Below are 57,671 nucleotides of genomic sequence, written 5' to 3' on the forward strand. Positions count from 1 at the left end.
AACCGCTCGAAGTCGAGGGCGATGACGAACTGGCCCGCCTGCAGGGCGCCGTCAACAAGATGCAGCATCAGGTGTGCGAAGTCTTGCGCGAGATCTCGTCGATGGCACGGGATCTGAGTCAGGCGGCCGTGGGTATGGCCAGCGCCAGCGAGCAGGTTGCCAAAGGCTCCGCCGAGCAAAGTACGGCGTCGAGTCAGATCGCCTCTACGATCGAGGAGCTGACCGTAAGCGTCGATAGCCTGGCCAACCACTCCCAGGAAGCGAAAACGCTGTTCGACTCCTCCAGCGAAACCTCGGCCACAGGCGCAAACGTCATCAACAGAACCAGCGAGGAGATGCTCAATATAACCGACACCGTGCGTTCGGCATCCGATCGAATCGGTCAGTTGGGTGCTCTGTCGAACCAGATCTCCGGCATCCTCGAAGTGATCGAGGGTATCGCAGAACAAACCAACCTGCTGGCACTGAACGCGGCGATAGAGGCCGCCCGGGCCGGCGAACAGGGCCGTGGCTTTGCCGTGGTTGCGGACGAGGTGAGGACACTGGCCGGCCGCACCACCGAGTCTGCCCGCGAGATCACCGCCACGATCGAGAGTATGCAGAAATGTACTCAGGAGGTAGTCAGTGTGATGGCCGCCGGCGTCGAACAGGTCACTCAGGGTGCGGCTCTGTCTGCCGAAGCGGGCGAGTCGATCCGAGCGATCCAGCAGAGCGGTGAACGGGTCAACGAGGTGTTCATGGAGATATCGACCATGCTCAACGAACAGGCTCAGGCCAGCAACGAGGTCGCCCGCAACGTGGAGCGCATCGCCTCGATGACCGACATCAACAACGATTCGATCCGCCAGGTTGCGGGCTCAGCGAAGGAGCTGGAAAAGATGTCAGAATCGCTTACCGGCATCTTGGGACGCTTTAAGATCTGATTGCCGACAAACCGGTCCAGGAACCCCGCCTCGCGCGGGATTCCTACTTATCGCCATCGTTCAGGCCATGCAGCGTCTTGAGCTCCTGTGTCAGTCTCTGGACCAGAAGACGCTGCTCGAATAGCTCCTCATCACTGTGCTCGAGCCGCTGTTTTAGCCGCTCCAGCTGCGATTTCTGATCATCGAGCTCCTGTTGCTGCCGCTCTATAGTCTGTTGCAGTTCATTGACGAAGCTGTAGCGATCATCCGTCTGTGCCGGGCGCTGTTGCGGCTCCTCTATCGGGAGCGGTCCGCCCAGTTCCATCGCGATATGGCTGTAGATCGCTTGCAGATCGCGCTTTTCCCGCTCGCTGTAGCCAATACCGGTTTCGATGACCCGGTGGGCGCTGGCCGCCCCTATGGATCCGGAGAGCGTCATCTCCAACATGCGGTGAAACTCGACCAACTCGATGATGGTGATGCTGTCCTTGTCGCTCGTTCGCAGTAACTCCGCGATCTGTACAACCTCCCGAACCGCATGCTGTTCAGGCAGATAACGCGATAACAGACGAACCGCCTCCTTGTACTTGGGCTGGAAGGGAATGTACGCCTCAAGCCCGGTCGGGCGACCTTTGTGAACGTGGGAACCCGACGACAGCGTACGCAGAAACTCGACCAGATTGGTACGCTCCTCCTTACTCGGCGAATAGAGCCATGACCCGATTATCAGGCACACGATATTGAGAACCAGAGACCAGAACATGCTGTGACTTAGCGGGGACAGCGTGCTAACGCCGAACAGCGCTTCAGGGTGCAGCCAGGCGACCTGCCATGGCCCCGCGTCCAGCATCGTCGTTTCAATCCACCCCTGGCGGATGAATGCCGGTAACACCAGGGTGTACAACCATACCAACAGGCCGGCGCCAAGACCCGCGACCGCACCGATGCGGTTTGCTCCACGCCAAATCATGCCGCCGAACATTGCCGGCGCAAACTGCACCACCGCCACGAATGAGAAGGTTCCCATCGCCGCCAGCATGTAACTGCCACTGAAAGACCAGGCAAAGGCGTAGCTGAACAGAATGATCAACACGATCATCAACCAGCGCAGTTGCAGCAGGTGATGACGGAGAAAGTTGAGGGCCTCAATCGATTCGATCACCGGCAACAGCAGGTGGTTGGTGGCCATGGTCGACAGGGTCATGGTGCTGATGATGATCATGCCGGTCGCCGCCGAGAATCCACCGACAAAGACCAATAGGGTCAGCCAGTCCTCTCCGGCGTTATAGGGCAGTCTCAACACGAACTCATCCGCCTGTGCCAGCGGTAGCCCCTGGAGCAGGCCGGCTCCAGCAATGGGGATTACGAACAGATCGAACAGCACGTTGTAGGCAACGAATATCACGATTGCCTTGAGGATGTCCCGTTCATGTGAGTTTTCCACCACCAACAGGTGAAACTGTCGCGGCAAACACTGCACCGCCACCATGCCCAACACGATCAATGTCACCCACTCGGCCGCAACGGCCCCCTGCGAGGTGCTGGCACTCTTCAACCGCTCCAGGCCCGCCGCATCGATACGGTTAAAAATATCGCCGAAGCCTTCATACTGGCCGTAAGTAACGAAGATCCCGATCGCCAGAATGGCGACAATCTTGACCAGTCCCTGCAGCGCCAGCACCAACGTCACCCCCGGATGCCGCTCCGTCGGGTCCAGCCGGCGAGCGCCGAAAAGCACTGTGAATACCACCATCGCCAGCATCACCATCAGACCTGAGCCAGCCCAGTCCTCCTGGCTCACCGGCAGGATAATGCTGATGGTGCTGACGATCGATTTGAGTTGCAGTGCGATATAGGGCGGGATTCCGAGCAAAGCGATCAATGCGACCAGAGCGGCCACAGCCTGGGAGCGGTTGTAGCGTGCCGAGATGAAGTCGGCGATGTTGGTGATGTGGTATGTCTCCTTGATCCGCACCATGCGGCGAATGGTATACCACCAAAATAGAACCGCCGCGACGGAGCCGATCTCCGTGCCCAGATAGATCAAACCGGAAGAGGCGGCGAATCCAACATTGCCGTAGAAGCCCCAGGAGGTGAAGTAAACCGTCAGTGCCAACGCATAGATATAGGGAGTAAAAACGCTCCTGCCGCCCGGGCGTTTCTCCACTAGCTGCGCCACGGCAAACAGGAAGGCCATGTACAGCGAAATGGTAAGGATCACCAGGCTGGTGCTGAACATAGTATTGATCGCCTGCCTGCTTCGACGCCTTATGCGGCTTTTAGGTGTTATAGACAGGCATTCTTGTCTAGGTCAAACCGGCCTGGGATGTTGACCCCGTGTTGCATGCGCGCTCTTTGTCCAGCAGAGCGCGCTTTCGCTCAAGCCCCCAGCGATACCCGCCAAGACCACCATCGCCTTTCAACACCCGATGACAGGGGATCAACACGCCGATGCGGTTGCGGGCGCAGGCGGAGGCTACTGCCCTGACCGCCTTGGGTTGACCCATACGCTCAGCCAGCTCGCCGTAGCTGAGAATATCCCCTTGCGGTATCTGCAGCAGGAACTGCCAGACCTTCATCTGGAACGCGGTACCGCGCATATCCAGCGGCAGTTCCGGACACGGCGTACCCTCGCCGATATGGCGATTCAGCGCGTCGATCCAGGCATCCAACTCAGGTGTATGCTGCGCGTCGGACAGTATCAGCTGCGCATTGGGAAACTCACCCCTGAGTTTATCCAGCAGCACCGCCTCATCGTCGTCGAACTGCACGCAACAGACGCCCCTGTCCGTCGCCGCCATCAGCATCGGCCCCAATGCGGTCGTTCTGCAGGCATAGGCGATCGTCTCGCCCTCTCCTCCTGCACGGTAGGCTTTCGGTGTCATCCCCATGGTGCGCGCCGCTTCGCCATAGACTCGGCTGATCGAGCCGAATCCCGCCGCATAAATAGCATCGGTGACGCTGCCCTCCTCCTTCAACGAACGCTTCAGCTGTTGCAGACGTATTGCATCCTGATAGGCCTTGGGCGAAATACCGAAGGCGGCCTTGAACGCGCGCTGTAGCCTGGACTGAGACAGTCCGGCCAGTGCCGCCAGCCTAGCCAGGGTCAGACGCTCGTCGGAGTGGGACTCAATGTATCGGGCGACAGTTTCCAACTGGCCAAGACGCGTCACGTTTATTGTCGCCCTCTCTGCTGGCATCGACATTTCACAAGCTCACTACTATTACTGATACTCTCACTATGGACCCTCTGCCGCCCGCGTCTCCATCCGTTTCTTGCCATACCATCGACGGATGACTGTGTTGCAGCAGGCCGTTCAATTCGCCGCCGTAAACTTATACGGCGGTCGATCAGGGTACTGACAACCATCAGGGACGCTCTCCAGTCTCGTCAACGACAAAGGATAGGTTATGTCGTCAATACATAAGATTGCGCTGCTCATCGACTGCGACAACGTGAGCTACAAGTCTATCGAAGGCGTACTGCAGGAGCTGGCCAAATATGGCACGGTCAACGTGCGCCACGCCCATGGCGACTGGAATAACCCCTCGCTTGCCGGATGGATTGAAAAGCTGCACCCTCACGCCATCAGGCCCATGCAGCAGTTTGCCTACACCAAGGGCAAGAACGCCACGGACTCGGCGATGATTATCGACGCAATGGATCTGCTGTATAGCAAGAACGTGGACGCCTTCGCCCTGATGACCAGCGATAGCGACTTTACGCCTCTTGTCATGAGAATTCTGGAGAGCGGTTTGCCGGTATACGGTTTCGGCGAGAAGAAAACACCCCAGGCATTTGTCGATGCCTGCTCACCCTTTATCTATATCGAAAACCTGATCGAAGATGAAAGCGAAGAGGTAGATGCCCCCCAGGCATCACACAAGAAAAACAGGAAGGAGCTGCGCGGTGACAGCGGCTTGGTCAATCTGCTCAGGACCGCCGTCGAACAGACCTCGGATGACGATGGTTTCGCCCACCTGAGCATGGTGGCGAACTATATATCCAACAACAGCTCCTTCTCATCGGTGAACTACGGCTACAAAAAGCTTGGCGACCTGATTCGTGTCATCGATCTGTTCGAGATCGAGATGAGGCACACCGCCATGTACATCAAGGACAAGAGAAGCTAGGCGCTCGCCCGCTTCTCCTGCCCCTCCCCTCATAGCAGACGTTCTTCAGTTTCGGGATCGAACAACACCGCCTTCGACATATCGACCATGAACTCCATATCGGTGCCGACCGGGCGCTGTTCGCGCGGGTCGACACGGCAGTCCACCTCCTGACCGTTCAACTCCACCAGCACCAGGGTATCGGGGCCGGTGGGCTCGGCCACTTCAACACGAGCGGTGAAGTGCGCCACGCTGTCGGCTTCGCTCTTGTGTGGAATCACATGGGTAATCAGCTCCGGACGGATCCCCAGCACCACCTCTTTACCGACCCAGGGCTGCAGCCTTGCATCGGCATGTACCAGCGGCAACGCGTACTCCCGACCATCTTTGGTTATCGCGCGCACCGCATAACGGCCATCACCGCAGGTCAGCTCGCAGCGCAGGAAGTTCATCGCCGGCGAGCCCATGAAACCGGCCACAAACATGTTGGCCGGGTTATCGTAGATCTCCTGCGGAGTACCGAACTGCTGCACCATACCATCCTTCATCACGGCGATACGGTCGGCCAGGGTCATCGCTTCGATCTGGTCGTGGGTGACGTAGACGATGGTGGTTTTCAGCCGCTGATGCAGCTTCTTGATCTCGGTGCGCATCTCGACGCGCAGTTTGGCGTCCAGGTTGCTGAGCGGCTCATCAAACAGGTAGATCTTTGGCTGACGCGCCAGTGCCCGTCCCATCGCCACGCGCTGACGTTGACCGCCGGAGAGCTGTGAGGGTTTGCGATCCAGCAGGTGGCTGATCTGCAACAGATCGGCCACACGCTCCACCTCTTGTATCCGCTCCGCCTTGGGCACCTTGCGGATCTCCAGCGCAAAGGCGATGTTGTCGCGCACGCTCATGCTCGGGTACAGCGCATAGGACTGGAACACCATGGCGATATCGCGATCCTTTGGCGGCAGATGGGTTACTGCTCCACCGCCGATGCAGATATCACCGGAGGTCACCTCCTCTAGCCCAGCGATGGAGTTCATCAGCGTGGATTTACCGCAGCCGGAGGGACCGACCAGAATCAGAAACTCGCCATCCTTGATGCTCAGGTTGATCCCCTTGAGCACATCCACGTTACCGAAAGTCTTTTTAACGTTTTGAATATCCAGAGCTGCCATGATCTTTACCTTTAATTCTTATCATCAGCCTTTGACGGCACCTGCGGTGAGACCGCGCACGAAATACTTACCGGCCAGGACATAGACAATCAGGGTCGGAAGGGCCGCGATCATCGCTGCCGCCATATCCACGTTGTACTCCTTCACCCCGGTGGAGGTGTTGACCAGGTTGTTCAGTGCCACCGTGATCGGCTTGGTATCGCCGCCGGAGTACACCACGCCGAACAGGAAGTCGTTCCACACCTGGGTGAACTGCCAGATGATGCAGACCACGAAGATCGGTCCGGACAGTGGCAGGATGATGCGCCAGAAGATGGTGAAAAAGCCGGCGCCGTCGATGCGTGCGGCGTTGACCAGCTCGGTCGGCACTGCCACGTAGAAGTTGCGGAAAAACAGCGTAGTGAACGACATGCCATAGACGATATGCACGAACACCAGCCCAGTGGTGGTGTTGGCCAGCCCCAACCAGCCCAGGGTCTGCGCCATCGGCAGGATCACCACCTGAAACGGGATAAAGCAGCCGAACAACATCAGGCCGAAAAACAGGTCGCTGCCGCGGAACTTCCACTTGGTCAGCACATAACCGTTGAGCGCACCGAGGAAGGTGGAGATCAGCACCGCCGGGATGGTGATCTGGAACGAGTTCCAGAAGTAACCCTGTACGCCGTCGCAAGCGACGCCAGTGCAGGCGGAGCTCCAGGCCTTGATCCAGGCATCGAATAGGAACGCATCGGGCAGCGCCAGCAGGTTACCGGAACGGATATCGTCCATGCTCTTGAACGAGGTCAGCAGCATCACCAGCAGCGGCATCAGGTAGAACAATACGCCCAACAGCAAGGTGGCGTAGACAAACAGCCGCCCAATGGTGAAGCGCGGCTTATTCAGAGACAGCTCAGCCATTGTTCTTACCTCGCAGCTCAGAGTAGAGATAGGGGATCAGTATCGCCAGCACCACTCCCAGCATCAGCATCGCACTGGCGGAGCCCAGCGCCATCTGGCCGCGGCTGAACGCCGTGGTGTACATGAAGGTGGCCGGCAGGTCGGTGGAGTAGCCCGGACCTCCGCCGGTGAGTGCCATGACCAGGTCGAAACTCTTGATCGCGATGTGCGACAGGATGATGAAGGCACTGAAAAATACCGGGCGCAGATGCGGCAGGATGATGCGCCGATAGATAGTCGGCATGCTGGCGCCGTCGAGCTGCGCCGCCTTGACGATAGAGTTATCGACGCCGCGCAGGCCGGCCAGAAACAATGCCATGACAAAGCCGGACGATTGCCACACTGCGGCGATCACCAGGGTATAGATCGCCATGTCCGGATCCACCAGCCAATCGAAGGTAAACTGCTCAAATCCCCAGTCCTGCAGCAACTTCTCCAGCCCCAGCCCAGGGTTCAGAATCCATTTCCAGGCAGTACCGGTGACGATGAATGACAGCGCCATGGGATAGAGGAAAATGGTACGAATGGAGCCCTCGGCACGGATCTTCTGGTCCAGCAGTATCGCCATCAGCACGCCCAGCCCTAAACAGATCAGGATGAACAGTCCGCCAAAAATGACGATATTGAGCGAAGCCACGCCCCAGCGGTCATTGTCGAGCAGTTTTTCGTACTGCAGCAGACCGACGAAGTCGTATTGCGGCAGAAAACGGGACTTTGTCACCGACAGTACGCCGGTCCAGATCACATAGCCGTAGATGAACAGCAGTGTGGTCAGCATGGTGGGGCCCAACACCAACTTGGGCAGCAGACGCTGTACCCGTTCACCAAACCCCACGCCTCGACGTACAGGCTCGGTGCCGGCAGTAGCATCGTCCGATATGGACGCGGTAGCAGCGGATTGTGTCATTTCGTGAGCAGCCATGATCAACAACCTTCAGGCGAGTTTGGAGAGGGGTATCGTCGATGCGATACCCCGCTGCCTGTCAGATCAGATTAGAGTGATGCGGATTCAGATAGCCGCGCGAACAGCTTTGGCCAGTTTCTCGGCCGCTTGCTCAGGCGTCATATCGTCGCTGTTGAAGAAGTTGGTGACAGTGTCATAGATAGCACCCTGCACCGCCGACGGCACCGCCATACCGTGCGCCATACTCGGCACCAGCCCGCCCTGCTTCGAGGTACTGATGAAGTCGTTCATCGACATCTTCGCGCAGCTGTCGAACTTGTCCATCGGCAGATCGGTACGCACCGGAATGGAGCCCTTGTTCAGGTTGAAAGCCTCCTGAAAGGTGGGCTCCAGAATCAGCCGTGCCAGGTCAGCCTGAGCCTGCTTGTCCCCGGCATCGCTGACCTCGAACATGGCGAAGCTGTCCACGTTGAAGGTGAAGGTGTTCTGCGTGCCCGGCGCAGGTGCGCAGACGTAGTCCTTGCCCGGGATTTTGCCGGCAGCAGTGAACTCACCCTTGGCCCAGTCGCCCATCACCTGCATCGCAGCCTTGCCGTTGATAACCATTGCGGTGGCGATATTCCATTCGCGGCCGGCGGCATCATCATCGATCAGCGGACGCAGACGCTTGAAGGTATCCAGCACCTTGACCATGGTGTCACCGGACAGGGCATCGGCATCGGTCTCTACCATCGCCTTCTGGTAGAAGTCAGCACCGCCGACACCCAGCACTACGGCCTCAAACAGTGTCGCGTCCTGCCAGGCCTGGCCACCGTGGGCCAGCGGAATAAAACCTGCTGCCTTGATCTTCGGTGCAACTGCGATCAGCTCTTCCCAGCTGCTCGGCACCTCATCGACACCGGCTTGTTTCAGTACCTCGGGGTTGGCCCAGATCCAGTTCACGCGGTGAACATTCACCGGTACTGCAACGTAGTGACCGTCGTATTTCATGACATTGGCCACCACCTGCGGCAGCTGCTGATCCCAATTGTTGTTGCCGGCGACCTGATCAAGCTCGGTGAGAAAGCCGAGATCCGCCCACTCCTGGATATCGGGGCCTTTGATCTGGGCGGCGCTGGGAGGATTACCGGATACGGCACGGGACTTGAGCACGGTCATGGCGCTCTCGCCGCCACCACCGGCAACGGCAAAATCTTTCCATTCGTGCCCCTCTTTCTCCAGCAGATCTTTCAATACGGCGGCAGACTTGGCTTCACCGCCCGAGGTCCAGTAGTGGAGAACTTCGACACTGCCGGCGAGAGCTCCAGTGCTGAGCAGCCCGGAGATGGCGGTCGCGAGGATGGTACGCTTTGCGAAAGTGGTCAACATTGGCCTAACCCTTATATTTTTTATTCAGGCATTTGTTTGATCTCCCATGGGGAGCAGGTTGATTAAAACACGCGGCTTTACCACTTAGGGTTACTGGCGGAAAGGAAGTGTAACAAAGTGTTACAAAGCACCTGCATCCGCTTCTTGAACCGGTATTCGAAGCCTAAGAGAAGGTCTTAACCTGAGCTTATCTCAGCCAAAAAACAAATTTTAACATATTGATTTAAATCAAAAAAACCAAAAAACCTAAGTTTAACGCCAGGCTTGCCAAGTAATAACTTTGTTGGCAGACTCTGTTCTGTTGTTCGGTTCAGATCTCAAGGAAAGAGCGTATCGACCAGGATCAGGGAAATCGTCGAAGTCGAATATTCGTCAGCATCCAGTTACATATAGTCTTTGAACTGGTGTGAAGTATGTGCCGAAGACGAGCCAACCTGCCGTTGAGAACCTATCTTTTTTAACGGTCCAATCCGACTGCAACAGTTACCCTGATGACGGCTTGCCATATTCAGGAGTTTCGAATTTCGTGAAATTCAATAATTTGAAATGGATGCATAATGAAAAAAGCAGTTTCGATTTTAACAGCAGTGTTGGCCTTGGCAGTAATGTCCGGGTGTTCGATAAATCACCCTGTCGCAAAGGATTACCCCCAGTTCCTTGAAAAACATGCCAATAGCGTAGAGCTTCCGAAAACCAATATTCAGTCCGATTACTTTATTGATGGCGAAACTCAAAATAACCGATACGAGTTCCGCGCCGCTACCGTCGGTTATGCCCATCTGTGGATTGTGGAGTTTGGCACGATTCTCGACGAATCGCTGAATGCTCCCTACGTACAAAACGCTTTCGGCCGACTCACTAAAACGGACGAGGGCCACACCCAAGATGGCAACCTGATTGAGTTCAGTCTTGAAAACTACGAATTCAAGAATTATCACGCCTATGTATCGATGCGTATCAAACTTATGGACGGAAACAATGTTACGCTGGATAAGGTATATTCAGTAGAAGGCGCCTCGAAAGGGTCACAAATGTTTTGGGGCGGTCCTTTCGGAATGAAAAATGCCACCTTGGACTCTACCAAAACCGCCATCGATAAAATTCTGGCCGATTTCATAAACGATATTCCAAGCACCTGATAAAATTTCCAGTCGGCCGGTAAACGAAATCGATCAATAAACTCGTATTACCGGCCTACTATTCAACCTCCTCGCCAACCCTAGCTTGCTATTCAGGCATCTGTCGTAAGGCGCTGTAGAAGATCAGTTAACCGATTAATGGCGCGGTAGTGTTACGTCCACCTCCAGACCGCCGCCTTTGCGATTGGCAAGCCGCAACTCACCGCCATGGGCATGGATGATGTTGCGGGCAATACCCAACCCCAGCCCGGTGCCGCCGGTATTGCGGCTGCGCGACTGCTCGACGCGGAAATAGGGCTCGAACAGCTGCTCGATCATATCCTCGGGCACGCCGGGGCCGCGGTCGCAGATACGGATAATGAGCTGCTGATCGCTGTTTTCGACCCAGACCTCGGCACCGCCGCCGTAGAACAGGGCGTTGTCGATCAGGTTGCGCAGCGCCCGTTTCAGCGCCAGCGGCCGGGCCGATAGCGCCGGGCCCGCGTCGCCCTGCAGCGTCATGTCACGCCCCAGCTCCTGCGCATCCCCCTGCAGCGACTCCAGCAGTGCGAGGATATCCACCGGTTGCAGCGGCTCGTGGATATCGGTGCCACGTGAACACTCCAGCGCCCCCTTGACCATCTGCTCCAACTCCTCGAGATCGCGGCCGAAGGTGTCGCGATCCCGTGGATCATCCAGCATCTCGGCACGCAGTCTGAGCCGGGTAATCGGCGTTTTCAGATCGTGGGAGATGGCCGAAAACAGCCGCTCCCGGTCGTCGATAAAGCGCTGAATCCGCTCCTGCATCCGGTTGAACGCCTGGGCGGTGGCCTTGATCTCCAGCGGTCCTCGCTCCGGGATAGGTTCACGCTCCAGGCCCAACCCCAACTGTTCAGCAGCCCCGGAGAGCTGTGCCAGCGGCCGGGTCAACCAGCGCACGATGGCGCCGCCGAGCAGAAGCAGGATACCGAGCAGCAGCGCCAAAAACAGCAATCGGTCCATCGGCAGGTAGTCGCTCTTTACCAGCAGATCGGGTTTGGGCAGCAGCGCGGCCAGATAGAGCCATTCGCCGTCGCCCATACCGACCTGGGCCACCAGAATGGGCGGCGACTGGCTGTCGTAGATCAGGCTCTGTTGCGACCAGCGCGGCGGCAGATCGAGCAGCAGTGTACGGTTATTGAACACATGCAGGTTTTCCGGCAGCGAAAAGCTGACCAGGATCTCCGGGGCGCTGCCCAGCTTCTTGCGTAGTCCCTGAGTAAAACGCTCCAACACCAGCTGCTTGAGCGCCGAGTCCTCGATATCGGTAATCTCGATCACCTCGCGGTTGAGCGACACGAAAAAGCGAGTGCCCCCCATATCGCGCAGCTGAGACAGGACCAGGTGACGGTATTCGCTGGGCAGGGCGCGGAAAAAGGTCACCGTGGAGGAAACCCCCTCAGCCAGGTCTTCCGCCATGCGCGCCGCGACCTCACGCTTGTCGCGGCTGATCTGCTGCACCCAGATCAGGTTGCTAACCACCTGGGCCAGCAGCACGCCGAGCACCATTACCAGCAGCATGCGCTTGAGCAGCGAGCCGGGGATCAGTGTGCGGATCAGCTTCACGCCAGGCGCTCCACTTCGACCGCCAGCACGTAGCCGGCCCCACGCACGGTCTTGATAATATGCGGGTCCTTGCCATCGTCCCCCAATCGCTGGCGAAGCCGGCTGAGCTGCACATCGATACTGCGATCATAGGGGGAAGCTTCTCGACCGCGGGTCAGGTTCAGCAGGTCATCCCGGCTCAACACCTGGTTGGGATGTTCGAGAAACAGCTGCAGCAGATTGAAATCAGCACCGCTAAGCGGCTTGATCACACCTCCGGGATCGATCAGGTCGCGATTCACCCGGTCCAGGCGCCAACCGGCAAAGCAGAAGAAGCGCGGACTGTTGGCACTCTCCGGCACCGTCTGTACCCGCCTGAGCACTGCCTTGATCCGCGCCAGCAATTCGCGCGGGTTGAAGGGTTTGGCCACATAGTCGTCGGCCCCCATCTCCAACCCGACGATGCGGTCGGTCTCCTCCGCCGACGCGGTGAGCATAATGATCGGCAGTTCCGATTCGGCGCGGATACGGCGACAGAGCGAGAAGCCGTCCTCGCCCGGCATCATCAGATCGAGCACGACCAGGTCGATATCCTGTCGTGCATGCAGCAGCGCCATCAACTCGCTGCCGTCGGCAAGGGTCAGCACCGAATAGCCGTTGCGCTGCAGATAGGACTCCAGCAACTCGCGTATCTGCTGGTCGTCATCGACCACCAGAATCTGTTTGCTCTTTTCGCTAGGGGACATGCTCTCTCCGCGCCGCATCACAACTGATGGAAACGGCCGTACTGAGTTTTTATTATTCTGGCTCATCAGTGGATTTTATTCTTCTTCCAGCCAGTCCATGCAAAATGTAACAAAATAATGTAAGTTTACAACATTCAGTTTTCACCGAATCGCCCGGACTGGAGCCTATCAATGAATACCGCCGACCGCACCTCCCCAATCCCCACGGCCCTGATCGGATTTGGTTTTTCCGCCCGCGTCTTTCACCTGCCGTTTGTGCAGGCCCTGCCCGACTTCCGCCTGACGGCGGTGAGCACCAGTCGTGACGATAACCTGCACCTGATCGATGAGAGGGTCAGCCGGTACCGCGATGCGCAGACCCTGCTGGCGGAGGACGAGGCGCGTTTGGTGATCATCACCACACCGAATGACAGCCACTACACGCTGGCTCGCCAGGCGCTGGAGAGGGGCAAGGATGTGATAGTCGACAAGCCATTTGTCTGCAGCAGCAAAGAGGGACAGGCGTTGATCGACCTGGCCAAAGAGCGCAACCGGCTGCTCTCTGTGTACCAGAACCGGCGCTGGGACGGCGATTTTCTGACGCTGAAATCGCTGATCGCCTCCGGCCGACTGGGTCAGGTTCGCTTGTTGGAGTCGCGCTTCGACCGTTTCCGCCCAGAGCCCCGGGAGCGCTGGCGGGAACAGCCCGGACGTGGCAGCGGGATCTGGTTTGATCTCGGCCCACACCTGCTGGATCAGGCGCTGCAGCTGTTCGGCTCGCCACAGGCGATTACGGCACGGCTGGCCTGCCTGCGCGAACAGTGCGAGGTTACCGACTATTTCCACGTCCAGCTGCACTATCCGCAGCTCGAAGTGGTGCTCAACTCCAGTCCCTACTGTGCGTCGGCAAACCTGAGATTTCAGGTTGAGGGCAGCGGCGGCAGCTATCGCAAGCAGGGCCTGGATCCGCAGGAGGCTCGATTACTGGCCGGGGTTCGTCCCGACCGCGATGAGTGGGCAAAAGAAACACCGGAGCAGTGGGGCCAGTTCAGCGATGCGCAAGATTCCGAGGTCATGGAAACCCTGTGCGGCGGCTACCAGCACTACTACCAGGCGGTCGCCGATACACTGCTGCGTGGCGGGGACAACCCGGTGCCGGCCGAGCAGGCGCTGGAGGCGATCCGCCTGATAGAACTGGCACAACAGAGCAACGACGAAGGGCGCCGGATCAAGCTCTGACCAGCGCTCGCCGGGTCTAAAGCCCGACCTGTTTAAAGAGAGTGGCGATGCAGCGCCGCCGAAGCGCCGAGCAGCCCCGGCTGCGCGGCGATGACTACCTGAGTCGGAATCGCCGCCATATAGTCACGAAAGCGCCCCTTGGCTTCGAAGCGGGCTCTGAACTGGCTGGTCGCGAACAGGTCCAGCATGCGCGGGATGATGCCGCCGGTGATGAACACGCCGCCCTGCGCGCCCAGAGTCAAAGCCGTGTTACCTGCCACGCTGCCAAGCATGGCGCAGAAGATCTCCAACGTCTCCCGGCAGATTGCATCGCCCCTCTCCAGCGCACCTGCGCTGATCTGGGCCGGTGTCAGCGGTCCGCCCGTAGCGCCGCGAATATCGGTTAGGGCTTTATGCAGATTGGTCAGCCCCATGCCGGACAGCAGGCGCTCGGCCGAAACGTGCTCATGGTAGCGCAGCAGGTAACGCAGGATATCGATCTCCAACTCGGTGGTCGGTGCAAAATCCACATGACCACCCTCGGTCACCAGCGCCACCTGGCCCTGGTTGTCAAAAATCAACCCACCCACACCCAGCCCGGTTCCGGGTCCGACCAGGGCGATCGGATGCCCAGTCAGCGCTTCGCCGCCACCGACACGGAACAGTTCGTCCGCCTTCAGGTGAGGCGCGGCATAAGCCTGGGCGGCGTAGTCATTGATTACCTGCAGTTGCTCAAGCGCCAGACTCCGTTGCAGGGCTTCGCGGGAGAAGGACCAACCGTTATTGGTCATACTGATCCAATCGCGGCTGGTCGGGCAGGCGATGGCCAAACAGGCTTCGCGCGGCGTCTCATCATGGCCGATGCCGGCCTGTTCAAGATAGGCGCGAATGGCCGCGTCGATGGTATCGAAATCATCCACCGCCAGCGTGATCTGCTGTTCCGGCTGCAACTGCCCTGGTGCCACCAGCGCAAAACGTGCGTTGGTACCACCTATATCCGCTACTAACGTGTAGCGACCATTCTGCCCGGAACTCATCTAAACCTCCCCACCATAAGAGCGATCAGTGGACATCGCCACCCCCTGCTCCGCAATCGTCAGCAGAGCCTGACGAGTGATTATATGTAATAAAATTACGTAATGTCATGTAAAAAACTGTATCCGCACCAAGGATCTGCATCTATCAAGGTAGCTCCTCGCCACGTGCCGCAACATACAGTGAGTACCACTGCGCGCGTCCGAGCTCCACAGACGGCGCCACCGCACAGGCTCTGATTCGCTCTAAATCAGTAGTACCGATGATCGGCTGAATCTGCGCCGGATGGCGCATCAGCCAGGCCAGGACGACCGCCTCCTTCGATACCTGATACTGCAGTGCCAAGTCCATGACTAACGCCGCGGTGCGCCGTACCGAGAGCGGGTGCTCTGGCGTGACGGAGCCGCTATACAGGCCTCGACACAGGCTGCCCCACGCCTGGAGCTGAACCCCCTGCGTCCGGCAATAATCCAGGGTACCGGGAGAAAAACCGACCCGGCGCGCATCGGGATGCCCGGCGAATACCCCCTCTTCCAGCCACTGCCGATGATGGAGGCTGAGTTCAAGCTGGTTGGCCACCAGTGGCCGCCCGAGCGAGCCCACCAACAACTGCATCTGGTGGGCATGCATATTGGATACGCCGAAGTTGCGCACCTTGCCGCTCTCCAACAGCAGCTCGAACGCCTCGGCAATTGCCTCCGGCGCCATCAGCGGATCCGGCCGGTGCAGCATCAGCAGATCCAGGTATTCGGTCCCCAGTCGCTGCAAAATCCCATCGACCGACTGCAGTATCCAGCCCTTGGACAGGTCGTACCGTTTCGGGCCGGCATCGTCGGCGAAACGGATACCGCTTTTGGATTGCAGGTAGATGTTCTCCCTAAGACCAGGACACTGTTTCAGCACCTCGCCAAACACCTGCTCTGCCTTGCCCTGCGCGTAGATGTCGGCGTGGTCGAACAGGTTGATACCTGACTCGAGAGCGGCGTCAACACAGGCGCGGGCCTGATGCACATGCTCCGGTCCGATAGCATCCCTGTTCCAACCTCCGCCCAAACCCATGCAGCCATAAATCAGGCGGCTTGCGTTGGGCAGATAGCGCATCACAGGTAGTGCCTTCTCTCTCATCTCCCGGCGAGCCCCTTATCAATGATAAAAAAAGGGCCGCACTACTCGGCCCCAAACTCCGGGTGGGAACCCGGCTCTCTCCATTCAGAGTTTCAGCAGCACGAAGCCATTACCAGCGAGCTTAACCAGCCCAGACTCCCTATCGGCACCCTCACTGATCAGAATGCTCCCCTCAATGCACTCGATCTGCTGCGGTTCGGACGACAGGTTGAAGATACAGCGGATCTCGCCGCCGCGAACAAACGACAGTATCGGCTCCTCGGTATCCTGAAACACCGTCTCCCCTGCACGCAGGATCTCGTGCTCGCGACGCAGATGCAGCATCTGGCGATAGAACTCCAGCACCGAGCCCTGCACATCGAGCTGAGTATCCATGGCATGAGCTGCCTGCGTCGCCTTCACTGGCAGCCAGGGCGCGGCCTCGCTGAAACCGGCGAAAGGAGCATCGTGCTGCCATACCATCGGTGTACGGCAACCATCGCGCCCCTTGTCTTCCGGCCAGAAGGCGATGCCCTGAACATCGGTCAGTTCGTGGTACTCGAGCTCGGTATCGGTCTGGCCCAGCTCCTCGCCCTGGTAGATGCAGATCGAGCCCTGCATCGACAGCAGCAGTGCGCAGGCCTGTTTCGCCAGCGCCGCTTCACTGACACCGTGCTCGCGCCAACGACTGACATGGCGCACCACATCATGGTTGGAGAACGCCCAGCAGGGCCAGCCATCAGGCGCTTGGCTGAAGAAGGTTTCGATCTGGTCGCGGAAATGGCGTGCGCTGAATTTGGGGCCGAGCATCTCGAACGAGTACGCCATATGCAGGCGATTGCCCGAGGTGTACTGCCCCATCATCTCGACGGCGTGGTGGCTCTCGCCCACTTCACCGACCAGGGTGCGGGCATCGTATTGGTCCAGCAGTACCCGCATCTTCTGCAAAAAGGCCAGGTTCTCCGGCTGGTTCTTCGAAAACAGGTGGTACTGCATGTGGTAGGGGTGCCAGTCGCGCTTCTCCTTCTTGCGATAGTCCGGCGGATCGCTGCGCAGCAGCACATCGTGGAAATAGAAATTCACCGTGTCGAGACGGAAGCCGTCCACGCCGCGCTCAAGCCAGAAGCGCATGGTACCGAGCAGCCAATCCTGCACCGCCGGGTTGTGGAAGTTGAAGTCCGGCTGCTCCTTCAGGAAGTTATGCAGGTAGTACTGCTGCCGACGCGGCTCCCACTGCCAGGCAGCACCGCCGAACAGCGCCTGCCAGTTGTTCGGCGGTGTGCCGTCGAGGTTGGGATCGGCCCATACGTACCAATCCGCCTTCGGATTGTCGCGGCTCATCCGGCTCTCCTGGAAAAAAGGATGCCGGTCGCTGGAGTGCGACAGTACCTGGTCGATGATCACCTTGAGGCCCAACTCATGGGCGCGAGCGACCATGGCATCGAAATCATCCAACGTGCCGAACAAGGGGTCGATGTCGGTGTAATCGGATACGTCATAGCCCATATCAGCCATCGGCGAGGTAAAGATCGGCGATAGCCAGATCGCATCGACGCCGAGGTCGGCAATATAGGGGAGACGCGCGGTGATGCCCGGCAGATCGCCGATGCCGTCCTGATTGCTGTCCTGGTAGGAACGCGGGTAGATCTGGTAGGTGACCGAGCCTTTCCACCAATCATTGTTTACTGCTGTCATCTTAGAGCCTCAAACCAATATTCCGAGCAGAGACACGCAGGTCCCTGCCGCCTCCGCCAACAGGCGAAGACGGGAAGTTGTTGAATGTATAAGGGTGTTAACGGTGTGGTTCTATCTAATGCGGTACAGGGCGCCAACGGTTCTCCGCCTCGTCTGACGCCAGACAGGCTTCGATAAAGGCCAGATCGGCCACCGCGTCATCGACTCCCGGATAGTCGCCGCTGCCGCATTGCAGGGCAGCTCGAACTTCGCCGTAGATGTTGGCAAACGCCTCCAGGTACCCCTCCGGGTGCCCGGCCGGTACACGGCAGAGGTGCTGCAGGGAGACGGGATAGCCGGCACTGTTGCGGCTGAGCACCTGGGCCGGTTCACCGAAACGGGTGAACTGCAGCTGGTTCGGGTGTTCCTGCTCCCAGGCCAGGCTGGCGTCCTCGCCATACAGACGCAGGCGTAACGCGTTCTCGGCCCCGACCGCTACCTGCGAGGCCCAGAGCGCACCGCGCAGGCCGTCGCCGAAATCGAGCATCACCTGCACGTTGTCATCCACCTGCCGCCCGGCGACGAAGCGTTCCAGCTCGGCCAGCACCCGACCGGCACGCTGGCCGGTCACGAAACGCGCCAGGTTGTAAGCGTGTACACCGATGTCGCCGAGACACCCGGCACGTCCGGCCAGCTCCGGGTTGGTCCGCCAGGCCGCCTGCTTCTGTCCCTGCTGCTCGATATCACGCGCGAGCCAGTCCTGCGCATACTCGACCTGAACCAGGCGGAGCTTGCCGAGCGCCCCGGTGTCGACCAGTTGCCGTGCCCAGCGGATCATGGCATTGCCGGTGTAGTTGTAGGTCACCGCCAGCAACCGGCCGGACTCATGAGCGATATCGGCCAGGCATTTCGCTTGCGCCAGCGTGGTGGTCAGCGGTTTATCGCAGATCACATCGATACCGGCTTCAAGAAACGCCTTGGCGGCAGCGAAGTGCAGATGGTTCGGGGTCACGATCGACACCGCTTGGATGCCGTCGCTACGTTCCGCTTCCTGTGCCGCCATCGCCTCGAAGCTGTTGTAGATACGATCCTGTGCCACACCCAGCTCGATACCGGACAGGCGGTTACGCTCGGCATCGGAGGAGAAACAGCCAGCCTGGAGCACAAAGCCTCCGTCGAGCCGGGCTGCCATCCGGTGTATCTCTCCGATAAAGCCGCCGATGCCGCCGCCGACCATGCCCCAGCGAATTGTCTTTGCCATAGGGTCTCCCCCTCTCTCACTTACCCGGTTGAATAGCGGTTGTACAGGCTCAGCTGACCGTCACTTTGCCCTGACGCCGGACGGCATCCCCCCGTGCATCGAACAGGTGGCAGCGCTCTAGCGGCAGGTAGATCGAAAGAGCACTGCCGATCTCCGGCGACGTCTCACCCGACACGGCTACCACCAGCGGCTGCTCGCACAGGTCGGTAGTGAGGTAGAGCAGGGTTTCATTGCCCAAGTGCTCGACCACGCAGATCCGGGTCTCCACCGGAATAGCATCGGCCTGCGGCTGCAGCTCGATATGTTCGGGTCGGATGCCCAACGTCGCCTGTCCGCTGTAGTGGAACGGCATCGGGAAGCTGCGGCTGGCCTGCCCGTTGCGCAGACTCAGTTGATCATCCTTCGCCTCGACGTCGATGAAGTTCATGGTCGGTGATCCCATGAAGCCCGCCACGAAGGTATTGGCTGGCTCGTTGTAGATCTGCAGCGGACTCCCTACCTGCATGATCCGGCCCTGGTTCAGTACCACTATCTTGTCCGCCATCGTCATCGCCTCGACCTGGTCATGGGTGACGTAGATCGAGGTGGTCTTCAACCGCTGATGCAGCTTGGTGATCTCGATCCGCATCTGTACGCGCAGTGACGCATCCAGGTTGGAGAGCGGCTCGTCGAACAGGAACACGTTGGGCTGGCGCACGATGGCACGGCCGATGGCGACACGCTGACGCTGACCACCGGAAAGCGCCTTGGGCTTGCGATCGAGCAGATGGTCGATCTGCAGGATGCGGGCAACCTCCTCCACCTTCTCCTTGATCGTCTCGCGACTGCCTTTTTCCAAGGTCAGACCGAACGCCATGTTGTCGAACACGCTCATGTGCGGATACAGAGCATAGGACTGGAATACCATGCCGATGCCGCGCTCCTTCGGCGACAGGTCGTTGACGCAGCGGTCGCCGAAATAGAGCTCGCCGCCACTGATATCCTCAAGACCGGCGATCATCCTCAGCAGTGTCGACTTGCCGCAGCCGGAGGGGCCGACGAACACTACAAACTCCCCTTCGTTGATCTGCAGGTCCACGCCCTTGACGGCGCAGAAGTCGCTTAGGCCCTTGTAGACTTTTTCTAGTTTGACGAATTCGATACTGGACATAGTGATTACTCTCTTATTGTTGTCAGGCGATCAACCCTTAACCGCACCGGCGGTCAGGCCCTCGACGATCTTGCGCTGGAACACCAGCACCAACAGGATCAGCGGTACGGTGACGATCACCGAAGCGGCCATGATCGGCCCCCAGGGCATCTCGTACTGTGAGCCGCCGGAGATCATCGAGATCGCCACCGGCACCGTACGCTGCTCGTTGCTGAGGATGAAGGTGATCGCAAACATGAACTCGTTCCAGGCGCCGATAAACGCCAGCAGTCCGGTGGTCACCAGTGCCGGCCAAAGCACCGGCATGAAGATCCGGGTGATGATCTGCCAGGGCGTGGCGCCATCGACGATCGCGGCCTCCTCCAGATCCTTGGGAATACCACGCATGAAAGTGGTCAGGATCCAGACCGAGAACGGCAGCGAAAATACCGTGTAGGAGAGCACCAGGCTGCCCAGGTTGTTGTACAGCCCGAGCAGGCGCACCAGTTCGAACATACCGGACAGCACGGCGACCTGGGGAAACATCGATACGCCAAGCACGGTCAGCAGCAGCGTGGTGCGACCGCGAAAATGGACCCGGGCCAGAGCGTAGGAGGCGGTCACCGCGATCAGCAGCGAAATCGCCACCGTGCCGAAGGAGACCAGAGCCGAGTTCAGGATGTTGAGGAAGAACGGCTGCTCGCGGAACACCGAGACATAGTTGCCGAAATCGAAATCCTGGGGCAGGTAGAACGACCCCTCACCGCCCTGCAACGAGGTTACGATGGCGATATAGAACGGGAAGATCGTGTAGATCAGCAGCGCCAGCACCGCGAGGGCGAACAGCACCTGACCTGTACGTCGTTTGAGCGCTTTCATATCAGTGATCTCCTGAACCATCGAATTTCAGACGGGTGGCGAAGATGTAGCCCAGCGTCAGACCGAACACCAACAGGAACACCAGCGTGGAGGCAGCCGAGCCGTAACCGACCTGCTGGAAGTCGATCAACTGCTGGCGGGCGTAGATCGAGATCGACATGGTGTCCTCGCTGTTCGAGGTCAGGATGTAGATCAGGTCGAAAATACGCAGGGCATCAAGCATGCGGAACACAACCGCCACCACCAGCGCCGGCTTGATCAGCGGCAGAGTGACCTTGAAGAACACCTTGATCGGATGGATGCCATCGACACGGGCGGCTTCGTAGCAATCCTTCGGCAGCATCTGCAGTGCGGCCAGGGTCAACAGCGCCATGAAGGGGGTGGTTTTCCAGACATCGACCGCGACGATGGTGCCCAACACTGTGTCGGGGTTCACGGTCCAGGCCACAGGGCTGGAGATCAGGTGCAGCGACATCAGCAGGTCGTTGATGACACCGTACTGGTCGTGCAACATCCAGCCCCACATCTTGGCCGAGACCACGGTGGGTATCGCCCAGGGGATCAGGATGGCGGCGCGCACCAGGCCGCGACCGGGAAACTTGGCATGCAGGATCAGGGCGACCAGCACACCGAGCACCGTTTCCAGTGAAACGGACAGCAGCGTGATATAGACGGTATTGCCAACCGCCCTCCACCAAAGCGAATCGGCCAGTATGCCGTACCACTCTCCCTGGTCGTACACCAGGTAGTTCTCGAACCCGATGAAATTGGCACCATCGAGATTGGACAGTGAGGAGTCGGTAAACCCGAGGTAGAAGGTTCGCAGCAGCGGCCAGCCGGCCACACAAGCGAGCCCCAGAATCATCGGCAACAGGAACAGCCAGGCGGTACGGATGCGTTGCCGCGAGAAACCGCTGAGCCCGGTTGTCTTTTTGCCCTGCTGCGCGCCTCTCGGCGATCTGGACACCGGCAGGGTTCGCGCTTGAGGGCCACTAACGGTTGAGATATCCATGACACTCCCCTATCTCGTTATTTTTTGACTGGGAGGGCGGGCAGGCATAGCCTGCCCGCCAGGGTGAGAGGTTTACCAGCGACGTCCGCGAATACGTTTGAGCTTGTGCTCCAACTCGGCGACCGATTCGGCCCCGCTGGACTTGCCGGACAGGACCCGGTGAGCCGCGTTCCAGAACTCGTTGGAGACCTGGTTGTACTTCTCGCCGGTCACGGTAGAGGGGCGCGCAACACTCTCCTCAAGGGTTGCACGCATATAGGCAAAAAACGGATTGGCAGCGAGCACCTCTTCATCCTCATAGAGAGAGACGATGGTCGGCAGATAACCGTTGAGTAGGGCGTTCTGTTTCTGCGCCTTTGCACTCGTTACGTACATGACGTAGTCCGCTGCCGCTTCAACGTTTTCGGAGTATTTCGAGACAGCATACTGCCAGCCGCCCAGGGTGGCGCTGTGTTGTCCGTTCGGCCCCATCGGCAAGGGGACGATACCGACCTTGCTCTTGATGACACTCTCATCGCCATTGGCCAGCGCCCAGGCATAGGGCCAGTTGCGCATGAAGACGGCATTGCCGGACTGGAATACCCGTCGCGCACCCTCCTCGTCATAGTTCAGCACCCCCTGCGGGGTGATGCTGCCGACCCAACTTGCCGCCAGATCGAGCGCTGCAGCACTCTTGGGGTTGTTGACGCTGATCTCGCCATCGAACTCAACCAGAGTCCCGCCACCAAAGGAGTCGATCCATTCAAGCACGTTGCAGGTCAAACCTTCGTACGCTTTACCCTGGAACACGTAGCCCCACATCTTGTCGTTGCCGGCCGCACGCTCCTGCTCCTGGATACGTTTGGCCGAGTCGCTCATCCCCTGCCAGGTTGTCGGTACAGGCTCGCCATACTTTTCGAGCAGGTCCTTGCGATAGTAGAGCACCGGCGCGTCGGTATACGCCGGCATCGCCACCAGCTTGCCTTTGTAGCGGTTGTTGGCAATGATCGCCTGGAAATGTTCTTTTTCAACGCCCTGGGTGTAGGGGCTGAGGTCGGCGAAATGGGCACCAAGAATACCCGGCCAGACCACATCCACATCAAACACATCCAGGTCGGCGGATTTGCTGCTGAGGATCTGCTGGTACAGGGCCAGCTTGTCGGTCGACGAGAAAGGTACGGTGACGATATTGATGCTGTTACCGCTGGATTCGGCCCACGCCTGCGCCAACGCTTCACACTGTTTGAAGCCGGTTCCCGTGGTGCAGGGGACGTTCAGCGTGGCAGCCTGGCCGGCCATGGAGGTCAAACCCGCCCCGAGCAGGGAGGCGGTGAGAAAAGCTTGCAGAGTTTTAGTCATTTTTTCGTCTCTTATTGTTTTTAGAATCCTGACATCCACTGTCACGAATTAAGTCAGGCAAACGCTTTTGCCTGACCCTTTGAATCAGGCTAAAGCCGCCAGGGGCGCAGTTTTTTGCTCAACCGGCAGTGTGCGATCCTGCAGATCGGCGTCAAAACAGCGATCCAGAATCGACTGCAGGCGCGCGCCTCGCTCGAAGTCCGGCTGGTCATTGACGCCGGTTTCGATGCTCGTAATAAAGCGCTGGTAGATACTGGGTGTCGGCTCAACTTCGAGCCTTTCCCACTGCACCAGATCGACGTTATCACCGACACAGAGCGCTATTGTCTCCCAACCGCTTTCCATATCGATGTCAATTGTTAACGCCCCCTTGTCGCCGAAGATCCGCAGGCGCAAGGAGTTCTGGTGGCCGCTGGCCCAACGCGTGGTATGCACGGTGCCAAGCGCGCCATTGGCGAATTCGACACGGATCAGCGCGCTGTCGTTGACATCCAGCGGGTACTCGCCGATGCGGTTGCCCTCGGCCTTGTCGAAGCAGCGCAGCTTGCAGTTCACACTCTGAATATCGCCCACCGGAAAACTGGCGAAATCGAGGATGTGAATACCGACATCACCGAGCACACCCTTGCTGCCGTGCTCGCTGGAGAGACGCCACAGCCATTGAGGTTCAGTATGCCAGTCGCCCCATACCCTGCTGCTGAGCCAGCTCTGCAGATAGCTCGCCTCGACATGCATAACGCGACCTAGCCTGCCGTCGGCAATCAGCTCCCGCGCCCGCTGCAGGGCCGCGGAATCGCGATAGCTGAGGTTGATCATATTGATGACGCCCGCCCGCTGGGCAGCCTGGGCCATTTCGATAGCATCGGCCTCATTGGTGGCCAGCGGCTTCTCGCACAGGACGTGCTTGCCGGCGGCGATCACCTTCATCACGGCGTCTTTGTGAAACTTATCCGGTGTCACAACTGAAACGGCATCCAGATTCGCGCTGGCCAACATCTCATCAACGCCGGCATAGACCTGATCGACACCATGTTTGAGCGCAAATGCATGAGCACGCGAAAGATCGACATCACAGACCGCCACCAGCTCGCAGCCGGGGACGACCGCAAACTTGCCGGCCTGATGACCGCCCATGGCACCCGCGCCAACAATACCGAGCCTGACCATCACTTGAACCCCTCTTCGCCGGGCTTGTGCAGGCTTTCGCCCTTGATCTCGACCGGATTCGGCGCCTGATCGGCCGGTACATTCGGACAGCTGTCGACCCAGCGTGAACCCTCCGGCTGCGCCCACTTCACGGCGTTTTTCAGTACGCGACGTACTTTCTCATCATAGTAGATCGGGTAGGTTTCATGACCGGGACGGAAGTAGAAGATCTTGCCGTTGCCACGGCGGTAAACCAGCCCGGAGCGAAACACCTCGCCACCCTCGAACGCGCTGATAAAGATCACCTCGTCGGGGTTGGGCACTGCAAACGGCTCGCCATACATCTCGGTGTGCGGCAACTCGATATAATCGCCGACCCCCTGCACGATCGGATGACCGGGATTGACCACCCAGAGCCGCTCGCGCTCACCCGCTTCACGCCACTTCAGCGAGCAGGTGGTGCCGAGCAGGCGCTTGAAGATCTTGGCGTAGTGGCCGGAGTGCAACACCAGCAGCCCCATCCCCTCAAGCACACGCTTCTGCACCCGGTCGACAATCTCATCGGATACATCGCCATGAGCGGCATGCCCCCACCAAAGCAGAACATCGGTGTTCTCCAGCACCTCGTCGGTGAGGCCGTGCTCCGGGTCCTGCAGCGTAACGGAGATAGCTTCAATCCCCGCATCTTCATTTAACGCCTGGGCGATGCAGTTATGCATCCCGTCCGGATAGATCCGGGCAACGATTTCATTGGTCTGTTCGTGAACGTTCTCACCCCAGACCGTGGCTCGCACTGTCATGGCTCGCTCCTTATCAGTGATCTGTTTTTGTTGTTAGGCAACCACCTGCTGCCGCTCTTCCATTTAAAGTAAACGTTTACTCAAAAATAGTAAACGTTTACGTGATGAAAATAATGAAAGAAAAATACGTTTTTTTACAATTTTATTCTTTATGCCGGGTTGTGATTTGCAACCGTGAATAGCTGCAGATACGGCTCGGTCGGATCCCGGATCAGGACGAAGAGCTGCTCACTCCCACCTGATCGCCGCAGAAGGATTAGAACGCGTAGTTAAAACGCAGCCGCAATGCATTGGTGGTGTCATCTGTTACGCCATCGCCGTCTGCCTTAGAGGTAGAGCCTGCGAAGGTAACCGATGCATTTTCGATATCGAACAGCGGTAAGGTATAGGCCATATAGGCCGTCGTAACATCGGCATCGACGCCGTTGACGCTATCTTCGGAGTAGATCAGACCGGTACCAAAGTTACCGTAGATCATATTGGCGCCGTAACTTGTTGTCTTTTGGTCACTACCGGAGCTACTGTCATCCAGGCGCGCGACCGACAGGTTTACATCCGCTCCAGCCAGCTTGAAACTTGTTGTCAGACCATATCCTTGTTTATCTACGTCACCTCCGGCGGTCAGATCGTAACTCACGCGTTCATAGCCCGCGGTCACGCTGAAATCACCGCTGTACCAGGTGACAGCCGGACGTACGCCAGCAAAGGCTTTCGTATTATCCCCATCGACCTCAGGATCGCCAAAAACGGTTCCCAGTTCGAACCTGATGTTATCGCTGGCATTCAGGTGCAGTGCGAACTGCCCCCCTCCGTCGCCGACACGGCCACGCGCCAGATTGGCTTCATATACGTTGACGCCGCCGGCATGGACAACCAGAGTATCTTTGCCTTTCGGGAACAGGTTGACCGCCTCAAAACGCCCCGCCTGCAGATCCCACCGTGCGGAGCCGAATTGGATAAACGCATCGTCTACTGCAGTCTCGCCATCGGTTTTAAGCAGCACGGTACCCTTGCCCTGCACGAAGTAATCGCCCTTTTCACGGCGGGCGAAAGCATTCACTTCAACACGCCCATCCTGGTCATATGTCGTGCTACCGGTGGCAGTGTCGGTCATATCGGTATTCAACTCGATATTAGCGTCGAGACTTATTTCAGCCATCGCTTGTGCGGACAGAGCGGTCAGCAAAGCCAACCCAAGCGCATGTTTTACGTAGTAACTCTTATTTTTATTCATGATTATCCTGCTCCATTTACTACCTCTGGAAACGCGCGACAGGGCGGGCAACAGATCGCCCGAACAGCCCGGCTGCAAAGAGCAACCGATACGGCACCAGTGACTCGTCGTTTTTGCTATCCGGTAGTCACCCGCGACAGAGCGCAATTGAAACGTAAACGTTTACTACTAAAATGTAAACGTTTACGTTAGATGGAAAACAGGGATTACGAGCGTTTTTTATACTTTTTCGTTATTGAATCAGTGGCGGAGGTTATACCTCCCCGCCACAGTCGTTGCTGGTGCCGGAGGATAAAGGAGGGCAATGCGAGGAATCAGGCGCTCTCGCGCCGGATCAGAGTGACGGGAAGAATGACACGATGCGGCGCCGCACCGTTTATCGCTTCATTGAGCAATTTAACCGCTTCAGCTGCCAGCTGCGGGATATCCTGGCGCACCGTCGTCAAATCCTTGGCCAGCAGCGGCAAATCATCAAACCCTGTCACCGAGACCTGATCGGGCACTTTAATGCCCTCGTCTTCTAACGCGGTGATACAGCCGATCGCCTGCTCATCGGATTCGCAGGCGATCGCGTCGAAATCCAGTGGCTGGCTCTTCAGACTGGAGCGTAGATGGCGGTATGCGGTCAGAGTTGAGTTGTATGCAAAGGGGATATTGATGATCCGCGCAGGCTTCATACCTGCCTCATCCAGCGCCTTGTGATAGCCGAGAATACGATGTTCGGGCACGGGCAGCGGAAGTGTAGGGAAATCCAGCTTCCGCCCGATTTCCTCGCCTATGAAGGCGATGCGGGTACACCCTTTGTCGATCAGGTAACGCGTAGCCTGATAGAGACCATCCACACCATCGGTGGAGATGGAGAAGTTAGTGTCCCACTGGTCGATGCGAATATAGGGTATCCCCTGGCGTGCCAGCATTTCGGGACGATACTCATCTACCTCTTCACCAAGCAGGATCGCCGAGCCGGCCTGCCGATGTATCTTTTCGCTGTCGGAATAGCTGAAGAAAACCGGGGTCTTGCCCTGCTTGCCCAACTCCACAACCAGGCTCATATAGAGCAGGGTAAAATAGGGCCGCAGTTCGAAACCGTGTTCACGCATCGAGATGGCGACCACGGCATTTTTACCGCCGATCAGCTGTCGTGCCGCGGTGCTCGGCCGGTAATTGATCTCCTCACTGATCTTGAGGATGTGCTGGCGCAGCTTCTCACTGATACCCGGTTTACCGTTCAGCGCCCGGCTGACCGAGGCGATGGAGACACCGGCTGCCTCCGCAATCTCGTGGATAGTGGCGCTCTTGCCAAGGCCAGTTGTCGATTGCAACGAGGTGTGTTTCGCCCGTGGTTGATGGGAAGAAGCCATGTCACTCAATCCTTAACGCTTGAATCAGTCCTATACCGATCCGGTTATCATACCCGCTGACACACACGCGGGACAGGAGGCTTCCGACCGCATCCGGCCTCCCCCACATTACCACCGGCCAAACTCACCCACGTTTTCCGCCGTGATCAGCTCCGGCGGTATCAACCAGAGTTGTTGCTCCAGCGTTTCACCTCGGACCAGCCTCAAGCCCAGCTCAATCGCTTGTTTCGCTATCCGGCTGGGGAACTGCGCGGCGGTTGCCCGCAGCAAGGTGCCGGGCTGGGGGAGGCGCTGTAGCGCGCGAGGCGCGCCATCGACACTGGCGATGATGAAATCGTGTCGCTTTGCCTCGTTGGCCGCCTGTTCGGCCCCAAGTGCCGTGGGGTCATTAATGGTGAACACCGCGTCTATTTGGGGGAAGGCGGTCAATAGATGGGTCATCTTTTCGAATCCACCCTCGAAACTGCCACCACCGTTTTGATTCATCGACATCAGCTCGATCTCCGCCTCATCCGCCAGCCGATCACGGCACCCCTCGACTCGTTCAAGTACCGAAGAGACCGGGGGACCATTAATGATCACCACCCTGCCCCTGCCGTTCAGCTGCCGCACCAGATAGTCGCAGGCGAGGCGCCCGGCAGCCTCGTTATCGGTAGTAACCGTGGCATCGGCACCGGCGGCCTGCACATCGACAGCGATAACATAGATGCCCGCCTCATGCGCCTTAGCAATGGCGTCGTTCAAGCCATCGTAGCTAGCTGCCGAGAGCAGGATCAGATCCACACCGGCGGCGATAAAACGGTCGATCTGCGCAGCCTGGCGCTCCAGGTCATAGGCACTCGACATTACTTGCACCCGGACCTCATCTCCGGCTTGCAACCGTGCCTGCTGCTCAGCGGCACGGGCGATACGCTGGAAATAGGGGTTACCCAGATCCGATACACTGACGCCGATCGACAACGGCCCAGCCATGACCGGTAGAGCCAATACCAGCAGTGAGCAGAGCGAGAGCAGGGCTACACGCGCATTCATTAAGATTCCTTGTTTTCAGTGTTATCCAACGCATCGGAAACCGCTCTGGCCAAGGCCTCACGATGGTAGGGCTTGGCCAGCACATACTGCCCGACCGGTAGTCCGTAACGGCTGCTGAGCTGATCGGCCGGCAGGCCCGAGGTCAGCAAAACCGGCAGCCCCGGCAGCATCTCGGCCACATCTCGAGCCAGATGCAGGCCATTCTCTGCCGTGCCCAGATTGATATCGGTAAACACCAGGGCGAAGTCGGCACGTTCAGACAAGGCGGTATAAGCAGCCTCGATACTCGCCACCGACTCGACCCGATAGCCCAACGAATCCAGCATATCCTCCGCCATTTCACGCACCGGTTGGTCATCCTCGACCAGCAGCACCCACTGCCCCCGGCCGCTCGGCAGTGCGCCCTGCTTATCTTCATCAACCTCGTGCTGCCTCAAGTCGGCCACCCGCGGCAGTAAAATATCGATCCGGGTACCCTCACCCAGTTGGCTATGGATCCGGATATCGCCCAGGGACTGTTTGACGAAGCCATACACCATACTCAGGCCAAGACCGCTGCCCTCGCCCACCTCCTTGGTGGTGAAGAAGGGCTCGAACACTCGTGCCAGGTGAGTTTCGCTGATCCCGGCACCGGTATCCTGCACCCGCACCAACACCGCCTCATCGCCCGACTCCAGGCCGGCATCTGCGACATGACCGGTTTCGAAACTCAGTTTTCCGCCCCCGGGCATCGCCGCGGCACTGTTGATGGCAAGATTGAGCAGCGCGTTCTCCAGCTGCCCCGGATCTACATTGACCAGCCAGGGCGCCGCGTGTAACTCCAGGCCTATCTCGATCGCAGGCCCGACACTGTACTCGATCAGGTCGAGCATTTCGCCGATCAAGCGGTCGATGTCGATGGTTTCCGGCTGCAGACGCTGTTTGCGGGCAAACGCCAGCAGGCGCTGGGTCAGCCCACCGCCCCGCTCGGCGGCCGCCAGCGCCCGCCGCGCATTGTTCGCCGCCTTGCTGTCCGGCTCCAGCCGGGTTTCGAGCAGCTGCAGGTTGCCGATGATCGCCGCCAGCAGGTTATTGAAGTCGTGCGCCACACCGCCGGTCAGCTGGCCCAGCACCTCCATCTTCTGCGACTGCCGCAACTGCTCTTCGATCGCCTTGCGCTCGGTCAAATCGCTGTACAGGGTCACGAAGCCACCGCCGGGCAGTGGCGAGCTGCGGAACTCCACCACCCGGCCATCGGCGAAATGGCGCTCAAACCGCTGCACCCGATGACGGCGCAGGCTGTTGATCTCGTCGCGATCCAGCGCTACACCGTTGAGCGCCCAGCTGTCACGCGCCTCTTTCGGCAATAACTGCTGCACCTGCTCCAAGGTTCTGCCCGGTTTGAGCTGGCCCGGAGGCAAGTTCAATATCTCAACATAGCGTGGATTCCAGGCCAACAGGCGACCCTCGCCATCGAATACGCTCAGACCGTCGTTGATATTGGTGAACACGGTTTCCAGCAGCCGGCTCTGCTCCCGTAACGACTGACTGATACGGGTGATCTCCATCGCATTCTCCCGGAACACTTGGAAGGCACGGGCCAGGTCGCCGATCTCGTCGATCCGCTCCACTGCCGGCGTCTGCTGGTCGGTGTCGCCGGCGGCCAGCCGCGTCATCAGCCGGGTCACGGCGCCCAGGTCTCGGGCCAGCCGTCGCACCACCCAGATACCACCCAGGGCAACCGCAATCCCCAGCAGGGTTATGATCAGGATACCGCTTTTGCCGGAGGCCACGGCGATGCCGACACGCTGGCTTTGCTGTTCTATCCGACTTTCGACATGGTCGACGAAGCGCCCTACCTCGGTGCTCAGTTGCTCGCTGATGGCCCGCGTCGAGGCCAGCAGATACGCACTACGCTGCTCGAGCTCCAGTTGATTCAAACGCATCTCGAACAGGTTTCCCTCACCGGATCCAATCCTTTCCAGCTGTTCGACACCCGCCATCTCGGGGGCTGAAGTTTTCAGTGCAGTCAGCGCGCTGACATAACGCTGCTGCAGCAGATCAAGTTCCGCCGGGTTGTTGACCTGCGCCGCCAGCATCAAGCGCTCCGCCTGCTGCACAACCGCAGCCAGGTTGGGATCGGAACCGTACCGTGCGGCGAGGGTGCCGAGCTGGTATTCCGCTTGCCGCAGATCCTCGCGCAAGAACAACCGCTCCCGGGTCAGGTCGACCAGGTCGTTCACCGTGCGCTCCAGTTGCAGGAGCAGGGTCTGCAGTCGGGGCGCGGCCGCATCCAGTTGCGGAATCGCCCGCGCCAGCGCCAAGACCTTTGCAATGCGATCACGCAGGTTCTGGCTCTCACCCTGCAGCAGAAAAGGGCTACTGGCATTGGCCACATAAGGGGCAACGGCGGCCAGGTTGGCCGTACGCTCCGCCAGTTCAAGAGAGCGCGATATATCGGGCAGCGCCTGCTCCTCGAACTGGCTCAGTGCTGTGCCGGTATTGCTGAGCCCGCCCCAGCCGACCAGCGCGATCGCCAGCGTAGCACCGAGCAGGATACTGAAGGCGATCAGCAAGCGGGTGCGTACCCTGAGCCCGCGCCATAACCGGCCGGCTCCGCTTCGCCTTGCAGTGGGTGCGCCGCTGTTCAACCGCCGGCCCTCAACACTGCACCACGGCTTCGCTGAACTGGTAACCGATCCCGCGTTCGGTGCGGATATAGCGCGGCTGGCGGGGGTTTGGCTCGATTTTGCGCCGCAGGCGCAGGATCAGCACATCGATGGTGCGGTCAAACACCTCGGTGTCCATACCCCGGGTTGCCTCCAGCAGTTGCTCCCGGCTCAGTACTCGACCGTGTGACTTGATCAAGGCTTCCAGCAAGGTGAACTCAGCGCTAGTCAGTGGTTCTGGCTTGCCATCAGGGCGGGTCAACTGGCGAGCGGAGAGATCCAGAATCCAACCGTCAAAGCTCAAGCGTTCATGGCGGTACTGATCGTCTCGCGTGGCGGGTCCACTCAACTCGGTGGTTCGGCGCAACATGGCGCGCACTCTCGCCACCAGCTCGCGGTTGTTGAACGGCTTCATCAGAAAATCGTCTGCGGCGATCTCGAGCCCAAGAATACGGTCTGTTTCGTCGCCCTTGCCGGTCAGCATCATGATCGGGATGCTGGAGCGCTGGCGCAGCTCTTTCGCGAGTTGCATGCCATCCTCCCCCTTCAGACGCAGATCGAGAATCACCAGTGAAAACACGGCAGTGTTCAATGCGGTGCGCATCTCGTCACCACTGGATGCCGCGTGTACCTCATAGCCACTGTCCTCCAGCAGGTCGCGAAGCAACTCGCGCATATCCGCTTCATCATCGACCACCAGGATCCGCAGCCGGACACGGTCAGTCTGGACACGGTCAGTCTGCACGGTCTCGGACATTCTTACTCCTTGTTTATTGTTATCTGGCGCTCTACATATCACAGTTGAACGGACGAAAAATTTCAATTGTTACAAATTGCGTAATTTTATAACGTTATTTAACACAACACAGATGTGGCTTTTCTGTAGTATAGTAGGACCGTCAATACGGCCGCTCTACGGGACAACCCAACACAGAGCACGCTTGACCTTTTTGAACGATAGGTACCAAGCCGGGAGAAAGGATCACTCCGGTTCGGGCAAACAGATCGTCGTAGTAACATTACAAAAATAAATATAAATAGAGCTTGTCATGTTCAGCGATAACTCTTTCAAGATCCAACCGCGATCCGCCTGCCGTATGTCCCGGCTCAACCCGCCAGACGTACAAACCACCGCTCCACAGCGCTCGATGCCCAGTTTAGACCGGGAGGGCGCCTGATGACCGCCAAGGAAACCGAACTTCGGCGCATGACGATCAAAGATGTCGCCCGCCACATCGGTGTTTCGACCGCCACCATATCCAATGCCTTTAACCGACCAGACCAGCTCTCTGTCGAGTTGAGAGAACGGATACTGAACGAGTGTAAAAATTTGGGCTATCGCAGTCCCGGTCTGGCACCCCGCTCACCACGCCCCGGACGAACCGGGGTGATTGGCGTGGTGCTGTCGGACTGCCTCTCGTACAACCTCAAGGACTGCGTCGCTAATCAGTTTCTGACCGGACTGACCGAAGAGCTCGACAAGGCACAGCTCAGCATGCTGATGTTATCGGCCAAGGAGATCGATAGCGGCTGTCAGTTCAGGCAGCACGAAGCGATGGTGGACGGCTTCATCGTCTATGGTCAGATGAATAACCGGCAAGCCCATGAACAACTGCTGCGGCAACGTAAGCAGCTCGTCAGCGTCGACTGCATAATCGAAGATAGCAGCAGTATTCAAAGTGACAATTTCGGTGGCGCGCTTGTCAGCGCACGCCACGCCCTGACTCACCAACCTCAGAGAGTTGCTGTCTTGGGGCTCAGATTGATCGACTCCAGACACGTCTGCCGCGTTTATGATCCGTGCGAGCTGTTCGACGAAACTGAGTCGATCTCGGTTCAGCGCCTGCGCGGCTATAATGCGGCCTTTACCGAACGCAACCGACAGTTGCTGCACGACAATATCTGGAACATCCCCGTTAACAACCATGCCTGTGCCCAGCAAGCCGCACGTGAGGCTTTGCTATGCACTCCTCGTCCCGAGTTGCTGCTATGTATGAGTGACACCATCGCGATTGCAGCACTGCAGGAAGCACAGAAGCTTGGCATCCGAATTCCGGAGGACCTGAAGATTGTCGGCTTCGACGGCATTCCGGAGGCATTGAGCTGCTACCCGTCCCTGACCACCGTATACCAGAACAGTATCGAAAAGGGTCGCCAGGCAGGCAGGCTGTTTCTAGGCAATACAGATACCCAACAGATAATGCTATCGACAGAGCTGCTGATCGGTGGCAGTTGCCCCCGCCCCTCGCCCTAACGTAAAAAGCCGGAGAGCCCATTGGTGACTCTCCGCGCAGGAAAAGACCTTTAAGACAGTGCGAGACTCAGGGTAGAACCGGAACAGGAAGGGGGGCTGATCCGGTTCTGACGGGCCTGCCCTTAGAACGTGTAGTTGAAACGCATACGCAGCGCATTGGTGGTGTCATCGGTCACGGCATCGCCATCCGCCTGAGAGAACGAGCCCGCAAAGGTCACCGACGCGTTTTCGAAATCGAACAGCGGCACTGTGTAAGCCAGGTAGGCCGTAGTCACGTCGCTATCGACGCCGGCCAACTCATCTTCGGAATAGATCAAACCGGCACCGAAGTTGCCGTAGATCATGTTGGCAATGTAGGAGGTAACCTCTTCGTCCGCACCCGTGCTGTCATCTTCGAGATGGGACACCGCCAGATTCACGTCCGCTCCACCAGCCTTGAAGCTGGAGGTCAGGGCATAGCCCTGCTTATCAACATCGCCACCGGCGGTCAGGTCATAGTTGACCCGCTCATAACCGGCAGTCAGGCTGAAGTCACCGCTGGACCAGGTAACCGTGGGGCGAACACCGCCAAAAGCCGTGGTATCGTCGCCATCTGTGGTTTCACCATCGCCAAAAATGGTGCCCAGCTCGAACCTGAGGTTTTCGCTGCTGTTCAGGTGCAGCGCAAACTGGCCACCGCCATCACCGACACGACCACGCGCCAGGTTTGCTTCATAGACTGAAACGCCACCAGCATGACTGATCAATGTGTCCTTACCTTTCGGAAACAGGTTCACCGCCTCGAAGCGACCAGCCTGCACGTCCCAGGTGGAATCGCCGAACTGGATCCAGGCATCGTCCACCGCGGTATCGCCATCGGTTTTCAGCAGTACGGTACCGCGTGCCTGAACGAAGTAGTTGCCTTTTTCGTGACGGCCAAAAGCATTCACTTCGACGCGACCATCCTGGTCGTATGTGGTATCGGTGGTTTCAGTATCGGTCGCATCGGTGTTCAGCTCGATATTGGCATCGAAGCTGAGTTCGGCCATCGCCGGAGCGGCCATCACCGCCACTACCGCGGCACACAGGATATGTTTTACAAAACGGCTCTTATTCTTATTCACGACTCTCTTGCTCCATAACTACAGGATTCGTGCTGGATGGAGAAACTCTCCAAACCGACGGGATAGGGGCGAAAGTTACGCCCCTTACGATGCCCAAATCGGACAGCGTTGAGAGGTGATGGTAAAAGCCATTGGAGACAGGACTCAACAAAAAGTTGCTAAACTTACATACTTAATTCTCTTAAAAACTCTTAATTAAGCTAAAATCGTGCGTATACTTTTGTTTTTTTACATATTTACTCAACTCAAACCTCGTACCCGTCTACGGTCCATCGGGTTCTTGGCATCGCCGCCACAACGCTGACATACACAGCCTCTCAAAGATTAAGGGCGCAATACTTAAAGGAACTGGGAACTCGTCACGAACAGACGGCTTATGGATAGCTATACAAATTCGAGCCAAAACCGATACTTATTTGCTTTTATTACATAAAAAAAGACCCGCATAAGACCACGCAGGCCAAATGTATGTACTTTTACTACATATGTGGTAGCCTAAGCTTCAACTACTCGAACCGAGGCGAGATCTAGAGTTTGCGGGACACGTCAAACCGATTGCATAGCCGGCCCTTTCGGTTACAACTGTTACAAAGCCAGAGCTAGCCAGTCATCTTGCATTTACCTATTGACGTTATAACCCTGAAAACCGGAGCCCCCGCCTCCATACCAAAAATAAGAGACCAAGCCATGTACCAGCTCAGCTCTTCAGTCACCTGGAAAAAACTTCAAACCCTGGCGGAAAAGACCAAAGACGACCGTATTGCCGACTACTTCAGCAATGACCCGGAGCGCTTCGGCAAGATGAGTTTGCGCCTGGGCGATCTGTTTCTCGATTACTCCAAGAACAAGGTCAATGACGAGGTGCTGAAAACCCTGCTCGCGCTGGTCGAACACTCGCCGCTGCGCCAACGTCGTGCACAGATGTTCTCCGGCGATATCATCAACACCACCGAAAACCGCCCGGTGCTGCATACTGCTCTGCGTAACCGCGGGGACGAGCCGGTGACGGTCAACGGTAAGGATGTGATGCCGGATATCCGTTCCGGGCTGAAAAAGCTGGAGGCCTTCAGTCAGAAAGTACGCAGTGGAGAGTGGAAGGGATTCAGCGGCAAGCGGATCCGCAACGTAGTCAATATCGGTATCGGCGGTTCCGACCTGGGACCGAACATGGTGTGCCGCGCCCTGCTCAACTACAAGCATCCGGAGATGAACTTCCACTTCATCTCCAACGTGGATGGGCAGCACATCAAGAAAGTACTGAGTGCGCTCAACCCTGAGACCACACTCTTCATCGTTTCTACCAAGACCTTCTCAACCCAGGAAACACTACTCAACGCCAAGACCGCACGCCGCTGGTTCCTCGAGAACACCAGCCAGCAGACCGACATGAGCCAGCACTTTGTGGCCGTGTCGACCAATCAGGCCGCGGCGATGGAGTTCGGTATCAAGCGCGAGAACATCTTCGAGTTCTGGGCCTGGGTCGGTGGACGCTACTCGCTCTGGTCCAGCATCGGCCTGCCGATCGCGCTGAGCATAGGCTGCGACCGCTTTATCGAACTGCTTGAAGGCGCATACGAGATGGATCGCCATTTCATGGAGGCCCCGCTCGAGAAGAACATGCCGGTATTGATGGCATTGATCGGCATCTGGTACATCAATTTCCTCGGAGCCGAAACCCAGGCGATCATTCCCTACGACCAGGCTCTGCATCAGCTGCCGGCCTTCTTGCAACAACTGGACATGGAGAGCAACGGCAAGTCCGTCGACGTCGACGGCCAGCCGATCGACTACGCTACAGGCCCGATCGTCTGGGGGCAGACCGGCTCCAATGGTCAACATGCTTTTTTCCAGCTGCTGCACCAAGGCACCCGCTTCGTGCCGATCGACTTCATCGCCTCGCTGGAGCCGGACGAGAAGACGGAAGAACATCATTTCGCACTGCTCACCAACATGCTGGCCCAGGCCAACGCGTTCATGAACGGTGACCAGAAAAACGGTATGCTGGATTACGCCACCTGTCCGGGTAACCGCCCCTCCAACATCCTACTGATGGAGAGCCTCAGCCCGCACAACCTGGGTGCACTGATCGCGCTGTATGAGCACAAGGTGTTCGTGCAGGGTGCGATCTGGAACATCAACTCCTTCGACCAGTGGGGCGTACAACTGGGCAAGCGCCTGGCTACCGAGATCAGTCGTAATATCGAGCTGAAGAGTTCCGACTACGACCAGTCGACCCAGGGCCTGATGGAGATCGTACGCCAGCATATGCACGGCAAGAATACGACGGCTGAGGCAGTATCTGGCAACCCAGTGAAAAAAGCCTCGAAAAGTGAGACCGGTAAACAGGCCGAGAGCGTAAAACCATGAACAAAGTGATCAGTTTCGGAGAGGCGTTGATCGACATGCTCTCCAACCGGGTCGGCGGTGCCGACCTGGACGGCCCGGAAACCTTTACCCGCTACCCCGGCGGCGCTCCGGCCAACGTGGCGGTGGCCGTGGCCAAGCTGGGTGGCCGCTCCCATTTCGCGGGCAAGGTGGGACAGGACATGTTCGGCGACTGTCTGCACGACGCCATGGCGGACGCGGGCGTCAACACCGACTACCTGCTGCAGACGACGGAAGCGAAAACCGCGCTGGCGTTTGTCTCGCTGGACGAACATGGCGAGCGCTCGTTCGAGTTCTACCGCTCACCCTCGGCGGACCTGCTGTTCCGGCCGGAGGAGTTCGGCGCCGACTGGTTCGACGAACCCGGCATCTTCCACTTCTGCTCCAATACGCTGACCGAAGCCGGCATCCGCGAAGCTACACTGGCCGGCGTCGCCAAGGCGCATGAGAAAGGCTACCTGGTCAGCTTCGATATCAACCTGCGCCATAACCTCTGGCCGGCCGACCTGGATCCGACCCCCTTTGTCTGGCAGGCAATCGCGCAGACCGACCTGCTCAAGCTGTGCACTGAAGAACTCGCGTTCCTGTGCCGTAACCAGAGCGAAGCGGAGGTGATCCAGCGGATTCGCGACGCCGGCGTCAGCCTGATTCTGGTCACCGACGGCGGAAACCCGTTGCGCTATTTTGGCCGCACACTGAACGGAGAACTGCAGCCACCAAAGACCAAGGTGGTCGACAGCACCGCTGCGGGTGACGCGTTCACCGGCGGAACCCTCTATGCCCTGGCCAAGCATGGCATAGACCGCAGTCATCTCAGCGAGCTAAACGACCGAGCCCTGCTGGAGCAGGTGCTTGAGGTCGGCATGCAGTGCGGTGCCTTTGCGGTAACACGCAAAGGGGCGTTCGATGCGCTGCCAACTCAGGCCGACCTGAACCTCTAACCTCTCCCCCTCGAGCCTGCGGTCAGCTCGCTGATCGCAGGCTCTCTCCCGGCTCCAAACGGAACGGCAGATCGATCACCGACCGGTTTACCGGCTTACCCTGCAACCGTGCCAGCAGGTTTTCCGCTGCCAACCGTCCCATCTCCTCACGCGGTGTTACCACGGTGGCCAGTCTCGGCACCATCGCACTGACAATATCGTGTCCGTGGAAACCGGCGATACCGATCTGCTGTGGTACAGCTATTCCCTGACGCTGACACTCGTAGAAGGCACCAACAGCCAAGTCGTCGTTAGTACAGAAGATTCCGTCCAGATCCTTATGTTGCTCCAGCGCCTGGCGCAACAACAATGCACCGCGGGTGAACGAGGATGCCTGCTCGGTCTGCAGACTGAAAGGTTCAAGCCCATGTTTGCGCATCGCCCGCTCGTAGCCCTGGATCTTGAGCCGGGTGCGTGCGTCCATGCGCGCGGCGAAGTACACGGTGTTGCGATGACCACGTTCGATCATCAGTTCGGTCATCGCGAACGCCGCCGCCTCGTTATCGAACCCTATCGCCTGCTCAATGGCGGGCGAAATAGAATCCATCACCTCGATCACCGGGACACCGGCGGTCTTGATCATTCGCCGCACACGCTCGGTATGAAAACTCTCGGAGAGGATCAAACCGTCCACGTTATAGCCCAACAGGGTCGCTATTCGTGCCTCCTCCGCACTCTGGCTATAGCCATAGTGGGCCAGCATGGTTTGATAGCCCGCCGGCTCCGTCACCGACTCGAAGCCACGGATCAGCTCGGCGAAAACCTGGTTGGTCAACGACGGGACAAGCACTCCGATGGCATGACTTTTCGAGCTGGAGAGAATGTCAGGCACTTTATTGGGAATGTAGCCGAGTTCGTCCAGTGCGCCTTGGATCTTCTCCTGCAACACACTCGAAACCTGCTCGGGCTTTTTCAAATAACGGCTTACCGTCATTTTGGTGACGCCGACACGGTCCGCGACATCCTGTAGGGTGGGTCTTTTTCTTTTTTCGCTCATGGTGAGGTCCGGCGTCTCTGTTACGCGTAACATCATACCGACGAAGGCGTATCAGGCATAGGTCATTCCCCACGCCCGATACGGATCAGAGCTGGCAGATCATTTATCAGCCCTTTCACTCTGCGCCAGCGCAGCCAATACATCATCAAGCACCCGCTCCGCCGACTGATCGATAGAGACCTCTATCGCTTCACCGACCTTGGGCTCGATCAATTCGCGAAACTGACTTTCCAGCATCTCGCGACCGTTGAAGTAGTGCCCCTCACGACAGCTGTGCCGCGCCCAGATCGTCTCGACGCCCCCCTTCAGGTAGATCAGCTGCGCGTCATTGCCTTGCCGCAGCTGCTGCCGATACTGAGGCTTGAGGGCAGAGCATGCCAGCACCATCCCCTCCTCCCGGTTGATCAGATCGTTTAATGTCTGTAACCAGCCATAGCGATCCTGATCGTTAAGCGGTATCCCCTGGCGCATCTTCGCCACATTCTCCGGCGGGTGGAAATCATCACCATCGAAGAACGCCAGTCCCAGCCGCTTGGCCAGCAACGAGCCGATCAGCGATTTGCCACAGCCGGATACGCCCATCACGATATATCTCTTTTTCACCACGCCCTCCTCCTACTGCCACCACAACGCCAGCTGCGGGAAGATAATGACCAGTGCCAGCACCAGAATCTGTAGCACGATAAAGGGCACCAGAGCGGAGAAGATCTCGCCCAGACTGATATCCTTCGGAGCCACCGATTTCAGGTAGAAAGCGGCGGGGCCGAATGGCGGTGACAGGAAAGAAACCTGCATGTTCAGGCAGAACACCACGCCGAACCAGATCGGATCCAGGCCGAGGTTGGTGATGATCGGCACGAAGATCGGCATGGTCAGCAAGGCAACACCGACCCAGTCCAGGAACATGCCCAGCACCAGCAGGATCACCATCATGATCAGCACTGTGGTCATGACATGGCCGTCACTGAGCGACAGGATCACCGACTCCACGAAATCGATACCACCCATCAGGTTGTAGACACCTACCAGCGCACTGGCACCTATGCCGATCCAGATGATCATGCCGCAGGTCTGCATAGTCGCCTTGGCGCTGTCGCGGATCATCTCGAAATTCAGCTCGCCACGGATCAGTGCACTCAACATGATGCCGACCACACCCAGAGCCGAGGCTTCGGTAACCGAGGCGATACCGGTGTAGATGCTGCCAAGCACGATAACCACGGTCAGGCCCGGAAAGAACAGCGCCTTCATGTAATTGATGTCACGCTCATCATCGGCGGCCATCTCTTCGGCCGTCGGCAGCGGCGCCAGCGAGGGGTTCAGGTAACAGCGGATCAGCACGTAGGCGACGTAGCATCCCGCCAGAATCGACGCCGGCAGGAAGGCAGCCTTGAACAACTCGCCTATCGATACGCTGGCGGTCATGCCATAGATGATCAGCACGATGCTCGGCGGCATCATGGTGCCCAGGGCACCGCCTGCGCAGGTGGTACCGATCGCCAGTTTGCGGTTGTAGCCCAGACGCAGCATCTGCGGCAGCGCAAGTATGCCGAGCAGCACGGTTTCACCGCCGATAACACCGGACATCGAAGCCAGAATTACAGCCACGATCAGCGTCTGTACCGCAACGCCGCCGCGCAGCTTGCGGGCCACCTTCTTCATGGCATCGAACAGATCCACAGCGATGCCGGATCGATCCAGCAACGCCGCCATCAGCACGAACATAGGCACCGCCAGAAAAACGTAAGCGCCAACAAAGCTGTACATGCGACTGGTGATCAGCGGCATCGCATCGACGCCGAACCAGCCGATGGTAAAGATCAGCGCCACCAGGCCGGTAACGAAGGCCAGCTGCATGCCGGTCAGCAGCAGCAGGATCAACAGCCCCAGCATCAGCAGGCTGCCGTAAGCGATTCCTATAGCGGAGAGATCAAACATCGGCCTTACCTCCGCGCTTTAACCGTCCAAGCTGACGAAAATCGTCAAGCAGGTGAAGCAGAAACTGAACAAACATGACGCACACAACCAGCAGAATCAGCGCTTTTAACAGCGCCGGGAAAGCGGGATTCCAGGCCGAACCTGAGCGTTCGAGGCGCAGCTCGCCCAAAGGCGATAACCAGGCACTGCTGGCCATCATCCAGGCGCCATAAGCCAGCATTCCGGCAAAAACCAGGCCCGCCAGTGAGTGGAAGATATTCAAATAGCAGCGTGCACGGGACGAGACCTGGTCATAGATCAGCACCACGCGCACATGCTTGTTGTTGGCCAGCGCATAGGCGCCACCGATGACAAACAGAGAGCCCCCGATAAACGCAGCCGATTCGTGCACCCAGATCGTCGGAGAGTTGAACAGGTAGCGCATCAAAATTTCGAAAAAAGAGATAGCAACGGTAAACACGAACAACAGGCTAAGCAGATTACCCACCCAGAGGATCCAGCGATCGAGCCGCGTGCGGCCGTGCTGTTCCACTTCGTGAGCCTCCTCTTCGCGAATGCGATCTTGAGCTTTCATGACAATCAACCCGGGGAGTTAAGTGGGGCGGAACGCCCCACCGTTTAGAACAGGAGAGAGAAGGGGCAGCCTTAGAGCAGGCCGTTCGTTTCCAGATAGGCGGTCACCGACTGGTATACCTTCATCGCATTGTCCGACTCCTTGGCAAACTCCTCCCACTGAGAGCGCGCGATGGCGCGGAACTTCTTGCGCTCTTCGGCAGACCAGTCGTGGATGGTGATATCCGGGTTGTTGCTCGCCTCTTTCACCGCCTGCAGATCGGCAATGCGCAGCTGGGTAGTGATATCCTGCGCAAAATCACGCACCGACACGGTCAAGATCTCCTGCAGATCGGCCGGCAGCTTGTCCCACTTTTTCTGACTGACGGAGATATCGATCAGCGGCAGCGAGTGGAATCCAGGCTGTACCGGGTGCTGGGCAATATCGTTCATCCCCGCCTTCTGGTTGGTCGAGAACACGGTGTAGTCGGCGGCATCGATAACCCCCTTGCTCAGCGCAGTGAACACCTCGGAGCCCGGCAGGTTAACCGGCGCAGCGCCGGCTGCCGCAAACACCTTCTGTACCAGCCCTTCAGGTGCACGCAGCTTCAACCCCTTAAGGTCATCCACACCATCGACCGGCACCTTGGAGACAAAGGATTCGACGCCGGTGGTTGAGCCGCCGACAAATTTCACGCCGTAGGGAGCATAGAGCTCGGTCATCAGCTCATAGCCGCCACCGTAGTTAATGTACTGCAATAACTGAGTGGTTGAGGACCAGGCCCCGACGGTGTTGCCGATCAAACCGAAGGCGGGATCCTTACCGGAAAAGTAGCCGGTCGCGGTCACCTGACCATCCAGAATCCCCATCTTGATTGCATCCAGCGTCTCGGTGTGTTTGACCACGCTGCCAACCGGCAACAGCTTGATCTCCAGACGCCCACCGGACATTTTGCCGACACGCTCGGCCCACTGCTGCTGCACCTGGAAGTTCTTATCGCCCGAGGGATCGGAAGACTGCACCTTGAAGGTGAAATCAGCGGCGAAGGCCGAAACGGAGATGAGACCGGACAGGGCGGCGGTCAAGAGCTTGGAAGTGAGTTTCATCTATCTGTTCCTGTTTTTATTTTCTATTTTGGCCCGGCTCAAGCCGAACGCGAGAAAAACTTTACTGTTACCGGTAACAATTTCAACTTTACCGGTAACATTTGAACAAATCAATAGATATTGGCTTTATCGCGTCATTCAATAATCAGGCTGTGGGTCCAGATCAACCGGCGCTGGGGAAAGGCAGGAGCAAAGCCGCCGCGGTCAGGCAGATGGATGGAATCGAAACTCGCCATCGGCGAAGAGATAGCAATCCATACCGGCGGCGAACGCCGCCTGGCGACCGATCTCCGTATCTTCGAACACCACGCAGTCGCCCGGATTTACACCCAGCAACTGTGCGACCTTGAGAAAGGTGTCGGGAGCCGGTTTGCCATGTTCGACATCGCTCGAGGTGACCAGCGCATCGACCTGATCGAGCAGACCGACCGCGCTCAAGATGATCTCAGCCCCTTCACGCTTGGCACCGGTACCGATACCGATCTTTTTCAAGCCCCTATAATGTCGGAAGACGCCCGATGTCTCCGGGAAAAGCTGGGGCTTCAGTGCCATGCTCAGCCAGGCCTGATGCTTGTGCTGAGCAACCTCCTCAGCATCGTGGTTCAGGCCGTGTAGCTGGTTCAGAATCTCCACGGTCTGCACCGACGGCACCCCGCCAAGGCTGTGCATATAGGCCTTGTCGAAAGGAAAGCCATAGGCCTCACAGGCCCGCCGCCAGGCCTCCAGGTGCCCCTCCATGGTGTCGACTAGTGTGCCGTCCATATCGAAGACAATTCCCGCATACTTCTGAAGGTCGATCATTTCGCTATCCTTATGTCACGCGACGCTAGGTCGAAAACAAGCAGGGGCGTCACCGACGCCCCTGAGGGTTAGACAGACACTGTGATCAGGGCGCCCAGTAGATCACCACCGGCGTGCTCTTCTGGCGCAGCACAGAACGGATCGGCATCTCCTCTATGGCGCCATCCTCCAGCGCCTGCTGCAATACAGGAAGCTTGGCCTCGCCACAGAGATGCACGATGATTTCACCACTGGCCAGCAGGCGAGGCAGGGTCAACGTCATCCGCTTCCACGGGGCTTCCGGCGGCGTAACTGCCACACAGTCACTGGCCGGCTGAGGATCCAACGCCTGCGCCAACTCCGGCGCAGCGGGAAAGAAGGAAGCGGTATGCCCATCCTCGCCCATACCGAGAATCACTGCATCCACTCGCTCCGGCAGCATGCTCAGCAGCAGCTCCGTTTCGCTCTGCCCGTCGTGCGGCGTCGTCTCAGCATTCACCAGTGGCAGAAACCGCGCTGCGGCCGCGCAGTTCTGCAACAGGTGGCTACGGACAGAACGTTCGTTGGAGTCCTGATGCTGATGGTCGACCCAGCGCTCGTCCGCCAGCGTCACCAGCACCTTCGACCACTCCAGCGGCTGCTCGGACAGTCGCTGGAACAAGCCGGCCGGCGTGCGACCGCCAGAGACCACCAGCGCCGCTTCGCCACGGTTTTCAATACCCGCCTGGAGAAGCTTACAGATGCGCGCACAGAGATCCCGCTCGAGCTCCTCACGCTCGGCGAACTGCTTAAACTCCAAGGGCTGATTAAGCCCTGGATACAGCTCCAGCTCACTCATGCCAGGACCTCCCGTCACGCTCGATCAATGCGATGGAGCCTATCGGTCCCCAGCTGCCCGCAGGATAGGGCTTAACCTGATCCCCACTCTCATCCCAGGCCTTGATCAGCTCATCACACCAGCGCCAGGACGCCTCGATCTCGTCGCGACGCACGAACAGCGACTGGTTGCCGCGCATCGCTTCCAGGATCAGGCGCTCATAGGCCTCGGGAGTACGCACCCCCTCCTGCCCCTCGGAGAAGTTCAGGTTCAGGCCGCGGCTCTGCAGCGCCATCCCCTTGTCCAGGCTCTGCTCCTTGGTGACCACCTGCAGCCGTATTCCCTCGTCCGGCTGCAGGCGGATGATCAGCTTGTTGGTGACCATGCTCTTCTGCTTCGGATCGAAGATGTAGTGCGGCTGATTCTTGTAGACGATGACGATTTCGGCCATCCGGGTCGCCATCCGCTTGCCGGTACGGATATAGAACGGCACGCTCGCCCAGCGCCAGTTATCGATGTTGGCGCGCAAAGCGACGAAGGTTTCGGTATTGCTGCGCCCACTGCTGCCCTCCTCCTCTTTGTAGCCGGGACAGGCCGCACCGCCTACCGCCCCTGCAGTGTACTGGCCTCGGACGGCGCGGCGGGCCACGTTCTCGGCAGTGATCGGTCGCAGCGCCCGCAGCACCTTGAGCTTTTCGTCGCGGATACCATCGGCGGTGAGCTGACTGGGCGGATCCATCGCCACCATGCAGAGCAGCTGCAGTACGTGGTTCTGCACCATGTCACGCATCTGGCCGACCTTGTCGTAGTAACCCCAGCGCCCCTCGATACCGACGGTTTCGGCAACGGTGATCTGGACATGGTCGATGTAGTTCTGGTTCCACTGCGAGCCGAACAGGTTATTGGCGAAGCGCAGGGCGATCAGGTTCTGTACCGTCTCCTTACCCAGGTAATGGTCGATACGGTACACCTGCTCCTCTTTGAAGTACTGCGCCACCGTATCGTTGATCTCTTTCGAGCTCTCCAGGTCATGGCCGATCGGCTTCTCGATGATGATGCGCGTATTCGGCTGGATCGCACCGGACAGATGCAGGTTCTTGCAGATATCGGCAAACAGCGCGGGCGGCGTCGACAGATAGTTGACCAGTGTATTCGAGGAGCCTTCGGCAAACCGGGTGATCTGCTTGTAGTCAGCGGCCTTGGTCATCTCCACCTTGAGGTAGTGCAACCGTTTGCTGAACCCCTCCCAGCTCCCCTCATCATATTCGGCAGGCTTCACGTAACGCTTCAGCGTCGCCTGTACCGCTTCGATAAACTCCTCCTGGGTCGATTCGTTGCGGGCAACACCGATCAGGCGGGTATCCGAGTGAAGCAGGCCCGCGCGATGCAGCTGATACAGCGCCGGAAACAGTTTGCGCATCGCCAGATCACCCCGCGCACCGAATAGCACAAAATCGCAGGCATGATTGATCAGCTGGGCACTCATCTCGTCAGTCTCCTTAGGTCGTTATAGGTATTGTTAACCTAACCGTAGCTATGAAATAAAAAAGCCGCCTCAGGCAGGCGGCAAGAAAGAGACATAGGGCGCGTAAAAGCTGGCCTTGGCAGCTGCTGACACTACGGAGTTAACAGCCATACGCACCTGTCCTTTTCCAAAAAGATGGCAGTCCGGGTAGCAACCAATTACCCGGACCGGCCGGTAGGAGAGATCAGCCGCGCTCACCGACTCGCTCAACTGCAGCGGTCGCCAAGGCAGTGATGCCCTCCCAGTCCTGCTGGCGGATCAGGCCCGCAGGCACTACCCAGGAGCCGCCTACACAGCTCACATTGGGCAGATTCAGGTAATCAAGAAAGTTATCCGGGCCAATACCGCCGGTCGGACAGAAGCGCACATCCGGGAAGGGGCCGGCAATCGACTTCAGCATCGCCACGCCGCCACTAGCCTCAGCCGGGAAGAACTTGAACGCGCTATAACCGGCATCCAATCCATTCATCAGCTCGGACACCGTGCTGATCGCCGGGAGATAAGCGATGCCGGATTCCAGGCCCGCCTTTAACAGACCCGCGGTAGCACCGGGACTGATGGCGAATGTCGCCCCCGCGGCCTCGACCTCGGCCAATTCAGCCACCTTGGTCACGGTGCCTGCACCGACTATGACACCCTCGACCTCCGCCACGATGGCGCGGATTGCGTCCAGCGCTGCGTCGGTACGCAGGGTTACCTCCAATACATTGAGTCCGCCCGCCTTAAGCGCTTTGGCCAGGGGGACAGCGTCCTCTACCCGCTCGATCACGAGCACGGGCATCACCGGTGCGCTATTCAGAACTGCATCTACCTGTGTACTCATCTCAACTCCTCTCGCCCGGGCGACTTACCCATGATCAAATCGACTGACCCGGGTTATCTACAAACAACGAACAGGCACCCTGCTCGGCTCCAGACACCAGTCTGCGCATACCGGCAAACAGCTCTCGCCCCATGCCATGGTGATTGTGGCTGACATCGCTGATCGCCGGTTCGCGTTTGGCCAGTTCGGACTCGTTGACCAGCAACTCAAGCTCGCCGGTCTCAGCATTAACCCGAATCAGATCACCATTGCGCACCCTGGCCAGCATGCCGCCGTTGTAAGCTTCCGGCGTTACGTGGATCGCGGCGGGAACCTTGCCGGAGGCGCCGGACATACGCCCGTCGGTCACCAGAGCCACCTTGAAGCCACGGTCCTGTAACGTTCCCAGGAAGGGAGTTAGCTTGTGCAACTCCGGCATGCCGATGGCCGAGGGGCCCTGGAAGCGCACAACCACCACACAGTCACGATCAAGGTCACCACTCTTGAACAGCGGCTCCAGATCATCCTGATCGTGCAGTACGAGCGCGGGCGCCTCGACAATACGATGCTCCGGCTTTACCGCCGAGACCTTGATCACGCCGCGCCCAAGGTTGCCCTTCAGCAACCGCAGTCCACCATTAGCGGCGAACGGCTCGCCGACGCTGGAGATCACGCTGGAGTCGAGCGACTGTGTTGCCCCCTCTCGCCAGATCAACTTCTCACCATCCAGAAACGGTTCACTGGTGTACTGAGCCAGCCCCTGACCGGCCACGGTGAGCACATCCTCATGCAGAACTTTCGCGCTGAGCAGCTGATTGAACAGCAGTGCCATGCCACCGGCGGCATGAAAATGGTTCACGTCGGCAGTACCGTTCGGGTAGATCCGCGTCAACAACGGTACCGCGTCGGACAGATCAGAGAAATCGTCCCAGTTGACGATCACCCCTGCGGCCCGCGCGATTGCGATAATATGCATGGTGTGGTTGGTAGAACCACCCGTGGCCAGCAGTGCCACGATGCCGTTAACGATCGCTTTTTCATCAATCACCCGGCACAGCGGGCGGTAATCCGGACCCAGCTCGGTAATACGACAGGCCTGCTCGGCCGCCGCCTTGGTAAGGGCATCGCGCAGCGGTGTATTGGGGTTGACGAACGAGGTACCCGGCAGGTGTACACCCATCGCCTCCATCAGCAGCTGATTGGAGTTGGCGGTGCCGTAGAAGGTACAGGTGCCCGGACCATGGTAGGAGTCGGACTCGCACTGCAGCAACGCATCGCGATCCACTTTGCCCTCGGCGTAGAGCTGACGGATACGGGATTTTTCACTATTGGAGAGCCCGGTCGTCATGGGACCGGCCGGCACAAAGATCACCGGCAGATGACCAAAGCTGAGCGCGCCGATCAGCAGTCCAGGCACGATCTTGTCGCAGACACCTAGGCAGAGCACTGCATCGAACATGTTGTGCGACAGTCCCACCGCGGTTGCCATGGCGATAGTGTCGCGACTGAACAGGCTCAGCTCCATGCCGGGCTGGCCCTGGGTCACGCCGTCACACATAGCCGGAACGCCACCAGCGAACTGCGCGGTGCAGCCCATCCCGGATGCAGCCTCCTTGATCAAAGCAGGGAAGCGTTCCAGCGGCTGATGTGCCGACAGCATATCGTTGTACGCAGAGATGATGCCGATATTGGCCCTCTGCATCATCTTCAGACGATTCTTGTCTTCACCGCCACAGGCGGCAAAGCCGTGCGCCAGGTTACCGCAGGAGAGTTCCGTGCGGTGTGGTTTGTTGCGCCGAGCCTGTTCCATTCGCGCCAGGTAGTCCGCACGAGTTTGCCGACTCCGCTCGATAATGCGCTCGGTTACTGCCGCGACAATTGGATTCATGCTGTGTCTCCCAGGCCCATTCTGCAGGGCACTTTCAAACCTGTTATGTAATTTATTTACGTATTATCCATACATATAAGCCCTAAACAAGCCCCATATCTACAAATAATTTTGTTTTTATTACATCTCGTACTGAGTTTCTGGTCAGAATACTGACTAATAGGGTAGGACACTTTCAAATTCCGGTTGCCACTCGACAACCGGTCGATGCCAAAAACGGTCGAAATGACGCTTAAGAACAGGGATAGGGCGACACCGCCAAGGGTGCCGCCGGCGGGCGTGACACGCGGCTAACCCGCGTTCGGGTAAAGCTGAGACAGGTTTTTGCGATAGGCAAGGTAGGCTTCCCGATAATCGGCAACGGCGCTGGCTTCGGGCGCCACCGCTGTGGAGTGGTCCAGCGCTACAACCCGATCGCAGAGGTCGGCAAGCGCGATCGAGCCATTCCGGGCAGACTGCTCACACCAGGCCGCCTGTATAGCCGCTCCCAGCGCTGCCCCCTCACCCACCACCGGACAAACCACGTCAGTATCCATAACGTCAGCTACCATCTGGCGCCATAAGGCGCTTTTCGCGCCGCCGCCGATCAGGCGAATCTCCCGACTGCTGATGCCTGCTGCCTGTAAAAGCTCCAAACCGTAGCGCAGTCCAAATGTGGTGCCCTCCATGGCAGCACGACACAGGTTGGCGGGCGTCAGGTTCTGCATCCCAAGCCCCAGAAAGCTGCCGGTCGCCGCCGGCAAAGCAGGCACCCGCTCCCCATTGAGAAACGGCAGCATGGTCACCCCTCCTGCGCCGATACCCGCCTGAGATGCGGCCCGGTTGAACCGCTCCAGATCATAATCGAACAACTGTCGCACCTGATTGACCACGCCGGTCAAATTCATGGTACAGATCAGTGGTAACCAGCCATTACTCGACGAACAGAACGGCGCCACCAGCGGATGCATCTGCTCAGGTGCACGACCGGAACTGGCATATAACGCACCGGAGGTCCCCAGACTCAGGGTTACGATGCCATCCTGTATGTTGCCGGTACCGATGGCGCCCATCATGTTGTCGCCACCGCCGCTGGACACGATGACGCCCTCGGAAAGCCCCAGCAGGCGCGCAATCTCGGGACGCACCTGTCCCACCGCCTGCTCGGCGGTGATCAGTGGCGGCAGCGCGCGCTCAAGACGCCCCTCTGCATCGATCAACGCCAGCACCTCCGGGACCCACTGCCGGGTGCGAATATCGAAATAGCCAGTACCGGAGGCATCACCACACTCCGCGACAATCTCGCCGGTAAACCAGTAGTTCAGATAATCGTGCGGCAGCAGGATCGTCGCAATACGGGCGAATTGCTCCGGCTCATGCTGCTTCAGCCAGAGCAGTTTCGACAGGGTATACCCGGTCGCCACCACCAACCCCAGGCGTTCGATACTGCCGCTTACACCGCCCAATTGCTCAAGCAGCTCAGCGTTCTGCGTAGCGCTCTCGGTATCGCACCAAAGCTTGGCCGGGCGGATCACATCGCCCTGCGCATCCAGCAACACCATGCCGTGCTGCTGCCCGGAAACACCTATGGCGCGGATTGCCCGGCTGTCGATACCAGAACGATCCAGCGCTTCACGGTAGGCCTGCTGGAACGCGTCCGTCCACCACTCGACCCGTTGCTCACGCCGACCATTGGCGGCGCTGATCAACTCATGCGGGGCGTAGCCCTCACCGCAGATCTGTCCCTGTTCAAGGTCCAGAATCACCACCTTGGTGCCCTGTGTGCCGCAGTCGATACCCAGATACATCACTTAGCCCTCCACCCGAGCCTTAAGTCCGCGCCAGCACACGCTGCGCAGTCTCGACGACGGCAGCTACGGTAAAACCGAAATGCTCGAACAATATCTCAGCGGGTGCCGACTCGCCAAACCCATGCATCGCCACCACCTCACCATCCAACCCGACATAGCGGTGCCAACTCTCGGGCCGGGCCATCTCCACCGCCACTCTGGCGCGTACCGAAGCCGGCAGCAGCGCGTCGCGATACTCAGCCGGCTGCTGCTCGAAACGCTCGATACAGGGAACGGACAGCACGCGCACAACGATGCCCTGCCCGGCCAGCTGCTCACCCGCTGTCAGCGCCAAGGCCACCTCTGAGCCCGAGGCCAGCAGGATCAGATCGGGCAGCCCTTCACAATCGGCAACGGCATAGGCGCCACGCTCTATCTGCGCCAGCTGTGCGGCGTCACGGGGCAACGCCGGCAGGTTCTGGCGTGACAATACCAGGGCAGTAGGCCCATCCTTGCGCGCCAACGCCTCACACCAGGCCGTGGCGGTCTCGGTTTCGTCACAGGGGCGCCAGGTTTCCAGATTCGGGGTCTGGCGCAGGCTGGCCAGCTGTTCTACCGGCTGATGGGTCGGTCCGTCCTCACCCAATCCGATGGAATCGTGGGTATAGACAAAGATCGAGCGGATCTTCATCAGTGCCGCCATGCGCACGGCGTTGCGGGCGTACTCCATGAACATCAGAAAGGTGCCACCATAGGGGATAAAGCCGCCGTGCAGGGCGATGCCGTTCATCATTGCGCTCATGCCGAACTCGCGCACACCATAGTGAATATAGTTGCCGGCCCGCTGCTCGCTTGAGACGGCCAGCGAGCCGGACCACTGGGTCAGGTTGGACGGTGCCAGATCGGCCGAGCCACCGAGTAGCTCGGGCATCGATGGCGCCAGACGTTCCAACACCTGCTGCGAACTCTTGCGGGTAGCCTGGGTACGCGCCGCGAGCTGGCACTGCCTCAGCAGTTGCTCACGCTGATCTGTCCATCCTTCCGGCAGTTCACCGGCCAGGCGCCGCTGCAACTCGGCCGCCAGCTCCGGATAAGCTTGCGCATAAGACTCGAAACGCTGCTGCCACTGCACCTCCAGCGCCGCCCCCCTTTCACGGCTATCCCAGGCAGAGCAGATGTCCGCTGGAATCTCGAATGGAGCATAGGGCCAATCCAGCGCTTCGCGCGCCGCGGCGATCTCGGCCTCGCCCAAGGGTGCACCATGACAGTCGTGACTGCCGGCCTTGTTCGGCGCACCAAAGCCGATTGTGGTTTTACAGCAGATCAGCGTCGGCCGTCGCGTCTCCTCCTTAGCCTGCAGGATCGCAACATCCACTGCCTGGGCACTGTGCCCATCGACCGCCTCGATCACCTGCCAGCCGTAGGCGCGAAAGCGTTCCGGAGTGTTGTCACTGAACCAGCCCTCCACCTCGCCATCGATGGAGATGCCGTTGTCATCGTAGAACACAATCAACTTGCCCAGCTCCAGGGTACCGGCCAGCGAACAGACTTCGTGGGAGACCCCCTCCATCAGGCAACCGTCACCGACAAAAGTGTAGGTGTGGTGGTCGATGATCGGGTGACCGGGGCGGTTGAACTGGGCGGCCAACGTTTGCTCAGCCAGCGCCATGCCCACTGCATTGGCCAACCCCTGCCCCAACGGGCCGGTGGTGGTCTCCACGCCCGGCGTATAGCCGAGCTCCGGATGTCCGGGCGTCGCCGAATGCAGCTGGCGGAAACGCTTGAGTTCATCGAGTGACAGCGCGTAACCGGACAGGTGTAGCAGGCTGTACAGCAGCATCGAGCCGTGACCGTTGGAGAGTACGAAGCGGTCGCGATCGGCCCAACCGGGATTGCCCGGATTGTGACGCAGATGCCGATTCCAGAGCACCTCAGCGATATCCGCCATCCCCATCGGCGCTCCCGGGTGACCGGAGTTGGCTCGCTGCACGGCATCCATGCTCAGGGCGCGGATCGCATTGGCCAACTGGCGTGGAGATAAACCTCCTGCGTTTATACCCGTGGTCATGACCGACCTCCCCGTATCCGCTCACTTAGCAGCGCTTCGAGCTTGAGCTGATCCGCCTCAAACCCGCGAATCCCCTCCGCCAGCTTCTCCGTGGCCATGGCGTCTTCGTTCATCTGCCAGCGGAACTGGGCTTCGCTCAACGGTTCAACCGGCTCGCCCGCCGGCGAGGGTTCTGTGCCAAGCACTGGCTCGACTGCACCCTCGGCGGAGGCCAGCTCGTCAAGCAGCGCTGGACTGATGGTCAGCCGGTCGCATCCTGCCAGCGCCAGTATCTCGCCGCAGTTGCGGAAACTCGCGCCCATTACAACGGTTGGGTAGCCCTGCTGGCGAAAATAGCGATAGATCCGCTGCACCGACAGCACCCCCGGCTCCTGCGCCGGGGCATACGCCTTATCCGGCTGATCCCGCCGGTACCAGTCAAGAATGCGACCGACGAAGGGTGAGATCAGCCAGACCCCGGCTTCGGCACAGGCTCGCGCCTGGGCAAAGCTGAAGATCAGCGTCAGGTTACAGGCGATCCCCTCACGCTCAAGCACCTCGGCGGCGCGGATCCCCTCCCAGGTCGCCGCCAGCTTTATCAGCACCCGGTCACGACTGACGCCCGCTTGTTCATACAGTGCGATCAGTTGCCGTGCCTTGGCGATACTGGCATCGGTATCGAAGGAGAGACGCGCATTCACCTCGGTGGAGACCCGCCCCGGCACCAGCGCCAGGATCTTCTGTCCCATTGCAACCACCAGGCGGTCACAGGCATCGTCGACGGCCGCATCAATGCCCGCGCGCTCGTGGATCGACTCCTGCAGGATCTGCTCGAGCAGCCTGTCATACTGCCCCGACTGCACCGCTTTCAGTATCAACGATGGATTGGTGGTGGCATCCTCAGGCGCAAATCGGGCAATCGCGTCCAGATCGCCGGTATCGGCGACGACAACGCTGTACTGTTTCAATTGTTGCAAAAGCGTGGGCATAACCTGATTACTCCTCGACACAATCGGCCATTGTCAGTTCCAGCGTCTTCCGTACGCCCAAGGTCTGCAGGCGCTCAAGCTGCAGGCGGAAGGCATCGACGAAGGCTTGGCTCGCCGGGATCTGCCTACCGAACACCAGATCCAGCGCCAGCACGCGTTCCACCTGATCGGTGCCCGGACGGGTCGCCTGCCGCACCAGCTCCACACGCGGATCGCCCACCTGAAAAGCGTTGCCGTTCTCGTCAACGCCTTGCTGGTACTGACACCAGGCGGCAAAGATCAACGCAATTCTTTGTAGCGGCGCGCCCGCCTCTATCTGGCCAAGCAGTGTCGGTATCACGAATTTGGGCAGCCGCGACGAGCCGTCATAACCGATACGGCTGATCTGATCGCAGATGCCGGTGTTGGAAAAACGCTCGATCAGCGTGTCCTTGTACTGCTCCAGATCGATACTGGGCACAGCGGCCAGCAGCGGCGTCACGTCCCGGTCCATGTAGGCACGCACGTATTCGCGCAGCTGGGTATCCTGCATGGTCTCGTGGGCATACTGATGCCCCAGCAATGCGCCAAGGTACGCCAGCGCCTGATGGCTGCCATTGAGCAGGCCGATCTTCATCTCCTCGTAGGGGGAGACATCGTCGGTGAACTGTACACCGACCTCCTCCCATGCCGGGCGTCCATTGCAAAACTTGTCTTCCAGCACCCACTGAATAAACGGCTCTGCCACCACCGGCCAGGCATCCTCAACTCCGGTCTCGGCCTGTAGTTGCGCTCGGTGCGTCTGACTGGTCATCGGTGTAATCCGGTCGACCATGGAGTTGGGGAAGCTGACATGATCGGCAATCCAGTCGTGCAGCGCGCGGTCACGCAGTGCCGCAAATCCGAGCAGTGCATTGCGCGCCACCCTGCCGTTGTGCGGCAGGTTATCGCAGGACATCACCGTGAACGGCCCGACACCGGCATCACGGCGCCGGGCCAGCGCTTCTGTCAGGAAACCGAATACCGTAGTCGGCTTTTTCGGGTATTCCAGGTCGTGCCGTATCTCCGGCAGCTCTGACAGAAACTCTCCGCTGCTGTCATCAGTGCAATAGCCGCCCTCAGTGATAGTCAGTGACACGATCCGCGTGGCCGGATCGGCGAGCCGTGCAATCAATGCTTCCTGCCCCTCCTCGGCGAGCAGGAAGTCGCCAATCGAACCCACCACCTGGATCTGGGTATCGGCGCCGTCACCCAGCTCATACAGAGTGTAGAGATAATCCTGAGAGGCCAAGGCATCGCGCATGGCGCGATCCTCCGCGCGCAGGCCGACGCCACAGATGCCCCACTCCCGTGCACCGCCCTGATTCAGCAACTGCTCGGTGTAGATCGCCTGGTGGGCGCGGTGAAATCCACCCACCCCGATATGCACTATCCCCTGCCTGACCTGGCGGCGGTCGTAGCTGGGCTTGACCAGCCGTTGCGGCAGCAACTCCAGGTTTTCATTATTCAGTTTCATCGCATTTACCTTGGATCCCCGGATCCGCTGTTGTTCATCGAGCGGCGCCTGAAATCAGGCAAAGGCCGCCCTGACCTGCCGAAAGACAGGCCTGAAAATTTTGATTCTATAAGTGTTAGCTAGGGCTTCAGGCCGCCTGAGCCGGCGCGCCCGGCTTAGGGATTGCACGCCCTTCAGCATCAAACAGGTGGCAGTGCGCCAGCTCCGGCACCAGGCTGACCTCCTGACCGTAGCGGCCCATGTAATCCCCCGAGGCCCGTACCGTCAGTGTTTCGCCGTTCGGTGCTTTGACATAGCAGTAGGTATCCGCCCCCAGATGCTCGGTCACATCGAGCTTTACACTGAACTCACTGACACCGGCGTCGGCCACCTGAATATGCTCGGGGCGCACACCAAAGGTCACAACGTCCCCCACCTTCACCGTACGACCATCCAGCGGCAGGGTGTATACAGGGCCACTGTCCAAAGCGACAGTGACGCTGGCAGCGTCCGATGCCTTCACCTGGGCATTCAAAAACGCCATCTTCGGTGTGCCGATAAAGCCTGCCACGAACTGGTTAACCGGGTGGCGATACAGCTCCAGCGGCGAGCCCACCTGCTCGATGTTGCCGCCGTTCAGTACCACAACCTTATCCGCCAGCGTCATCGCCTCCACCTGATCGTGGGTGACATAGATCATGGTCGCATTCAGTTCCTGATGCAGTCGCGCCAGTTCCAGACGCATCTGCACCCGCAGGGCCGCATCCAGGTTGGACAGCGGCTCATCGAACAGGAAGATCTTCGGCTGGCGCACGATGGCGCGACCGATCGCGACCCGCTGACGCTGGCCACCGGAGAGCGCCTTGGGCTTGCGTTCGAGCAGGTGATCCAGCTCCAGGATCCTCGCCGCTTCAGACACCTTGGACTCCACTTCGGACTTGGCGACACCAGCCAGATCCAGCGCGAACGACATGTTTTTCTTCACCGACATGTGTGGATAGAGGGCGTAGGTCTGGAACACCATCGCCAGGTCGCGCTTGGCCGGAGCCATATCGGTGATCTCTTTATCATCGAGATGGATGTGACCGCTGGTGACCTCCTCCAGACCGGCAATCAGCCTCAGCAGGGTGGATTTACCGCAACCGGATGGACCGACAAAGACAACGAATTCGTGGTCTTTTATATCCAGGTCGATACCTTTTATGATTTCGATCCCTTCGAAGACTTTTTTCAGATTACGGATAGTCAGATTAGCCATGGGAAAACCTTTTTCTTATTTAACAGCGCCGAAGGAGAGACCGCGGACCAGTTGTTTCTGGCTCAGCCAGCCAAAAATCAGGATCGGAGCACAGGCCAGCGTCGACACCGCCGACAATTTGGCCCAGAACAGCCCTTCGGGACTTGAATAGGACGCGACCAGCGCGGTTAGCGGAGCTGCACCAGAGGCGGTCAGGTTCAATGACCAGAACGCTTCATTCCAACTCAGAATCAACGACAGCAGGATGGTGGACGCCAGACCTCCCTTCGCAATCGGCAGCAAGACACGGTAGATCTCCTGCCCCGGGGTGGCGCCATCCAATCGGGCGGCCTCCAGAATGTCCTTGGGGATCTCCTTGAAGTAGGTGTACACCATCCACACCATGATCGGCAGGTTGATCAGGGTATAGATGATCACCAGACCAAGCTTGGTATCGAGCAGACCAAAATCCTTGAACAGCAGGTAGATCGGTACCAGCACACCAACCGGCGGCAACATCTTGGTGGATAGCATCCACAGCAGGGTGTTCTTGGTACGCTTGGTTTCAAAGAACGCCATGGAATAGGCCGCCGGCACCGCCAGCAGCATGCCGATAAAAGTGGAGCCGAAGGAGACCACCACCGAGTTCCAGGCATAGTGGAAATAGTCGCTGCGCTCGTCGATATGGATGTAGTTCTCCAGCGTCGGCGCAAAGAACAGCTGCGGCGGGCTGGTGAAAGCATCGATCTCGGTCTTGAAGCTGGTCAGCAACATCCAGAAGATCGGGAAAAAGATGGCCAGCGCCACCAGCCAGGCCAGGGAGCCAATCAGCACGGTGCGCAGATGACGGGTTTGTTTTAGGGATAACATCATACAATCCTCCGCCTCAGGCCTTGTCGGTCAGGTTTTTGCCGATCATGCGTACCAGCATGAAGGCCGCGATATTGGCGATGACAACGGCGATCAAACCGCCGGCCGAGGCCATACCGACATCGAACTGCAGCAGCGCCTGGCTGTAGATCAGGAACGCCAGGTTAGTGGTCTCATAACCCGGACCACCGCCGGTGGTGGTGAAGATCTCGGCAAAGATCGACAGCAGGAAGATGGTCTCTATCATGATCACCACGGCGATGGGGCGCGCCAGATGCGGCAACGTGATATGCCAGAAGATCGCGATGGGACCGGCACCATCGAGGCGCGCAGCGTCCTTCTGCTCCTGGTCCAGCGACTGCATCGCCGTCATCAGGATCAGCACGGCAAACGGTATCCACTGCCAGGACACGATCAGAATGATCGCCTGCAACGGGTAGTCGGTGAACCAGTCGATTGGCGTGGCA

General features: G+C 58.7%; 48 protein-coding genes (2 of these 48 cut by a window edge). 7 read left to right on the plus strand and 41 right to left on the minus strand.

Annotated features, from left to right (window positions below):
• A protein-coding gene (locus IEX40_RS10035) for a methyl-accepting chemotaxis protein (RefSeq protein ID WP_188747845.1) crosses the window boundary here: on the plus strand, positions 1-923 show its end. It extends 1,096 nt beyond the left edge of the window; 923 of the gene's 2,019 nt are visible here — the last part of the coding sequence; its start codon lies off the left edge, out of view; its stop codon occupies positions 921-923.
• A gap of 43 nt (positions 924-966) precedes the next feature.
• On the opposite strand, the gene IEX40_RS10040 is transcribed toward IEX40_RS10035, so the two are convergent.
• Together IEX40_RS10040 and IEX40_RS10045 are read right to left on the minus strand one after the other, a co-directional pair.
• The gene (locus IEX40_RS10040) at positions 967-3,141 is read right to left on the minus strand and encodes a hypothetical protein (RefSeq protein WP_188747847.1); all 2,175 of its coding nucleotides are present in this window, start codon (positions 3,139-3,141) and stop codon (positions 967-969) included.
• Positions 3,142-3,208: 67 nt separating this feature from the next.
• Positions 3,209-4,108, minus strand: coding sequence for a bifunctional transcriptional activator/DNA repair enzyme AdaA (locus IEX40_RS10045; RefSeq protein WP_188747849.1), 900 nt, complete (start codon positions 4,106-4,108; stop codon positions 3,209-3,211).
• A 205-nt stretch (positions 4,109-4,313) separates the two neighbouring features.
• Between IEX40_RS10045 and IEX40_RS10050 the strand changes: the two genes are divergently transcribed.
• Entirely contained in the window at positions 4,314-5,036 is a 723-nt protein-coding gene (locus IEX40_RS10050; RefSeq protein WP_188747851.1) for an NYN domain-containing protein, read from the plus strand.
• 29 nt (positions 5,037-5,065) lie between these two features.
• Here IEX40_RS10050 and IEX40_RS10055 read toward each other — a convergent pair whose 3' ends face one another.
• The 4 genes from IEX40_RS10055 to IEX40_RS10070 all read right to left on the minus strand — a co-directional run bounded on the left by IEX40_RS10055 (position 5,066) and on the right by IEX40_RS10070 (position 9,392).
• On the minus strand, positions 5,066-6,181 hold the full coding sequence (locus IEX40_RS10055) for an ABC transporter ATP-binding protein (RefSeq protein WP_188747853.1): 1,116 nt from the start codon (positions 6,179-6,181) through the stop codon (positions 5,066-5,068).
• A gap of 24 nt (positions 6,182-6,205) precedes the next feature.
• Positions 6,206-7,081 carry a carbohydrate ABC transporter permease gene (locus tag IEX40_RS10060; RefSeq protein WP_188747854.1) on the minus strand — a complete coding sequence of 292 codons (876 nt, stop codon included), beginning with the start codon at positions 7,079-7,081 and terminating at the stop codon, positions 6,206-6,208.
• On the minus strand, positions 7,074-8,042 hold the full coding sequence (locus IEX40_RS10065; protein WP_229680695.1) for a carbohydrate ABC transporter permease: 969 nt from the start codon (positions 8,040-8,042) through the stop codon (positions 7,074-7,076). The genes IEX40_RS10060 and IEX40_RS10065 overlap by 8 nt, the downstream gene beginning before the upstream one ends.
• An 87-nt stretch (positions 8,043-8,129) precedes the next feature.
• A complete protein-coding gene (locus tag IEX40_RS10070; protein ID WP_188747856.1) occupies positions 8,130-9,392 on the minus strand; it encodes an ABC transporter substrate-binding protein in 1,263 nt (420 codons plus the stop codon).
• Between the two features lie 557 nt (positions 9,393-9,949).
• Between IEX40_RS10070 and IEX40_RS10075 the strand changes: the two genes are divergently transcribed.
• Positions 9,950-10,531 carry a hypothetical protein gene (locus IEX40_RS10075; protein WP_229680696.1) on the plus strand — a complete coding sequence of 194 codons (582 nt, stop codon included), beginning with the start codon at positions 9,950-9,952 and terminating at the stop codon, positions 10,529-10,531.
• 135 nt (positions 10,532-10,666) lie between these two features.
• Here the strand turns inward: IEX40_RS10075 and IEX40_RS10080 are convergent, their stop codons facing one another.
• Complete coding sequence (locus tag IEX40_RS10080) at positions 10,667-12,115, minus strand: ATP-binding protein (protein WP_229680697.1); 1,449 nt, start codon at positions 12,113-12,115, stop codon at positions 10,667-10,669.
• Positions 12,112-12,840: a response regulator gene (locus IEX40_RS10085; protein WP_188747857.1), complete on the minus strand. Its 729-nt coding sequence runs from the start codon at positions 12,838-12,840 to the stop codon at positions 12,112-12,114. The genes IEX40_RS10080 and IEX40_RS10085 overlap by 4 nt, the downstream gene beginning before the upstream one ends.
• Positions 12,841-13,011: 171 nt before the next feature.
• On the opposite strand from IEX40_RS10085, the gene IEX40_RS10090 reads away from it, so the two are divergent.
• Positions 13,012-14,058, plus strand: a complete 1,047-nt coding sequence (locus IEX40_RS10090) for an oxidoreductase (RefSeq protein WP_188747858.1) — start codon at positions 13,012-13,014, stop codon at positions 14,056-14,058.
• A gap of 32 nt (positions 14,059-14,090) precedes the next feature.
• Here IEX40_RS10090 and IEX40_RS10095 read toward each other — a convergent pair whose 3' ends face one another.
• From IEX40_RS10095 to IEX40_RS10165, 15 genes are all read right to left on the minus strand, one after another.
• Positions 14,091-15,074 (minus strand): glucokinase, encoded by a 984-nt coding sequence (locus IEX40_RS10095; RefSeq protein WP_188747859.1) that lies wholly within the window; start codon positions 15,072-15,074, stop codon positions 14,091-14,093.
• A 145-nt stretch (positions 15,075-15,219) separates the two neighbouring features.
• Positions 15,220-16,197 (minus strand): aldo/keto reductase, encoded by a 978-nt coding sequence (locus IEX40_RS10100; RefSeq protein WP_188747860.1) that lies wholly within the window; start codon positions 16,195-16,197, stop codon positions 15,220-15,222.
• 84 nt (positions 16,198-16,281) lie between these two features.
• The gene (locus tag IEX40_RS10105; RefSeq protein WP_188747861.1) at positions 16,282-17,871 is read right to left on the minus strand and encodes an alpha-glucosidase; all 1,590 of its coding nucleotides are present in this window, start codon (positions 17,869-17,871) and stop codon (positions 16,282-16,284) included.
• 115 nt (positions 17,872-17,986) lie between these two features.
• Positions 17,987-19,111 (minus strand): Gfo/Idh/MocA family protein, encoded by a 1,125-nt coding sequence (locus IEX40_RS10110; RefSeq protein WP_188747862.1) that lies wholly within the window; start codon positions 19,109-19,111, stop codon positions 17,987-17,989.
• Between the two features lie 49 nt (positions 19,112-19,160).
• Complete coding sequence (locus IEX40_RS10115) at positions 19,161-20,261, minus strand: ABC transporter ATP-binding protein (protein ID WP_188747864.1); 1,101 nt, start codon at positions 20,259-20,261, stop codon at positions 19,161-19,163.
• A 30-nt stretch (positions 20,262-20,291) separates the two neighbouring features.
• The gene (locus tag IEX40_RS10120) at positions 20,292-21,119 is read right to left on the minus strand and encodes a carbohydrate ABC transporter permease (protein WP_188747867.1); all 828 of its coding nucleotides are present in this window, start codon (positions 21,117-21,119) and stop codon (positions 20,292-20,294) included.
• Between the two features lies 1 nt (position 21,120).
• The gene (locus IEX40_RS10125; RefSeq protein WP_188747868.1) at positions 21,121-22,131 is read right to left on the minus strand and encodes a carbohydrate ABC transporter permease; all 1,011 of its coding nucleotides are present in this window, start codon (positions 22,129-22,131) and stop codon (positions 21,121-21,123) included.
• 72 nt (positions 22,132-22,203) lie between these two features.
• Positions 22,204-23,469: an ABC transporter substrate-binding protein gene (locus tag IEX40_RS10130; RefSeq protein ID WP_188747870.1), complete on the minus strand. Its 1,266-nt coding sequence runs from the start codon at positions 23,467-23,469 to the stop codon at positions 22,204-22,206.
• 84 nt (positions 23,470-23,553) lie between these two features.
• Positions 23,554-24,636: a Gfo/Idh/MocA family protein gene (locus IEX40_RS10135; RefSeq protein WP_188747872.1), complete on the minus strand. Its 1,083-nt coding sequence runs from the start codon at positions 24,634-24,636 to the stop codon at positions 23,554-23,556.
• Positions 24,636-25,415, minus strand: a complete 780-nt coding sequence (locus tag IEX40_RS10140) for a ThuA domain-containing protein (RefSeq protein WP_188747874.1) — start codon at positions 25,413-25,415, stop codon at positions 24,636-24,638. The genes IEX40_RS10135 and IEX40_RS10140 overlap by 1 nt, the downstream gene beginning before the upstream one ends.
• A gap of 256 nt (positions 25,416-25,671) precedes the next feature.
• Positions 25,672-26,649, minus strand: a complete 978-nt coding sequence (locus IEX40_RS10145; RefSeq protein WP_188747876.1) for a carbohydrate porin — start codon at positions 26,647-26,649, stop codon at positions 25,672-25,674.
• Positions 26,650-26,963: 314 nt separating this feature from the next.
• Complete coding sequence (locus tag IEX40_RS10150) at positions 26,964-28,010, minus strand: LacI family DNA-binding transcriptional regulator (protein WP_188747878.1); 1,047 nt, start codon at positions 28,008-28,010, stop codon at positions 26,964-26,966.
• A 108-nt stretch (positions 28,011-28,118) separates the two neighbouring features.
• Positions 28,119-29,042, minus strand: a complete 924-nt coding sequence (locus tag IEX40_RS10155; protein WP_188747880.1) for a substrate-binding domain-containing protein — start codon at positions 29,040-29,042, stop codon at positions 28,119-28,121.
• The gene (locus IEX40_RS10160) at positions 29,042-31,672 is read right to left on the minus strand and encodes a PAS-domain containing protein (RefSeq protein ID WP_188747882.1); all 2,631 of its coding nucleotides are present in this window, start codon (positions 31,670-31,672) and stop codon (positions 29,042-29,044) included. The genes IEX40_RS10155 and IEX40_RS10160 overlap by 1 nt, the downstream gene beginning before the upstream one ends.
• 10 nt (positions 31,673-31,682) lie before the next feature.
• Complete coding sequence (locus IEX40_RS10165; RefSeq protein ID WP_188747884.1) at positions 31,683-32,447, minus strand: response regulator; 765 nt, start codon at positions 32,445-32,447, stop codon at positions 31,683-31,685.
• A gap of 420 nt (positions 32,448-32,867) precedes the next feature.
• Here IEX40_RS10165 and IEX40_RS10170 point away from each other — a divergent pair, with 420 nt between their 5' ends.
• A complete protein-coding gene (locus IEX40_RS10170) occupies positions 32,868-33,944 on the plus strand; it encodes a LacI family DNA-binding transcriptional regulator (protein ID WP_188747886.1) in 1,077 nt (358 codons plus the stop codon).
• A 122-nt stretch (positions 33,945-34,066) separates the two neighbouring features.
• Here IEX40_RS10170 and IEX40_RS10175 read toward each other — a convergent pair whose 3' ends face one another.
• A complete protein-coding gene (locus IEX40_RS10175) occupies positions 34,067-35,047 on the minus strand; it encodes a carbohydrate porin (protein WP_229680698.1) in 981 nt (326 codons plus the stop codon).
• A gap of 687 nt (positions 35,048-35,734) precedes the next feature.
• Between IEX40_RS10175 and pgi the strand changes: the two genes are divergently transcribed.
• Complete coding sequence (gene pgi, locus IEX40_RS10180) at positions 35,735-37,414, plus strand: glucose-6-phosphate isomerase (RefSeq protein ID WP_188747888.1); 1,680 nt, start codon at positions 35,735-35,737, stop codon at positions 37,412-37,414.
• Positions 37,411-38,373 (plus strand): carbohydrate kinase family protein, encoded by a 963-nt coding sequence (locus IEX40_RS10185; RefSeq protein WP_188747890.1) that lies wholly within the window; start codon positions 37,411-37,413, stop codon positions 38,371-38,373. Before pgi ends, IEX40_RS10185 begins: the two co-directional genes overlap by 4 nt.
• Before the next feature lie 22 nt (positions 38,374-38,395).
• Here the strand turns inward: IEX40_RS10185 and gntR are convergent, their stop codons facing one another.
• The 17 genes from gntR to IEX40_RS10270 all read right to left on the minus strand — a co-directional run.
• Positions 38,396-39,409 (minus strand): gluconate operon transcriptional repressor GntR, encoded by a 1,014-nt coding sequence (gene gntR / locus IEX40_RS10190; protein WP_188747893.1) that lies wholly within the window; start codon positions 39,407-39,409, stop codon positions 38,396-38,398.
• Positions 39,410-39,508: 99 nt separating this feature from the next.
• Positions 39,509-40,012, minus strand: coding sequence for a gluconokinase (locus tag IEX40_RS10195; protein WP_229680699.1), 504 nt, complete (start codon positions 40,010-40,012; stop codon positions 39,509-39,511).
• Between the two features lie 12 nt (positions 40,013-40,024).
• Positions 40,025-41,347 carry a TRAP transporter large permease gene (locus tag IEX40_RS10200; RefSeq protein WP_188747897.1) on the minus strand — a complete coding sequence of 441 codons (1,323 nt, stop codon included), beginning with the start codon at positions 41,345-41,347 and terminating at the stop codon, positions 40,025-40,027.
• Complete coding sequence (locus IEX40_RS10205; protein WP_188747899.1) at positions 41,340-41,921, minus strand: TRAP transporter small permease subunit; 582 nt, start codon at positions 41,919-41,921, stop codon at positions 41,340-41,342. The genes IEX40_RS10200 and IEX40_RS10205 overlap by 8 nt, the downstream gene beginning before the upstream one ends.
• 71 nt (positions 41,922-41,992) lie before the next feature.
• Positions 41,993-43,006 carry a TRAP transporter substrate-binding protein gene (locus IEX40_RS10210; protein ID WP_188747901.1) on the minus strand — a complete coding sequence of 338 codons (1,014 nt, stop codon included), beginning with the start codon at positions 43,004-43,006 and terminating at the stop codon, positions 41,993-41,995.
• A 204-nt stretch (positions 43,007-43,210) separates the two neighbouring features.
• Positions 43,211-43,807, minus strand: coding sequence for an HAD family hydrolase (locus tag IEX40_RS10215; protein ID WP_188747903.1), 597 nt, complete (start codon positions 43,805-43,807; stop codon positions 43,211-43,213).
• Positions 43,808-43,892: 85 nt separating this feature from the next.
• Entirely contained in the window at positions 43,893-44,624 is a 732-nt protein-coding gene (gene pgl, locus IEX40_RS10220; RefSeq protein WP_188747905.1) for a 6-phosphogluconolactonase, read from the minus strand.
• Positions 44,617-46,089 carry a glucose-6-phosphate dehydrogenase gene (gene zwf, locus IEX40_RS10225; RefSeq protein WP_188747907.1) on the minus strand — a complete coding sequence of 491 codons (1,473 nt, stop codon included), beginning with the start codon at positions 46,087-46,089 and terminating at the stop codon, positions 44,617-44,619. Before zwf ends, pgl begins: the two co-directional genes overlap by 8 nt.
• Before the next feature lie 223 nt (positions 46,090-46,312).
• A complete protein-coding gene (locus IEX40_RS10230; protein ID WP_188747909.1) occupies positions 46,313-46,951 on the minus strand; it encodes a bifunctional 4-hydroxy-2-oxoglutarate aldolase/2-dehydro-3-deoxy-phosphogluconate aldolase in 639 nt (212 codons plus the stop codon).
• Positions 46,952-46,985: 34 nt separating this feature from the next.
• Positions 46,986-48,818 (minus strand): phosphogluconate dehydratase, encoded by a 1,833-nt coding sequence (gene edd, locus IEX40_RS10235; RefSeq protein WP_188747911.1) that lies wholly within the window; start codon positions 48,816-48,818, stop codon positions 46,986-46,988.
• Between the two features lie 290 nt (positions 48,819-49,108).
• Positions 49,109-50,605, minus strand: coding sequence for a xylulokinase (xylB, locus tag IEX40_RS10240; protein WP_188748640.1), 1,497 nt, complete (start codon positions 50,603-50,605; stop codon positions 49,109-49,111).
• A gap of 22 nt (positions 50,606-50,627) precedes the next feature.
• Positions 50,628-52,655: a transketolase gene (tkt, locus tag IEX40_RS10245; protein ID WP_188747913.1), complete on the minus strand. Its 2,028-nt coding sequence runs from the start codon at positions 52,653-52,655 to the stop codon at positions 50,628-50,630.
• On the minus strand, positions 52,652-53,623 hold the full coding sequence (gene tal, locus IEX40_RS10250) for a transaldolase (protein ID WP_188747915.1): 972 nt from the start codon (positions 53,621-53,623) through the stop codon (positions 52,652-52,654). The genes tkt and tal overlap by 4 nt, the downstream gene beginning before the upstream one ends.
• Before the next feature lie 7 nt (positions 53,624-53,630).
• Positions 53,631-55,118, minus strand: coding sequence for a mannitol dehydrogenase family protein (locus IEX40_RS10255; RefSeq protein ID WP_188747917.1), 1,488 nt, complete (start codon positions 55,116-55,118; stop codon positions 53,631-53,633).
• Positions 55,119-55,245: 127 nt separating this feature from the next.
• Positions 55,246-56,355 carry an ABC transporter ATP-binding protein gene (locus IEX40_RS10260; protein WP_188747919.1) on the minus strand — a complete coding sequence of 370 codons (1,110 nt, stop codon included), beginning with the start codon at positions 56,353-56,355 and terminating at the stop codon, positions 55,246-55,248.
• Positions 56,356-56,370: 15 nt separating this feature from the next.
• Positions 56,371-57,204 (minus strand): carbohydrate ABC transporter permease, encoded by an 834-nt coding sequence (locus tag IEX40_RS10265; protein ID WP_188748643.1) that lies wholly within the window; start codon positions 57,202-57,204, stop codon positions 56,371-56,373.
• 16 nt (positions 57,205-57,220) lie between these two features.
• Positions 57,221-57,671, minus strand: the 3' portion of a protein-coding gene (locus tag IEX40_RS10270; RefSeq protein ID WP_373286483.1) for a carbohydrate ABC transporter permease. It continues 392 nt past the right edge of the window; 451 of the gene's 843 nt are visible here — the last part of the coding sequence; the start codon falls outside the window, past its right edge; its stop codon occupies positions 57,221-57,223.

Source organism: Marinobacterium zhoushanense (assembly GCF_014641945.1).
GTDB lineage: Bacteria > Pseudomonadota > Gammaproteobacteria > Pseudomonadales > Balneatricaceae > Marinobacterium_D > Marinobacterium_D zhoushanense.

Coding starts and splice junctions, on each gene's coding strand:
- IEX40_RS10205 (WP_188747899.1), bottom strand. CDS start 41,921: ATGAAAGCTCAAGATCGCATTCGCGAAGAGGAGGCTCACGAAGTGGAA.
- IEX40_RS10090 (WP_188747858.1), top strand. CDS start 13,012: ATGAATACCGCCGACCGCACCTCCCCAATCCCCACGGCCCTGATCGGA.
- IEX40_RS10150 (WP_188747878.1), bottom strand. CDS start 28,010: ATGGCTTCTTCCCATCAACCACGGGCGAAACACACCTCGTTGCAATCG.
- IEX40_RS10210 (WP_188747901.1), bottom strand. CDS start 43,006: ATGAAACTCACTTCCAAGCTCTTGACCGCCGCCCTGTCCGGTCTCATC.
- IEX40_RS10060 (WP_188747854.1), bottom strand. CDS start 7,081: ATGGCTGAGCTGTCTCTGAATAAGCCGCGCTTCACCATTGGGCGGCTG.
- IEX40_RS10075 (WP_229680696.1), top strand. CDS start 9,950: ATGAAAAAAGCAGTTTCGATTTTAACAGCAGTGTTGGCCTTGGCAGTA.
- IEX40_RS10130 (WP_188747870.1), bottom strand. CDS start 23,469: ATGACTAAAACTCTGCAAGCTTTTCTCACCGCCTCCCTGCTCGGGGCG.
- IEX40_RS10155 (WP_188747880.1), bottom strand. CDS start 29,042: ATGAATGCGCGTGTAGCCCTGCTCTCGCTCTGCTCACTGCTGGTATTG.
- tal (WP_188747915.1), bottom strand. CDS start 53,623: ATGCCCACGCTTTTGCAACAATTGAAACAGTACAGCGTTGTCGTCGCC.
- IEX40_RS10165 (WP_188747884.1), bottom strand. CDS start 32,447: ATGTCCGAGACCGTGCAGACTGACCGTGTCCAGACTGACCGTGTCCGG.
- pgi (WP_188747888.1), top strand. CDS start 35,735: ATGTACCAGCTCAGCTCTTCAGTCACCTGGAAAAAACTTCAAACCCTG.
- pgl (WP_188747905.1), bottom strand. CDS start 44,624: ATGAGTGAGCTGGAGCTGTATCCAGGGCTTAATCAGCCCTTGGAGTTT.
- IEX40_RS10050 (WP_188747851.1), top strand. CDS start 4,314: ATGTCGTCAATACATAAGATTGCGCTGCTCATCGACTGCGACAACGTG.
- IEX40_RS10065 (WP_229680695.1), bottom strand. CDS start 8,042: ATGGCTGCTCACGAAATGACACAATCCGCTGCTACCGCGTCCATATCG.
- IEX40_RS10040 (WP_188747847.1), bottom strand. CDS start 3,141: ATGTTCAGCACCAGCCTGGTGATCCTTACCATTTCGCTGTACATGGCC.
- IEX40_RS10115 (WP_188747864.1), bottom strand. CDS start 20,261: ATGTCCAGTATCGAATTCGTCAAACTAGAAAAAGTCTACAAGGGCCTA.
- IEX40_RS10085 (WP_188747857.1), bottom strand. CDS start 12,840: ATGTCCCCTAGCGAAAAGAGCAAACAGATTCTGGTGGTCGATGACGAC.
- IEX40_RS10170 (WP_188747886.1), top strand. CDS start 32,868: ATGACCGCCAAGGAAACCGAACTTCGGCGCATGACGATCAAAGATGTC.
- IEX40_RS10265 (WP_188748643.1), bottom strand. CDS start 57,204: ATGTTATCCCTAAAACAAACCCGTCATCTGCGCACCGTGCTGATTGGC.
- tkt (WP_188747913.1), bottom strand. CDS start 52,655: ATGACCACGGGTATAAACGCAGGAGGTTTATCTCCACGCCAGTTGGCC.
- edd (WP_188747911.1), bottom strand. CDS start 48,818: ATGAATCCAATTGTCGCGGCAGTAACCGAGCGCATTATCGAGCGGAGT.
- gntR (WP_188747893.1), bottom strand. CDS start 39,409: ATGAGCGAAAAAAGAAAAAGACCCACCCTACAGGATGTCGCGGACCGT.
- IEX40_RS10255 (WP_188747917.1), bottom strand. CDS start 55,118: ATGAAACTGAATAATGAAAACCTGGAGTTGCTGCCGCAACGGCTGGTC.
- IEX40_RS10095 (WP_188747859.1), bottom strand. CDS start 15,074: ATGAGTTCCGGGCAGAATGGTCGCTACACGTTAGTAGCGGATATAGGT.
- IEX40_RS10110 (WP_188747862.1), bottom strand. CDS start 19,111: ATGGCAAAGACAATTCGCTGGGGCATGGTCGGCGGCGGCATCGGCGGC.
- IEX40_RS10200 (WP_188747897.1), bottom strand. CDS start 41,347: ATGTTTGATCTCTCCGCTATAGGAATCGCTTACGGCAGCCTGCTGATG.
- IEX40_RS10260 (WP_188747919.1), bottom strand. CDS start 56,355: ATGGCTAATCTGACTATCCGTAATCTGAAAAAAGTCTTCGAAGGGATC.
- IEX40_RS10230 (WP_188747909.1), bottom strand. CDS start 46,951: ATGAGTACACAGGTAGATGCAGTTCTGAATAGCGCACCGGTGATGCCC.
- IEX40_RS10045 (WP_188747849.1), bottom strand. CDS start 4,108: ATGTCGATGCCAGCAGAGAGGGCGACAATAAACGTGACGCGTCTTGGC.
- IEX40_RS10145 (WP_188747876.1), bottom strand. CDS start 26,649: ATGAATAAAAATAAGAGTTACTACGTAAAACATGCGCTTGGGTTGGCT.
- IEX40_RS10125 (WP_188747868.1), bottom strand. CDS start 22,131: ATGGATATCTCAACCGTTAGTGGCCCTCAAGCGCGAACCCTGCCGGTG.
- IEX40_RS10140 (WP_188747874.1), bottom strand. CDS start 25,415: ATGACAGTGCGAGCCACGGTCTGGGGTGAGAACGTTCACGAACAGACC.
- IEX40_RS10105 (WP_188747861.1), bottom strand. CDS start 17,871: ATGACAGCAGTAAACAATGATTGGTGGAAAGGCTCGGTCACCTACCAG.
- IEX40_RS10215 (WP_188747903.1), bottom strand. CDS start 43,807: ATGATCGACCTTCAGAAGTATGCGGGAATTGTCTTCGATATGGACGGC.
- IEX40_RS10185 (WP_188747890.1), top strand. CDS start 37,411: ATGAACAAAGTGATCAGTTTCGGAGAGGCGTTGATCGACATGCTCTCC.
- IEX40_RS10070 (WP_188747856.1), bottom strand. CDS start 9,392: ATGTTGACCACTTTCGCAAAGCGTACCATCCTCGCGACCGCCATCTCC.
- IEX40_RS10055 (WP_188747853.1), bottom strand. CDS start 6,181: ATGGCAGCTCTGGATATTCAAAACGTTAAAAAGACTTTCGGTAACGTG.
- IEX40_RS10135 (WP_188747872.1), bottom strand. CDS start 24,636: ATGGTCAGGCTCGGTATTGTTGGCGCGGGTGCCATGGGCGGTCATCAG.
- xylB (WP_188748640.1), bottom strand. CDS start 50,605: ATGTATCTGGGTATCGACTGCGGCACACAGGGCACCAAGGTGGTGATT.
- IEX40_RS10100 (WP_188747860.1), bottom strand. CDS start 16,197: ATGAGAGAGAAGGCACTACCTGTGATGCGCTATCTGCCCAACGCAAGC.
- zwf (WP_188747907.1), bottom strand. CDS start 46,089: ATGAGTGCCCAGCTGATCAATCATGCCTGCGATTTTGTGCTATTCGGT.
- IEX40_RS10120 (WP_188747867.1), bottom strand. CDS start 21,119: ATGAAAGCGCTCAAACGACGTACAGGTCAGGTGCTGTTCGCCCTCGCG.